The organism is Pseudoalteromonas fuliginea (genome assembly GCF_000690055.1).
Classification (GTDB): Bacteria; Pseudomonadota; Gammaproteobacteria; order Enterobacterales; family Alteromonadaceae; genus Pseudoalteromonas; species Pseudoalteromonas fuliginea.
The window spans coordinates 1-56582 of the sequence record NZ_JJNZ01000011.1 but is presented as its reverse complement, the minus strand read 5'-3'; the positions used below and the strand labels follow the sequence as shown (position 1 = coordinate 56582).

At 40.0% G+C, this 56582-nt stretch carries 45 protein-coding genes and 1 pseudogene; 24 read left to right on the top strand and 22 right to left on the bottom strand.

Annotated features, from left to right (window positions below; translation table 11 throughout):
* Window positions 1–555 precede the first annotated feature (555 nt).
* From DC53_RS16105 to DC53_RS21600, 7 genes are all read right to left on the bottom strand, one after another.
* On the bottom strand, window positions 556–3888 hold the full coding sequence (locus DC53_RS16105; RefSeq protein WP_033028700.1) for a type I restriction endonuclease subunit R: 3333 nt from the start codon (window positions 3886–3888) through the stop codon (window positions 556–558).
* A 59-nt stretch (window positions 3889–3947) separates the two neighbouring features.
* Window positions 3948–5687 (bottom strand): SWIM zinc finger family protein, encoded by a 1740-nt coding sequence (locus DC53_RS16110; RefSeq protein ID WP_033028699.1) that lies wholly within the window; start codon window positions 5685–5687, stop codon window positions 3948–3950.
* Between the two features lie 8 nt (window positions 5688–5695).
* Window positions 5696–5854 carry a hypothetical protein gene (locus DC53_RS22120; protein ID WP_157847571.1) on the bottom strand — a complete coding sequence of 53 codons (159 nt, stop codon included), beginning with the start codon at window positions 5852–5854 and terminating at the stop codon, window positions 5696–5698.
* 48 nt (window positions 5855–5902) lie between these two features.
* Entirely contained in the window at window positions 5903–7390 is a 1488-nt protein-coding gene (locus DC53_RS22115) for a restriction endonuclease subunit S (protein WP_050484120.1), read from the bottom strand.
* An 86-nt stretch (window positions 7391–7476) separates the two neighbouring features.
* The gene (locus DC53_RS16115; protein ID WP_033028698.1) at window positions 7477–8541 is read right to left on the bottom strand and encodes a PDDEXK nuclease domain-containing protein; all 1065 of its coding nucleotides are present in this window, start codon (window positions 8539–8541) and stop codon (window positions 7477–7479) included.
* The gene (locus DC53_RS16120) at window positions 8531–10228 is read right to left on the bottom strand and encodes a type I restriction-modification system subunit M (protein ID WP_033028697.1); all 1698 of its coding nucleotides are present in this window, start codon (window positions 10226–10228) and stop codon (window positions 8531–8533) included. Before DC53_RS16120 ends, DC53_RS16115 begins: the two co-directional genes overlap by 11 nt.
* A 197-nt stretch (window positions 10229–10425) precedes the next feature.
* A complete protein-coding gene (locus tag DC53_RS21600; protein ID WP_045984404.1) occupies window positions 10426–10671 on the bottom strand; it encodes a YfhL family 4Fe-4S dicluster ferredoxin in 246 nt (81 codons plus the stop codon).
* A gap of 240 nt (window positions 10672–10911) precedes the next feature.
* Here DC53_RS21600 and DC53_RS16125 point away from each other — a divergent pair, with 240 nt between their 5' ends.
* Both DC53_RS16125 and DC53_RS0120345 read left to right on the top strand, forming a co-directional pair.
* A complete protein-coding gene (locus tag DC53_RS16125) occupies window positions 10912–11175 on the top strand; it encodes a helix-turn-helix domain-containing protein (protein ID WP_033028696.1) in 264 nt (87 codons plus the stop codon).
* A pseudogene (locus DC53_RS0120345) lies at window positions 11162–12455 on the top strand (type II toxin-antitoxin system HipA family toxin). The gene DC53_RS16125 and the pseudogene DC53_RS0120345 overlap by 14 nt, the downstream one beginning before the upstream one ends.
* Window positions 12456–12508: 53 nt before the next feature.
* Here DC53_RS0120345 and trhP read toward each other — a convergent pair.
* The gene (trhP, locus tag DC53_RS16130; RefSeq protein WP_033028695.1) at window positions 12509–13906 is read right to left on the bottom strand and encodes a prephenate-dependent tRNA uridine(34) hydroxylase TrhP; all 1398 of its coding nucleotides are present in this window, start codon (window positions 13904–13906) and stop codon (window positions 12509–12511) included.
* Between the two features lie 216 nt (window positions 13907–14122).
* Between trhP and ndk the strand changes: the two genes are divergently transcribed.
* From ndk to der, 9 genes are all read left to right on the top strand, one after another.
* The gene (ndk, locus tag DC53_RS16135) at window positions 14123–14554 is read left to right on the top strand and encodes a nucleoside-diphosphate kinase (protein ID WP_007377442.1); all 432 of its coding nucleotides are present in this window, start codon (window positions 14123–14125) and stop codon (window positions 14552–14554) included.
* Between the two features lie 168 nt (window positions 14555–14722).
* Entirely contained in the window at window positions 14723–15853 is a 1131-nt protein-coding gene (gene rlmN, locus DC53_RS16140) for a dual-specificity RNA methyltransferase RlmN (RefSeq protein ID WP_007377441.1), read from the top strand.
* Window positions 15854–15969: 116 nt separating this feature from the next.
* A complete protein-coding gene (gene pilW / locus DC53_RS16145) occupies window positions 15970–17763 on the top strand; it encodes a type IV pilus biogenesis/stability protein PilW (RefSeq protein ID WP_033028694.1) in 1794 nt (597 codons plus the stop codon).
* A complete protein-coding gene (locus DC53_RS16150) occupies window positions 17760–18608 on the top strand; it encodes a RodZ domain-containing protein (protein ID WP_033028693.1) in 849 nt (282 codons plus the stop codon). The genes pilW and DC53_RS16150 overlap by 4 nt, the downstream gene beginning before the upstream one ends.
* 5 nt (window positions 18609–18613) lie before the next feature.
* Entirely contained in the window at window positions 18614–19732 is a 1119-nt protein-coding gene (ispG, locus tag DC53_RS16155) for a flavodoxin-dependent (E)-4-hydroxy-3-methylbut-2-enyl-diphosphate synthase (RefSeq protein WP_008139556.1), read from the top strand.
* Between the two features lie 136 nt (window positions 19733–19868).
* A complete protein-coding gene (gene hisS, locus DC53_RS16160) occupies window positions 19869–21149 on the top strand; it encodes a histidine--tRNA ligase (RefSeq protein ID WP_033028692.1) in 1281 nt (426 codons plus the stop codon).
* Window positions 21150–21168: 19 nt separating this feature from the next.
* Window positions 21169–21789: a YfgM family protein gene (locus tag DC53_RS16165; protein ID WP_033028691.1), complete on the top strand. Its 621-nt coding sequence runs from the start codon at window positions 21169–21171 to the stop codon at window positions 21787–21789.
* Window positions 21790–21799: 10 nt separating this feature from the next.
* Complete coding sequence (gene bamB / locus DC53_RS16170) at window positions 21800–22978, top strand: outer membrane protein assembly factor BamB (protein WP_008139563.1); 1179 nt, start codon at window positions 21800–21802, stop codon at window positions 22976–22978.
* A 93-nt stretch (window positions 22979–23071) separates the two neighbouring features.
* Window positions 23072–24538, top strand: a complete 1467-nt coding sequence (der, locus tag DC53_RS16175) for a ribosome biogenesis GTPase Der (protein ID WP_033017497.1) — start codon at window positions 23072–23074, stop codon at window positions 24536–24538.
* An 80-nt stretch (window positions 24539–24618) separates the two neighbouring features.
* Here der and DC53_RS16180 read toward each other — a convergent pair whose 3' ends face one another.
* Both DC53_RS16180 and DC53_RS16185 read right to left on the bottom strand, forming a co-directional pair.
* Window positions 24619–25122: a TFIIB-type zinc ribbon-containing protein gene (locus tag DC53_RS16180; protein WP_033028690.1), complete on the bottom strand. Its 504-nt coding sequence runs from the start codon at window positions 25120–25122 to the stop codon at window positions 24619–24621.
* A gap of 40 nt (window positions 25123–25162) precedes the next feature.
* Window positions 25163–25750: a DUF4202 domain-containing protein gene (locus tag DC53_RS16185; RefSeq protein WP_081824539.1), complete on the bottom strand. Its 588-nt coding sequence runs from the start codon at window positions 25748–25750 to the stop codon at window positions 25163–25165.
* Window positions 25751–25976: 226 nt separating this feature from the next.
* Between DC53_RS16185 and DC53_RS16190 the strand changes: the two genes are divergently transcribed.
* A complete protein-coding gene (locus DC53_RS16190; protein ID WP_033028688.1) occupies window positions 25977–27704 on the top strand; it encodes a DUF885 domain-containing protein in 1728 nt (575 codons plus the stop codon).
* Between the two features lie 119 nt (window positions 27705–27823).
* A complete protein-coding gene (locus tag DC53_RS16195; protein WP_033028687.1) occupies window positions 27824–29131 on the top strand; it encodes a DASH family cryptochrome in 1308 nt (435 codons plus the stop codon).
* Window positions 29132–29160: 29 nt separating this feature from the next.
* Here DC53_RS16195 and DC53_RS16200 read toward each other — a convergent pair whose 3' ends face one another.
* A complete protein-coding gene (locus DC53_RS16200; protein WP_033028686.1) occupies window positions 29161–30231 on the bottom strand; it encodes a YeiH family protein in 1071 nt (356 codons plus the stop codon).
* A 121-nt stretch (window positions 30232–30352) separates the two neighbouring features.
* Between DC53_RS16200 and DC53_RS16205 the strand changes: the two genes are divergently transcribed.
* On the top strand, window positions 30353–31231 hold the full coding sequence (locus tag DC53_RS16205) for a LysR family transcriptional regulator (RefSeq protein ID WP_033028684.1): 879 nt from the start codon (window positions 30353–30355) through the stop codon (window positions 31229–31231).
* Window positions 31232–31312: 81 nt separating this feature from the next.
* On the opposite strand, the gene DC53_RS16210 is transcribed toward DC53_RS16205, so the two are convergent.
* The 3 genes from DC53_RS16210 to DC53_RS16220 all read right to left on the bottom strand — a co-directional run bounded on the left by DC53_RS16210 (window position 31313) and on the right by DC53_RS16220 (window position 34575).
* Entirely contained in the window at window positions 31313–31672 is a 360-nt protein-coding gene (locus tag DC53_RS16210) for a GFA family protein (protein WP_050484119.1), read from the bottom strand.
* Window positions 31673–32066: 394 nt separating this feature from the next.
* Window positions 32067–32525 carry a thioredoxin family protein gene (locus DC53_RS16215; RefSeq protein ID WP_033028683.1) on the bottom strand — a complete coding sequence of 153 codons (459 nt, stop codon included), beginning with the start codon at window positions 32523–32525 and terminating at the stop codon, window positions 32067–32069.
* 94 nt (window positions 32526–32619) lie between these two features.
* Entirely contained in the window at window positions 32620–34575 is a 1956-nt protein-coding gene (locus tag DC53_RS16220) for a hypothetical protein (RefSeq protein ID WP_033028682.1), read from the bottom strand.
* Between the two features lie 277 nt (window positions 34576–34852).
* Between DC53_RS16220 and DC53_RS16225 the strand changes: the two genes are divergently transcribed.
* Window positions 34853–35209 (top strand): putative quinol monooxygenase, encoded by a 357-nt coding sequence (locus DC53_RS16225; RefSeq protein WP_033028681.1) that lies wholly within the window; start codon window positions 34853–34855, stop codon window positions 35207–35209.
* 457 nt (window positions 35210–35666) lie between these two features.
* Here DC53_RS16225 and DC53_RS16230 read toward each other — a convergent pair whose 3' ends face one another.
* Both DC53_RS16230 and DC53_RS16235 read right to left on the bottom strand, forming a co-directional pair.
* Window positions 35667–35864, bottom strand: a complete 198-nt coding sequence (locus DC53_RS16230) for a tautomerase family protein (protein ID WP_007377422.1) — start codon at window positions 35862–35864, stop codon at window positions 35667–35669.
* Between the two features lie 123 nt (window positions 35865–35987).
* Window positions 35988–36908 carry a LysR family transcriptional regulator gene (locus DC53_RS16235; protein WP_007377421.1) on the bottom strand — a complete coding sequence of 307 codons (921 nt, stop codon included), beginning with the start codon at window positions 36906–36908 and terminating at the stop codon, window positions 35988–35990.
* Between the two features lie 561 nt (window positions 36909–37469).
* On the opposite strand from DC53_RS16235, the gene DC53_RS16240 reads away from it, so the two are divergent.
* The gene (locus DC53_RS16240; protein WP_007377420.1) at window positions 37470–37955 is read left to right on the top strand and encodes a hypothetical protein; all 486 of its coding nucleotides are present in this window, start codon (window positions 37470–37472) and stop codon (window positions 37953–37955) included.
* A gap of 33 nt (window positions 37956–37988) precedes the next feature.
* Here the strand turns inward: DC53_RS16240 and DC53_RS16245 are convergent, their stop codons facing one another.
* Entirely contained in the window at window positions 37989–39194 is a 1206-nt protein-coding gene (locus DC53_RS16245; protein WP_033028680.1) for an anhydro-N-acetylmuramic acid kinase, read from the bottom strand.
* Window positions 39195–39343: 149 nt separating this feature from the next.
* On the opposite strand from DC53_RS16245, the gene DC53_RS16250 reads away from it, so the two are divergent.
* From DC53_RS16250 to DC53_RS16265, 4 genes are all read left to right on the top strand, one after another.
* The gene (locus DC53_RS16250; RefSeq protein WP_033028679.1) at window positions 39344–39838 is read left to right on the top strand and encodes a GNAT family N-acetyltransferase; all 495 of its coding nucleotides are present in this window, start codon (window positions 39344–39346) and stop codon (window positions 39836–39838) included.
* 179 nt (window positions 39839–40017) lie between these two features.
* Entirely contained in the window at window positions 40018–41046 is a 1029-nt protein-coding gene (gene curA / locus DC53_RS16255; protein WP_007377416.1) for an NADPH-dependent curcumin/dihydrocurcumin reductase, read from the top strand.
* Window positions 41047–41096: 50 nt separating this feature from the next.
* Complete coding sequence (locus DC53_RS16260) at window positions 41097–41714, top strand: glutathione S-transferase family protein (protein ID WP_033028678.1); 618 nt, start codon at window positions 41097–41099, stop codon at window positions 41712–41714.
* A gap of 213 nt (window positions 41715–41927) precedes the next feature.
* Window positions 41928–43547: a methyl-accepting chemotaxis protein gene (locus DC53_RS16265; RefSeq protein ID WP_007377414.1), complete on the top strand. Its 1620-nt coding sequence runs from the start codon at window positions 41928–41930 to the stop codon at window positions 43545–43547.
* Between the two features lie 108 nt (window positions 43548–43655).
* Here DC53_RS16265 and DC53_RS16270 read toward each other — a convergent pair whose 3' ends face one another.
* The 3 genes from DC53_RS16270 to DC53_RS16280 all read right to left on the bottom strand — a co-directional run bounded on the left by DC53_RS16270 (window position 43656) and on the right by DC53_RS16280 (window position 46898).
* Window positions 43656–43964 (bottom strand): YkgJ family cysteine cluster protein, encoded by a 309-nt coding sequence (locus tag DC53_RS16270; protein WP_007377413.1) that lies wholly within the window; start codon window positions 43962–43964, stop codon window positions 43656–43658.
* Between the two features lie 344 nt (window positions 43965–44308).
* The gene (locus DC53_RS16275) at window positions 44309–44716 is read right to left on the bottom strand and encodes a type 2 periplasmic-binding domain-containing protein (protein WP_033028677.1); all 408 of its coding nucleotides are present in this window, start codon (window positions 44714–44716) and stop codon (window positions 44309–44311) included.
* 253 nt (window positions 44717–44969) lie between these two features.
* Window positions 44970–46898, bottom strand: coding sequence for a RecQ family ATP-dependent DNA helicase (locus tag DC53_RS16280; RefSeq protein WP_033028676.1), 1929 nt, complete (start codon window positions 46896–46898; stop codon window positions 44970–44972).
* Between the two features lie 247 nt (window positions 46899–47145).
* On the opposite strand from DC53_RS16280, the gene DC53_RS16285 reads away from it, so the two are divergent.
* Window positions 47146–48450: an NAD(P)/FAD-dependent oxidoreductase gene (locus tag DC53_RS16285; RefSeq protein WP_007377410.1), complete on the top strand. Its 1305-nt coding sequence runs from the start codon at window positions 47146–47148 to the stop codon at window positions 48448–48450.
* A gap of 95 nt (window positions 48451–48545) precedes the next feature.
* Window positions 48546–50045 (top strand): phospholipase effector Tle1 domain-containing protein, encoded by a 1500-nt coding sequence (locus DC53_RS16290; protein ID WP_033028675.1) that lies wholly within the window; start codon window positions 48546–48548, stop codon window positions 50043–50045.
* Window positions 50046–50456: 411 nt separating this feature from the next.
* On the opposite strand, the gene arfA is transcribed toward DC53_RS16290, so the two are convergent.
* Together arfA and DC53_RS16300 are read right to left on the bottom strand one after the other, a co-directional pair.
* Window positions 50457–50657 (bottom strand): ribosome alternative rescue factor ArfA, encoded by a 201-nt coding sequence (gene arfA, locus DC53_RS16295; protein WP_033028674.1) that lies wholly within the window; start codon window positions 50655–50657, stop codon window positions 50457–50459.
* 203 nt (window positions 50658–50860) lie between these two features.
* Complete coding sequence (locus DC53_RS16300) at window positions 50861–53401, bottom strand: TonB-dependent receptor plug domain-containing protein (RefSeq protein WP_033028673.1); 2541 nt, start codon at window positions 53399–53401, stop codon at window positions 50861–50863.
* 671 nt (window positions 53402–54072) lie between these two features.
* On the opposite strand from DC53_RS16300, the gene nosR reads away from it, so the two are divergent.
* The gene (gene nosR / locus DC53_RS16305) at window positions 54073–55401 is read left to right on the top strand and encodes a response regulator c-di-GMP phosphodiesterase, NosR family (protein WP_007377405.1); all 1329 of its coding nucleotides are present in this window, start codon (window positions 54073–54075) and stop codon (window positions 55399–55401) included.
* 74 nt (window positions 55402–55475) lie between these two features.
* Window positions 55476–56495 (top strand): ferrochelatase, encoded by a 1020-nt coding sequence (gene hemH, locus DC53_RS16310; RefSeq protein WP_008139258.1) that lies wholly within the window; start codon window positions 55476–55478, stop codon window positions 56493–56495.
* The last annotated feature ends 87 nt before the right edge of the window (window positions 56496–56582 follow it).

Genomic DNA, 56582 nt, shown 5'->3' with positions numbered 1-56582 from the left:
CACCCTTTATTTTTCGAGTCAATACTTTGTTTTAAACTTTCTTTTAGAAGATTTAAACCGAAGTTTTATTTAACTCTCTGAGTAGTTCGTGCCTTGCTATGCGTTGGCCTTTCCCGTCTCAGTGGGGTCGCATTATAGGGAGATCCGAGCGGGGGTCAATGTTTTATTTCAGCTTTTTGACAATTAAATGAATTTAGTATGAAAGCTATACAAATAAAGGGCTGCATCGCCTTTTTTGCCCATTAAACAACCAATTTTTACACAAATCCCAGGGGAACTTAAAAACACCTCTATAAATAACACTGCAGAGCTATGTTAACTGTGTGGTTATCACTACTGCATTAAATAAGTGTTTTACTATAGCGCCACTAAAATAGCGCAATAACAAAGCTGACATTATAATGTATTGATCATTGAGTTTAAGCTAATTAAGTAGCTTAAACTGTATCTATGAAATTCAATTGAATTTTCTTTTCACAAGTTTACTGAACAGATACCCACTTTTAAACACTACCAATTATTCGCTTAGCTATTGAACATCGTGCGCTTTATATTTTACTTCTCTTTATTCGCTTTTACATTTTGTGCTTGTTCAAAAATTTCTTTGTACACTTCGTCGTGGCTTATTGGTGGGTACTTAAATTTAGCCAGTATTAAAATAAGCTCTACTCTTAGGGATGATTTAATATCTTCGCGGTGGTTCCAATCAACAAATTTAACTTTGTCGTCCACTATTACTTTTACCGCTTGGGCGAGCTCAATCAACTTATCTTCGGGGTAATCAAAGTCGTATTTAACCGCGAGCATTTTTAATGCGTCGTAAAAGCCTTTTTCTTCAATATCAATACCTAGCTCGTCGCCGGCGTTCATTTCGTCGCGTACGCTGTAAATCATATTAACCATAGTGTCTGAAAACTCATCGAGTACGTTACTTACCAATATGTCATCATCTTTTCGCTCGTTATAGCGCTGTACCAGCGATTCAAAGCGTTTAGTAAAGTCGATACCTTGGGTTTGGTTTACTTTTTTAAGCTCGCCTATGGCTTTAGCTAACATTTGTTGCAGTATTTTAATTTTGGTATTAGGGAGTTTTATTTTTTCTATTTTAGCGATGTAGTCGTCATTAAAAATATCAATTTCGCCACCGTCTTCATTACCGAGTTTAAATACCTCTTCTACGCCGTCGCTTTGTAGGGCCTCGGCTATCATTTTGCGTACTTTGGCGTTCATTTGCGCGGTGTCGGGCGCTTCGCCTTTGGTTAGCTTGTAAATAATAGAGCGAATAGCGAGGTAAAAGTGAATGTGGTTACGCTCGTTTTCGTTAATTTTTTCACTACCACAACATATATCGTAAGCGGCTTTTAAACGCTTAACTAGATCCATAAAGCGTTTTCGGCGCTTTTCGGTAATTAGCGCAAACTCGGCGGCGTGGTTTAAGCTATTTAGCTGCGTAACTGCTTCACCTGTAAAGTAAGGGCTGCTGTCAAATTTATGAAATAACTCGGCAAGTAATGCTAGGTGGTTTTTTACTTCAATAACCGAGGCGGTAATGTCTTCAAAGTTGGTTTCGTCTGTTTTTGAATACTGCGCTAACGCTTTATTCATTTCAGATTTAATACCAATGTAATCGACTACCAAGCCTTTATTTTTACCTTCAAACTGGCGATTAACCCGCGAAATAGTCTGTATTAAGCTGTGCTTTTGCAGTGGCTTGTCTATGTACATGGTGTCTAAAAATGGCACGTCAAAACCGGTTAGCCACATATCTACCACTATGGCTATTTTAAAGTTCGAATGTTTGTTTTTAAATTGCTTATCAAGCTCTTTACGCTCGTCTTTACTGCCAAGTAAATTATATAAGCGTGCGACGTCGTCTTTGCCACGGGTCATCACCATTTTTACTTTTTCAGAAGGGGCTGCAATACGGCCTTCGCTAATAGCGCGCTTTCGCTCGTTATCCGATAAGTTTTGCGCGTTGTCCTGCTCGTTTAAAGAGTCTACTACATCAAACCAATCTGGGCGTAATTCTTCTAATTCTTGATACAACTGATAAGCAATACCGCGTGAGCTACACACAAACATTGCCTTGCCGGCAACCGTTGAGCATTCTTCAACACGTTTTTCGTAGTGCTGCACAAAATCTTTTGCTAACACTTTAATACGATCAGGGTCGCCTAAAATGCTATTCATGTTCGCAGTGGCTTTTTTACTGTCTTCTATTTGCAGCTCGTTACTGCCTGCATCAGCGCATTCTTTGTAGTAGGCCTCTATTTCTGCCAGCTTGCTGTTGTTTAAACACACCTTGGCGGCGCGCCCTTCGTAAACAATGCGTACGGTTATTTCATCTTTGACTGACTCAGTTATAGTGTACGAGTCAACTATTTCACCAAACACATCCAGTGTGGCGTCTACTGGTGTGCCAGTAAAACCAACATAAGTGGCGTTTGGCAATGAGTCATGCAGGTATTTTGCAAAGCCAAAGGTCTTTCTCACGCCTTTGTCGGTAATAGTAATTTTTTGATCGAGATTAACTTGGCTACGATGCGCCTCATCTGAAATACAAATAACATTAGTGCGATCGGTTAAGAGCTGAGTGTCTTCGGTGAACTTATGAATGGTAGTTAAAAATACACCACCACTGTTCCGCCCAGCTAGTAAATCACGTAAGTGAGTACGGCTGGTGACTGTTTTTACCGTGTCGTCGCCAATGTAGGTTTTTGCATTACCAAACTGCTGCGAGAGTTGATCGTCTAAATCGGTTCGGTCGGTAATTAAAATAATGGTCGGGCTTTTAAGTTCAACGCTTTTCATTAACAAGCGTGTTAAAAATTGCATGGTGTAACTTTTACCGCAACCGGTTGCGCCAAAGTACGTACCGCCTTTACCATCGCCTTGTGGCTTTAAATGCAGCTTTATATTTTCGAACAACTTATTAGCCGCATAATATTGCGGGTAACGGGGCACAATTTTTATCTCTTTTTTGCCCGCACTTTTATTATCAGAATCAGGGAAGAATACAAAGTTGCGCATTACATCGCGCAAGCGCGCTTTATCAAACAAGCCCTGCAATAAGGTATGTAACGAGTTAATACCCTCTTGCGCGGTTAGCTCTTGCCCCGTTACTTTTCCCCACGAGTAAAAAAACTGATACAGCGCAAATAAGTTACCCATTTTATTGTTTACGCCATCGCTTATAACGCACAAGGTATTAAACACAAATAACTGCGGGATAGCGCGTCTGTAGCGCACAGTTAACTGCTCATACGCTTCAAAAATAGGGGCTTGTTCGCGTATCGCGCTTTTAAATTCAAACACCACCAGCGGCAAACCATTTATGTATAAAATGCCATCGGGAATGCGCAGTTCAACATTGTCGTAGCTTGTGGGGCTGTGTATTTCTAACTGGGTAACAAAGCGATAAATGTTATCGTCTTGCAGGTAAGTAACGCTTGCCTCACTTACATTATCGAAAGCAGCCATAGCACTGCCTGCTATTAGGCTACTTTTAATGCCTTGCTCAACGTTGTCGTAATCGAGTAATTGAATATATAAATCTTTTTGAGACTGGCTCCTCGCCGTATCACTACTTTGGCTACTTAGCGTGTCTCTTTTATGTAAAAACCCATCACTTAGCCAGTTACAAAAGGTTTTATTACTCTCGTATAAATCACTGGCTGGTAGCTTTTCAAGCTTTGCAATAATTGAGTCTACTTCACTCGTAGTAATATTATTTTTAGCGTAACGCTTAGTTAAAAAAGCACGGAGGTCTTCTTTTATCAGCACGTCACTATTATTGCGGCTAAGTTCACCGCCCAATAAATGCGGGTAGCCTTGCTCGCCTAATAGCTCAACTACCGCTTGTTCTAATTTGGCTTCAGTAAATTTCATCTATTTAGCACCGTCCGCTGGTTTATTCATGTTAGTTATTATTTTTTAAACATTTATTCTTAGCTACAATGCGGGAAGTATTCTCGCAACAACTTCATCATATTGCGTTTTTGCTTAAACTTCTTAGCCAATGTAGTAATCATTTCATATAATAGCGTGCAGTCGGCATTTTTGTCTTTTAAGCTTTTTTCTATTTTAATTAATAAATTAGTTGCTTCACGATAAGCGTCATTATTGGTTTGTCCAATTATGTTGCTAAGTGATTTGTGATACAAGTCAATCGACTCTTGTGGATATTGCGCCATAATTAAACCAGCCAACGTTATCAATTGACTCGACTTAACCTCATGTTTTGCAGCCCATGAACGTGCTTTTTCAATGTCATTTTGATCAATATAAAAATCCAGTAACTCGCACGGGTAATTAGAAAAACGATTAACCCTTTGGTTTGACTGAGTGTATTGCTGTGAAGGAGATAGCAATAGCTGCTCTACTTTTTGCGTAAACTGGGCATCAATGATGCCGGTTTTTAGTTGTAGCGTTTGTAAATCTTTAAAGCCATTAAAACTCGGGTTATCTACAAATAACTGCCACGCGATTGCCCATGCGGCTTTAAATTCTGACAATTCAAGGCGAAGTTCTATTTCATCGCGTTTACATGCAAGCACTTCATGTGGCTTACTTGCCCGTTGATACGCTTGCTTCAAATAGTACTCGGCATCTAACAGCTCATTACGGTCTTTGCAAAACGCACTTATTTTTAAATAATCCGACGAGTCATGGGCTGTTAGTTTAATTAAACGCAGTTGCGCTTGCCAATCATCCTGCCCTTGCGCTTGTTTTATTAATATCGACGTAAGGCGTGTAAGCGCGCTTTTTTGCCTCCAATCATCAAAGTCAACGCCCGCGTGTAGTCGCTTTTCTATTGCAGTTGTACACAGTGCTAAAAACAAGGTATTTACATTGGGTGTTATATCAAAGTCATGCGGTACACTCGGGAATACATCGTATTTGTAATCTTCAAAATGCTCAAAAATCCACTGCGCTTTTTGCTCATCAGACCAAGGCTGTTGATTAAAAAGCTCGCTCAGGTTTTGGTTAAGCTGCCCTTCTAAATCAAAGCGAAAGCCGCCGGAGTCATCAATTTCTTCAAGTACGGTGTTTAAGCGCACCAAGGCTTTAAAATTCAACTGCCATTGCTGAACAACGGGCAGTTTTTCTATCGCAGGAAATATCATTTCAAACAGTGAGTCAGCATTAGCAAAATAGCTACGTACTTCATTCCAGCCCCATACTGATTTTTTAGGCAAGGCTTTAGTGATAAGTTTGCTTAGCTCACCTGTACTCATGGCTTGCTTGTCGTTTGACATCATAAATACCCATTTATCGTATTCATGCTCTGACTCATCTAAAAAACCCATAATTATATCGGTAAGTTCATTAGCCGGTTTATCTAAAAACCACGCCATTAATGCCCCGCGTTCGTTGCCTTGTGTTGTAGCATCGGCGTTTGCGTTGGCTAATTCAGTAGCAGATAAACTGTTTACTTTGAGCGCCACGGCAATGGCATGTTTACATACCTCTTGATAATCGGCTGCGGGGCACGTACAACTTGCCACGCATTGTCCGCTTGCACTATTTTCTAAGGTGACTTTGTATTTATACTGCCCCGCCACGCTCGCCATTGCTTGATCACCCACAATAAGTAACTTACTGACATTATTTGATGCGTACAAACTATAACCCAAATCGTAAGTTTTGCTGGCCACGCGTTGCTCTATTTCATTTAAATCAAACATACTAATTCTTATTCACTCATTGTGTTAATTGGCAAAGCACGGAGGTCTTCTTTAATTAATACATCACTATTACTGCGGCTAAGCTCACCGCCCAATAAATGCGGGTAGCCTTGCTCGCCTAATAGCTCAACCACCGCTTGTTCTAATTTGGCTTCAGTAAATTTCATCAAACATCCTTATTCTTGTTATTTTGACCTTTAAACGCTTAGCTAAGTTTAATCTACTACTTCTTCATCAATGGCTACATTGGGTATTTGTAATTCGCCAGAGATGAGTTTGGGTAGCAAAGTATTTCGTAAACTTTCAAGTTGGTTGATATTTAATTTGTTGAAATCTATCTTGTTAAAATAATCCTCGATTACTCTGTCAAACTTATAAAGAACTTCTACTGAAGGAAAAAGTAGCTCTAAGCTATTAAGTACTTTAGTTGTCATGCTTGGTACAGCTGACCCTACATTCATTGCTGCAAAGTCTAAAGCTTTCAAGTGGTAAAACATAAACTTTGCAACCTTTGGTACTTTAGGGATCGTGTAAAACATAGTATCAACAGTCCAAAATGAGCCATTTATATGCATAATATTACTCAAAGTGCCTTTCCTAGGGATAAGTACAGACTCCCCATCATACAAAAAACTTTCTGCAGAACGCATAAGTCCGCCCGAGCCGTAAACAGGATACTTTCCATCATCTAATTTTTTGTGATCTTTACCATATTTAACTTCAAGTAAATCACTTAGATATTTTTGCTTCCAGCCTTTTGGTATCCAGCCTAGTTGTTCGCTGTGCTCGAACTCATTGGTGAAGTGGGCGTGGGTATTGGCGTGTTGCGCTAATATTTTAGGGTTGGCGTTAAAGTTTGGTTTAACGGGTGTTTCTGATACTTGCTCTGCTGCTTGTGTTTGCGCTTGTAACTCGTGAGCGAGCGCAATGAGTGAGGCTTTGCATTGGGCCACATTTTCTAAACTGTCCAGTGCCGCTAAGCGGCGCTGTGCTTTTTGTTTTAACTCGTCAGGCAGACTAGTTTCAAGGTTTTCTAACTTAAAATCAACGCTAGCAAGTAGGTTGTCGAACACCGGATCAAAATCAACAAACCAGCTTTTAAATAGCGCCTGCGCCATTTGCTCTAAGGTTTGGTTGGTTTGGCGGTTGAGTAATAACTTTAAATCATAATCAGATATAATCGACGCTATTGAGTTTTGAGTTTCAATATCTGGTAACTCAATTGGTAGCTTCATTTGCCCTGTAATACCTAAATATAGTCGTGTTGAACCTCCTCCTGCCCATTGTTCAAATAAGCTTTGAAACTGTACGGAATCAAAATAATATTTTAGATATTTCGGGTTTATTACACCTAAATTTTTAACCCGATAATAAGTTACTTGAGGTGTTAAAACTATAAAAGCAGTATCTATATTATCAACAATAGCTGTTCGGCCAATTGTTGCTTTATGAGATAAAAGTACATCTCCTTCCTTAGCAAAGCCTTTTCTTAGTCCTCTAGCTTGATCTTCACTGATAAATTTACAATTTCTAGTATCAATTTTCCCATTTTTCATATCTGAAGCCATTATAAATGGAATACCTTCAGCTACAAATTCAGAGCTTTTAGGATGGATACCACCATGATTTCCATCAAGTGGTTTTTCCAAGGCTCCCAAATTAACTAACTCTTCAACTGTATAAGTTTTTAAGCTACTCCCCATAACCCAACGCCTCCAAGTTTTTACGAATGGCTTTATTAAGCTCATCGCTTTGCTTCATTTGGCTATCAACAGCACCCACTATTTGTTTATTCATCATCTTGGCCTTTAACTTGCAGACTAAGCAATTGCGCTTGCACACGTTCGCGTTCTTTTTGGAGTTCTATGCGCAGCTCTTCTTCGCTGGGTAGGTGGGCTAAATATTTTGCGGCAAAGAGTTGTTTTTGGTCGCTCAGTACAGAGTATTTAACAACGGCTTCGCTTTTTTCACTGCATATAACTAAACCTATGGTGGGGTTGTCGTCGCTGCTGGTGTGTAGGTCATCGTACAAGCGAATGTAGGTGTCCATTTGGCCTATATCTTGGTGTTTGAGTTTGCCAATTTTTAAGTCGAGCAATAAAAAACACTTGAGTTTAAAATTGTAAAAAACGAGGTCTATATAAAAGTCTTCGTCATCAAAGCGAATGCGTTTTTGGCGCTCTACAAAAGCAAAGCCTTTACCAAGCTCTAATAAAAACTGTTGTAAGTTATTTATAATGCCTTGCTCTAGGTCGTTTTCTTGATAGCTTTTGTCTTGCAGGTTTAAAAAATCTAAAATGTAGGGATCGCGCAGGTAGTCTTTTGCGGACTCTGCCAATACTTGTGTGTTTTGTTGAGCTTCTTGCTCTACGGGTTGTTTTTCTTTGCTAGACAATAAGCGTTCGTAATATAGCGTACCAATTTGGCGCTCTAACGCGCGCGCCGACCAATTTTGTAAAATGGCTTCATCTCGATACCAGTTGCGCGCAGCTGAACTATCAACCCGTAATAGTACACGATAATGCGTCCAGCTTAATTCGAGACGCACTGCGTCTCGTTTTTCAAAGGCGAGATAAAAACGGCGCATATTACGCAGGTTGGTTATGTCAAATCCTCTGCCATAGTCTGTGCTGAGTTGCTGCGATAACCGTTTTAATGTTGCTTTGCCGTAGGCTGCGCGTGTTTCACCGCCTTGCTCATCTTCTACAATTAAGCGCCCTATTTGCCAATACGCTTGCAGCATGGCGGTATTTACGGTTTGTTTAACTTGCCCACGGGCTTGCTCAACAATGCGGCGAATATCAACTAATAAGTGCTCGTTTTGAGTCGATGGGTGTTCTTCACTATGAGTCATTACGTTTTTCTCCATCACGCTCTTCACCATAGCCTAAGGCCTGCAAGTTTTTACGAATGGCGTTATCAAGTTCATCTGCTTGATTCATTTGGCTATAAAGGGTTTGGCTAAGTTCGCTCATTTTGGTTTCAAACGGGATACCGTCGTCGATAATATCGGCCGCGCCGACATAGCGCCCAGGGGTCAATACGTAGTCGTTCGCTTTTATATCGCTAAGGGTGGCTGATTTACAGTAACCGGCGACATCTTTGTACGCTTGTTCTTGCTCTTTATCTGCGCTTTCTCGCTCGGTACTTGCTGTAGTTAGATCTTCGCCACGCCAAATATGGTAGGTTTGGGTAATTTTTGCTATGTCGTCGTTGGTGAGTTCTTTTAAGGTACGGTTAACCATAGAGCCCATTTCGCGGGCGTCTATAAATAGCGTTTCGCCTTGGCGGTCGCGGCGCTTTAGTAGGCCTTTTTCGTTATTACCGCGTTTGTCTTTACTTATAAACCATAAACACACCGGAATTTGCGTGGTGTAAAACAGCTGCCCTGGTAGGGCTATCATACAATCGACTAAATCGTTTTCGATTATTTTTTGGCGAATATCGCCCTCGCCACTGGTGTTTGAACTCATTGAGCCATTAGCCAATACAAAACCTGCGGTGCCATGCTCGCTAAGTTTTGAGATCATATGCATGATCCACGCATAGTTGGCATTACCAGTAGGCGGTGTTGGGTAACCCGCCCAGCGGGCATCGTCAACTAGCTCGTTATCGGCGCGCCACTGTTTTTGGTTAAACGGCGGGTTAGCCATTATGTAATCGGCTTTTAGGTCGGGGTGTTGGTCTTTAAAAAAGGTATCGCCTGCTACATCGCCTAAATTGCCCGAAATACCGCGCACGGCGAGGTTCATTTTAGCCAGTTTATAAGTGGTATTAGTGTACTCTTGCCCATAAATAGACACATTTTTTTGATTACCATTATGGCTATTAATAAACTTAAGCGATTGCACAAACATACCGCCCGAGCCACAACAGGGGTCGTAAATTTTACCTTCAAATGGTTCAATCATATCGGCGATAAGGGTAACGATTGATTTTGGGGTGTAGAACTCGCCCCCGCCTTTACCTTCAGATGCAGCAAATTTACCTAAAAAGTATTCGTACACACGGCCAACTAAGTCTTCTTCTGTTTTTTCGTTTTGGTTGGCGATGGTATCGATATTATTAATGGTATCGATAAGTGCTGAGAGCTTACTGGCATCAAGCCCTAAGCGTGAAAAGTAGTTATCGGGCAATGCGCCCGCGAGTGATTTATTGTTTTTTTCAACGCCGTGCAAGGCGGTATCTATTTTTACAGCGATATCGCCTTGCTTGGCGTTGGCTTGAATGTATGACCAGCGGGCGTCTTCTGGTAGGTAAAACACGTTATCCATTGCGTAAAAGTCGACCATGTCGATGTATTCATCGCCGTGCTCAGCAATAATGGCTTTTTGACGTACTTCAAACTTGTCACTGATAAATTTAAGAAAGATTAAGCTTAAAACAATGTGTTTATATTCGGCTGATTCAACACTGCCACGTAGTTTATTGGCGGCATCCCAAAGCGATTCTTCAAACCCGACTTGTGCTTGTTTTGTGGTTTTTTTAGCAACTTTTTTAGTAGCGGGCTTTGTGGCAGTTTTTTTAGGTGCGGTTTCCATAGCTATCTCAGACCAGAATATCAATACAAATTATTGAGTTATCATACCGTAAATAGCGCGAATTATTGAGACTTAATTAAAAATATATGAGGGGATATTTATTAGTCACAATACGCAATATACGAGCAGTTTGATTATTGCGACAGTGTCGCAACTTTCGCTTTGTAACCCATTACACATAAAAGCCAATTAACAAACTAACTCGTTAGCCTGACATATTTCTCAGCCAGTTCGTCTATATTTTCTCGATGATTAGGATCGGGCTTTATGCAGTCAATTGGGCATACGCTGACACAGGTTGGTTTGTCGTAATGGCCTACGCATTCAGTGCATTTTGCGGGGGCTATTTGGTAAATTTTAGCGCCCATGTAAATGGCTTCGTTAGGGCATTCTGGATCGCACATGTCGCAGTTAATACATTTGCTGTTAATTAGTAAAGCCATTCTCTAACCTCTAGTACTTCTAGCATAAATTTGCAGCCGTAAATTATGCATTTTATTCTGCGTTTTCTTGTTGATCTCAATCAATAAAAATTACATTGGGTAACTCGCATTCAATCATTAACTTTATAACTAAAAATGGACACTATAATATCCATTACGCTCATAAAAAAGCAATTTTGGACACAGTAATGCCCAATCAAGTTCGCGAGGTTCTGTTATTAATTATTAAGCGAAGGTGATGTGCAGCTGGCTTTTGCTGAGCACCTAAAAGAACGTCGCAAAAAAGCAAAAATGTCACGCGAGGCGTTAGCTAAAAAAAGCACAGTACCGGCTTCTACAATAAAAAAGTTTGAGGTTACAGGGCTTATTTCGTTTAGGCAGCTATTGCTTTTGTGGCAAACACTCGACGATTTAACTCGTTTATATGACTTAACACAAGCGCCAACTCAAGGCAAGAATGCGCCAACGCCTATTGTTCAGGAATTAAACAATGGCCTTTATTAAACCCATAGAAAAGCTAGAAGTAAAACGTACACTGTCAGACTCAACAGAGTTAATGGTGGGCGTACTTGCTCAAAATAGGCAAGGTGTTTACTTTCAGTTCGACCAAAGTTATTTAGACACATATGGTAATCTTTCGCCATTCTCACTCGCCTTCAATAGAGATGTTCAATTAGCACCCAAAAGCCCACATAATGGATTGCATGGGGTCTTTTCTGATTGTTTACCTGATGAGTGGGGGTTACTACTACAGGACCGTGTATTCAGAAAAAATAATATAATGCCTAACTTTGTGACCCAAATGGACCGCTATCTTTTGTTGGCCGTTTAGCTATGGGGGCATTATCGTTTACACCAGAAACTCATTATGATGGCACAAATGACGATGACGCTGGTCTTGCTACATTGGGTCAACAAGCCCAAGCAATATTTGACGGACAAACAGAAGAAGTACTTTCTGCGTTAGTGGCTGCTGGCAGCTCCGGCGGTGCACGCCCTAAAGCTCAAATTTATTTTCCTGACAATAATATACAAGAATGTAGAACAAAACCTAAAACAGGCGATGATGCTTGGTTAATCAAATTCACATCCAAAAACCTCGCTTTAGGACATGAGGAAGGGTTATGTGAAGCTGTGTATTTGGATTTAGCTGAACAAGCGGGATTAAACCCACCTCAACGATTACTGGTACCCGCCCCAGAAGGGACCGGTGCAAAGCAATGGCTTGCCTTAAAGCGATTCTATAGGTTTAAATTAACGGGTGATAAAATGGGCTGTAAACATATGCATAGTGCATGTGGCTTGCTAGATGCTGATTTTCGTACACTTACATTAGATTATGAGGATTTAATTAAAGCGAGCCGTGTTTTATGCAAATCACCTGCTGCGGGGCAATTACAATTTCGTCGGGCTATGTTTAATTTATTTAGCTGTAACCAAGACGACCACAGTAAAAAATGGGCTTTTTTACAAGAAGATTCTGGTGAGTGGGATTTAGCGCCTTTTTATGATGTCACTTTTAGTCCTCACCCTTTTAACGAGCATGCTACTTCGTTTGCTGGATTTGGAAAAAACCCGCCACTAAAAGCGATTCAAAAGCTGGCCTCTGCAGCAGGTTATGCAAACTGGAAACAAGTACAAGTTATAATATCTGAAATAGCAGAGATTATTTTAAACTTTAAATACACCGCTAAAACACTCGACGTAAATAAAAAACGATTAGCTTAATAGAGCAACAGCTTAATAATACGTACGCCATGAATAAGCATTTAACGGGTAGTTAAAATAGATTATGAAGTAACACCAAAATACCGATTTTTGGTGTTACTTATACCCCTTAAACTGCTTGTTTAAACGGATTGCGGGTATCTTGGTTTTCATCTAGGTTACGCATTAAAATAGCGTGCGCTAAGTTAACGCCCTCATCTAGCGGTATTTTTACAATGTGACCAGAGCCTTTAGCATCGCTAATACTTTCGCCTTTTTTGTTTTCCATGTATTCAAGCACAAAACTAATATTTCCCTTTGGCGTCATTAGCTCTAAAGAGTGGCCTGTGCAAAATTTATTTTTAACGTCTATTTCAACTAATCCATTTTCGCAGCGCCCAAGTACTTCACCCACAAATTGCTGCTTAGTTGATACAGAGTGACCATACTCGTAATTTTGATATTCTTGATGGGCATGGCGTTTTAAAAAGCCTTCGGTATAGCCACGATGTGCTAAGTTTTCAAGCGTCTTAAATAATTTAGTATCGAATGGTTTACCTGAAGCTGCATCGTCTATTGCTTTGCGATAAACTTGTGCTGTGCGCGCCACATAATAAAATGACTTAGTACGCCCTTCTATTTTTAAACTATGTACACCCATTTTTGTGAGCTGCTCTACATATTGTACAGCGCGTAAATCTTTGGAATTCATAATATACGTGCCGTGTTCATCCTCAAACGCAGGCATGTATTCGCCAGGGCGGCCTTGCTCCTCTAACATAAATACATCGTTACTCGGCGCGCCTTCACCTAATGTAGGAATAACCTGTTTGGGATCAAACTTATGCACCATTTCACCGATTTCATTTTCAACACCTAGCTTAACATCATAATCCCATCGACATGCATTAGTACATGTACCTTGGTTTGGGTCGCGTTTATTAATGTAACCGGAGAGCAAACAACGCCCTGAATACGCCATACACAGTGCGCCATGCACAAATACTTCAAGTTCTGTGTTTGGGCAGAGTGTGCGTATCTCACTAATTTCTTCGAGTGATAGTTCTCGCGATAGAATAACTCTTTCAATTCCCTGCTTTGCCCAAAACTGCACACTTGCAAAGTTTACGGCGTTAGCCTGTACCGATAAGTGAATAGGCATGGCTGGCCATTTTTCACGAACAAGCATAATTAAACCAGGGTCTGACATAATCAGCGCATCAGGCCCCATAGCAATAACAGGTTCAATGTCACGTAAATACGATTTTACTTTCGCGTTATGCGGCGCAATATTAGACACCACATAAAACTTTTTATTTTGCGCATGCGCTTCACTAATACCAATTTGCAGGGTCTCTAGGTCAAACTCATTATTACGCACACGCAAACTATAACGAGGCTGCCCCGCATAAACCGCATCTGCGCCATAAGCAAACGCGTAGCGCATATTTTTTAAGCTCCCTGCAGGGCATAACAGTTCAGGTACAAAAGAAGTTAAAGAAGAAGTTAAAGAAGAAACAGTTGGCATGTGCGCTCCATACATCGAACCGAGTATAAGTCGGTTGCATGATTAATTAATTTACGAGCGCGGCATTATAAATCCGCCAAGCATTGTGCTTTTGATCAAGATCACAAAACTGCAATCAAACTGGTTTTTAATAAAATTAGGATTTTTCACTTAAAACGCGTATAATTCGCGCCCGTTAATATTCACACTTTTACTTAAAATTATTGGAGCATAAAGATGGCTTTAGAGCGTACTTTCTCAATCGTAAAACCTGATGCAGTTGCTAAAAACCACATTGGCGCTATCTACAACCGTTTCGAATCTGCTGGCCTTAAAATCGTTGCAGCTAAAATGGTTCACCTTTCACAAGAGAAAGCTGAAGGTTTCTACGCAGAACATAGCGAACGTCCTTTCTTCGGTGCTTTAGTATCTTTCATGACATCTGGTCCAGTAATGGTTACCGTTCTTGAAGGCGAAAACGCTGTTCTTAAAAACCGTGAAATCATGGGTGCTACTAACCCTGCTGAAGCACTAGCTGGTACTTTACGTGCAGACTACGCTGATAGCATCGACGAAAATGCTGTTCACGGTTCTGATGCTGTTGAATCTGCTGCTCGCGAAATCGCGTACTTCTTCGCTGACGAAGAGCTTTGTTCACGTACTCGTTAATTCGAATTCGTTAACATATTGAAAAGGGCTTTCGGGCCCTTTTTTAGTCATTACGTAAAGTATTAATCAGTAAACTAATAATGTTTTACTTAATGATTAAAGTGAGTGAATTGTGTACAATTCGTCCTCGTAAATTTTATCTCCACCGTCACCGATTGAGGTTGTTTCATGACCGAGCAAAAAAAGATTAACTTATTAGATTTAAACCGAGATGCAATGCGCGAGCTATTTGCATCGTTCGGTGAAAAACCGTTTCGTAGTGACCAGGTGATGAAATGGATTTATCATTTTGGCGTAGATAACTTCGACGAAATGACCAACGTAAATAAAAAGCTTAAAGAAAAGCTTAAAGCTGAGTGCGAAATTGTTGCACCAGAAATCACCGTTCGCCAACAAGCAAGCGACGGTACTATTAAGTACGCACTTATTCTTGAAGGCGGCCAAGAAGTAGAAGCTGTTTGGATCCCTGAAAAAGAACGCGCTACTTTATGTGTATCATCACAGGTGGGTTGTGCGCTTGAATGTACTTTTTGTTCTACTGCGCAACAAGGCTTTAACCGTAACTTAAAAGTATCTGAAATCATTGGCCAAGTTTGGCGTGTAGCTAAAGATATTGGCCTTGATGGTCATAGCGAAAAGCGCCCTGTAACTAACGTTGTAATGATGGGTATGGGCGAGCCTTTACTTAATCTTAAAAACGTAGTGCCAGCAATGGAACTAATGATGGACGATTGGGGCTTTGGTTTATCTAAGCGCCGCGTAACATTAAGTACGTCAGGCGTTGTACCTGCACTTGATTTACTAAAAGAGAAAATTGACGTAGCACTGGCTATTTCATTGCATGCACCAGATAACGCACTGCGTGACATTTTAGTGCCCGTTAATAAAAAGTACCCAATTGAAGAATTTTTAGCCGCGTGTCGTCGTTATATCGACGGCTCTAAAGCTAATAAAGACGTAACCGTTGAATACGTTATGCTTAACGGTATTAACGACAGCACCGATCAGGCGCATGCACTCGTGCAAACGTTAAAAGGCACACCATCTAAAGTAAACCTTATTCCGTTTAACCCGTTCCCAGGTAATGAGTACACTCGCTCAAGTAACAGCCGTATTGATCGCTTTTCAAAGGTATTACAAGCAGCTGGCGTTACCTGTATTGTTCGTCGTACTCGAGGGGACGATATTGATGCAGCTTGTGGACAACTAGTGGGTGATGTAGTGGATCGTACTAAGCGCTTAGCTAAAAAGAAAATGCGTGATGATAATGCGATTAGTGTAAACATTCATCAAGCATAACTTTTAGTAAAATACTTAAAGCCTTTATATTAATTCGTTTATTTTTAAATATATGATGCAACATAAAGGCTTTTAGGTAAGATAGAAGATATGGATTAAAATACAGAGATAAGGTAATGCGATCTTTACTTGCTTTAACTATATCGGCACTCGCTCTAAGCGGGTGTGTAACCGAAAATAGTTATAACGGCAGTGACAAACCCGTCGTCGAAAATAAAATTAATAATATAGGCGCAGCGCGAACGCGTATTGCTCTAGCATTACAATACCTAAATACAGGCAATAATTCTCAGGCTAAATATAATTTAGAGCGTGCAGCCGAATTTGCACCAAATTTACCAGAGGTTCATTACTCTCTAGCTTATTACTATCAACAAGTTGGTGAAAATACACTGGCCGATAAAGCCTACCAAAAAGCACTCGCCATAAAACCAGACGATCCAAATACTTTAAATAACTACGGTGTATTTTTATGTGGCATAAATGAATACGACCGAGCCACTGATCAATTTTTAAAAGCAATAGAAATCCCTAGCTACATTCGTGTTGCAGAAAGCTACGAAAATTTAGCTTTATGTGCCATTGAGTTTAACGATTTTGATAATGCTGAAAGTTATTTTAAACAAGCCATGAACCACAGCTCGCAAAGAACGTCTACTTTAATCAGTTTAGCTGCACTGTTTTATGCTAAGAGTGATTTACACAAAGCAAATGAGCTTTTAAAGCGTTATGACGATACAGGCAAAGTTTCATCTCGGGCTTTAATGCTTAACTATTTAATAAAAAATCGAATGGGTAAAATAGAAGATGCAGAAAAAATTGCGACCACTATTTCACAGACCTACCCAACGAGTAATGAAGCATACGTAATTCGAGAGCAAAAAGTACGGTTAAGCGAATTTGAAATTTTAAGAGAAAAATACCGAAAAGCTAAACTTGATGAATTACAAGAAACAAGTAATGGTGGACAAATTAGTGTTAAACCAAAAATAAAAATCACCCGGAAAAAACACATTGCTAGAGATAATTCAACAAGCTTAGTTACCAACGATAACAAACGCATAAGTTTAGCACCCCAAACTCAAATGGATAATGCAAGTTCAGTTATTGCAAGTACTGTTAATCCAATTAATAAAGGAAATACTTATACAAGCGCGCCCCCATCATCTATTTCAGAAAAAGAAACGACACCAACAGTAACTAGTTCAAGTACTAAAACCGATACATCGGCTATCATGCTTGCTTTAACAACTGGTCATAGTTCAGCTAATACGATGCAAAAAACGGTCGCCGCTCCACAAGTACCTAAATCACAAAAACAAGCCGAAAAAACATTAACTAAACCAAATGACAGTATTAAAATAATTTCTTTTGGCGCCCCTAAAGATGCAAACTTTAATTCGCAGCAAACTCCCCCTGTAATAAAGGCTCCTATAGAACAGAATGATTCTGATGTTGTTTTTTACACTGCAACGAAAGATACTAACGTGTTTGCTGAAAGTAGCCGCCAAAATAATAATGACATACAGTTTAAGAGTTATGAGGCAAGTGAACACATTGAACCACCAATGCTTAACCCTAAAGTACCAACTTTAAGCATCCCATTTCATGTAATTCAATTCGGTGAAAACCTATTTAGCATTTCGGTGCGATACAATGTTAAACTACAAAAACTTCTACAATGGAATGGTTTAAAAGAGTCGGATCGGGTAATGAATGGAAGTAAAATTTACCTAAACGATCCTAATGTTTATTACGAAATTAAAGCTGGCGACACCCTTTACGAAATAGCTACCCAGCGGCGTGTATTAATTGATCAATTAATGCGATGGAATAAATTAAGTCCTGACATAGCACTTACGCCAGGGCATAGACTTTTACTAGTGGATCCAGACTCATACACATTATGAATGAAGACAATACGCAAACACAGAGCGAACAACCAACGGTTGGTCAAATACTAAAAGCACATCGTGAGCAAGCGAATGTGAGCATTGCAGCAATTGCTAAGCCGTTAAAACTATCTGAACTACAAATAAAGCGTCTTGAAAACGATGAATTTCAATTACTCGGTCCTATTACGTTTGTAAAAGGTTATATTAAAAACTATTGCCGAGAATTAAAAGTTGATTGCACGCCTATTCTAGCTATGATGCCAGCCCCACCTGAGCCGGCTAAACCCGCGAACATGCAAAGCTTTTCACGCCGAACGGAAAAAGAAGCCAATGACAGCCGATTAATGTTCGTGAGTTATATTATTTTAGCGATCGTCATTGGTTCGTCTGCACTTTGGTTTTGGCAAAATGCCACGCCAATTGAAGAACAAACAAGTAATATTAATGTTGAGAACTCAATTATGAGTGAGCGACAAGCAGCACAATCTCCTTTTTTTGAACAAGAACAACAAGCAGATACTAATAAAACGGTACAATCGCAAAGCGAAACATTAAATGATTCAGTAGAACAACCCGTAGAAACAGTAACTACTGACCTGGATAAAACACCAGGTATAAGTACAATCGTGATGAACTTTAACGATGAAAGCTGGGTTGAAGTTTATGACGGTGAGGGTGAAAAAGTCGCTTTTGGTGTTAAAAAAGCAGGCTACCAGATGACGGTTAGCGGTACTCCTCCTTTTTCTGTTGTACTAGGTAAGCATGACGTTGTAAGTATTACCTTGGATGGTGAGCCTATCGACATTTCGGCTTTTCCTAAAAATCGTTTAGCTAAATTTAAATTACCACTAGCAGAGTAGTCGCTATGTTTTCAGAATCTCCAATTAAACGCAGAAAATCAACTCGTATCAATGTAGGTAATGTACCTATTGGTGATGGTGCACCGATTGCAGTGCAATCAATGACCAATACCGATACCATGGACGTAGATGCAACCGTGGCACAAATTCAGGCAATACAAGATGCCGGTGCCGACATTGTGCGTGTGTCAGTGCCAACAATGGATGCAGCAGATGCATTTAAAAGTATTAAAGAACAAGTCACTATCCCTTTAGTAGCCGATATTCACTTTGATTACCGTATAGCCTTAAAAGTGGCAAAATACGGCGTGGATTGCCTACGAATAAACCCAGGTAATATAGGCAGCGAAGAACGTATTAGAGCCGTGGTCGATTCAGCTCGCGAGCATAACATTCCTATTCGTATTGGTGTAAATGGCGGCTCACTTGAGCGCGACTTACAAGAAAAATACGGCGAGCCTACACCTGAAGCCTTATTAGAATCAGCAATGCGCCATGTAGATATATTACGCCGTCTTGATTTTGACCAATTTAAAATATCAGTAAAAGCATCAGATGTATTTTTAGCGGTAGGCGCTTATCGCTTACTTGCTAAAGAAATAGACCAACCACTGCATTTAGGTATTACCGAAGCGGGCGGAATGCGCTCAGGCTCGGTTAAATCCGCAGTAGGTTTAGGTATGCTACTTGCTGAAGGCATTGGCGACACACTACGAGTATCACTTGCAGCCGACCCAGTACAAGAAATCAAAGTCGGCTTTGATATTTTAAAATCGCTGCGTATACGCTCACGCGGTATTAACTTTATTGCCTGCCCTAGCTGCTCACGCCAAGAGTTTGATGTAGTTAGCACCATGAACCAGCTTGAAGAGCGTTTAGAGGATATTATTGAGCCTGTATCGGTTTCGGTAATTGGTTGTGTTGTAAATGGCCCAGGTGAAGCACTCGTTAGTGATATAGGTCTTGCGGGTGCAAACCGTCGCTCTGGCTTATATATTAATGGCGAGCGTCAAAAAGCACGTATCGATAACAATAATATTGTTGAACAACTCGAAGGTTATGTACGTGACTTTATAGCCCAAAAGCAAAACCAAACACCTATCGATATAAAAATAGTCGAATAAATACCGTATTTAGCGGCAGACAACGCTGTTTGCCGTTTACCTTTATAGCTAAAACGCTATAATGTCAGGTCAATTTTTAGCATTCTTGTTGTGTAAGCATTTTTTATTACACATAAACAGCATTTAGGATTTATCAGTGGCAAAACAAATTCAGGCAGTTCGCGGTATGAACGATTGTCTGCCAGGCGACACACAAGTTTGGCAGAAAGTAGAAAGCATTTTACGCGAGACAGTAGCATCGTTCGGTTATCAAGAAATTCGTTTTCCTATTGTAGAATCAACCGACTTATTTAAACGCTCTATTGGTGAAGTAACCGATATAGTAGAAAAAGAAATGTACACCTTTGCAGATCGCAATGGTGACTTATTAACACTGCGCCCTGAAGGCACCGCTGTATGTGTGCGCGCAGGTAACGAAAATGGATTGTTATATAACCAAGAGCAGCGTCTTTGGTATATGGGACCAATGTTTCGCCATGAACGTCCGCAAAAAGGTCGTTACCGCCAGTTTCACCAATTTGGTTTAGAAACATTTGGTATTGCCACAGCCGATATAGATGCCGAAGTTATTTTATTAACAGCGCAACTATGGGAAGCATTTGGTATTACTGAGCACGTACGCTTAGAGCTTAACTCATTAGGATCTAACGAAGCGCGCGCCGATTACCGTGATGCATTAGTAGCTTACCTTGAACAACACATAGATGTGCTGGATGAAGATTCAAAACGTCGTATGTATTCAAACCCATTACGCGTACTTGATAGCAAAAACCCAGATGTACAAGCCATATTAACCGACGCACCTAGATTATCTGAGCACCTAGATGTTGAATCAAAAGAACATTTTAAAAATTTATGTGAACGTTTAGACGCTGCAGGCGTCTCATACACGGTTAATGAAAAATTAGTACGTGGTTTAGACTACTACAACCGTACCGTATTTGAATGGGTAACCGACAGTTTAGGCGCACAAGGCACTGTTTGTGCAGGCGGTCGTTACGATGGTTTAGTTGAGCAACTAGGTGGTAAAGCAACCCCAGCGGTTGGTTTTGCAATGGGCCTAGAACGTTTAGTATTATTGCTACAGGCTATTGAGTGTGTGGGTGACATTCGTCGCAATGCTGATGTATATTTAGCAGCGATGGGCGACAAAGCAAGTATTCAAGCACCTATTATTGCCTCTGAACTACGTCGTGACGTAGCCGGTTTACGTGTTATGGTACATGCTGGCGGCGGTAACTTTAAAAAACAATTAAAACGTGCTGATAAAAGCGATGCACTTGTTGCTGTTATTATCGGTGAAGATGAATTAGAAAAAGGCGTTGTGACTATAAAGTATTTACGTGAACGTAAAGAACAAGTCACACTAGAATTAGAACAAGCTAAAACGCTATTAGCTGAGCTTATTAACGGCTAAGCTGACATTAGAGGTAAACATGGATATACATTCAACAGAAGAAGAACAAGCAGAAGCCATTAAACGTTTTTTCCGTGAAAACGGCGTTTCACTTGCACTAGGTATAGTTGTTGGCTTGGGTGGTTTGTATGGCTGGAAAGCGTATAACCAAAACCAAATCACAACAGCTGAGAAAGCATCAAACTCTTTCACTAAGCTTGTTGAAGGTGATGATGTATTATCTTCAGCAGATACGTTTATCAGCGAAAATAAAGACACAAACTACGCAACATTAGCCGCATTTGTTGCTGCTAAAGATGCTGTAGATGCGCAAAAGTTAGATGTAGCAAGCGAAAAACTGAGTTGGATCGTATCTAATGTGCAAAATGCAGAACTAAAAGCAATTGCTATTACACGCTTAGCCCGCATTCAAATTGCACAAACTAAATATGACGATGCATTAAATACATTAAATGCACCATTACCAGAAGCATTTAACGCAAACGTTGCCGAGCTTAAAGGCGATATTTACGCTCAGCAAGGTAATAAAGATCATGCTCGCACTGCTTATCAAGCAGCTGTAGATGCAGGTGGATTAACCAGTAACCCACTATTACAAGTTAAGTTAGATGACCTAGCAGTAACTAGCCCAGCGGCTTAAGGTTTTAGGCATGAGAAAATTAACGACTGCAACCCTTGCCCTATGTATGGCAACACTGATGGGTTGTTCATCAAGTGATGATGAAGACGAACTAGTACTTCCTGAAATTGTAAACCAGTTTGAAACTGACGTTGTTTGGCAAGAATCAGTTGGTGACGGTGTAGAGCATTATTTCTCTCGACTAACGCCTGCTATTTATAAAGATACTGTATACGTTGCTAGCCGTGAAGGCCAAGTTGAAGCACTTTCGCTTACGAATGGCGACACAAAATGGGAAACTGACGTGCGTCAGGATTTATCATTTTGGCCATGGAGTGACAACGGTACAGCAAAATTATCAGGCGGTATTTTACAAGCTTATGGTAAGATTTATATTGGCTCTGAACATGGCTTCATTATAGCCCTTGACCGTGAAACAGGTGAAGAAGTTTGGCGTAAAAATGTACCTGGTGAATCGCTATCAAAACCAACTGCTGGCGATGGCTTAGTTTTTGTTAATTTAGCGTCTGGTAAATTATTAGCGTTACACCCAGATACAGGTGAGCAGCGTTGGAGCTTTGAACAAGAAGTACCGCCGCTAACATTGCGCGGACAAAGCTCGCCAACCGTTGCTAACGGTGGTGTATTAGTTGGCCTTGAAACAGGCAAGTTAAACGTTTTGATTTCAGAAAGTGGTTACTCAGCATGGAGCGCAGAAATAGCGGTAGCTAAAGGTGCATCAGAGTTTGAACGCCTAGTTGACGTAGATACTCAACCACTTATTAGCGGCCCATACGCATATGCTATTGCTTATAATGGTAACTTAGCCGCTATTGATATTCGCTCAGGTAATATTGTCTGGAAACGTGAATACAGTAGCTACCGCGATATTGCAATGGACGCACAAAGTATTTATGTAGTAGATAGCGATGGTGTTATTTACGCATTGGATAAAGATTCAGGTATTGAACGTTGGAGCCAACCCGCTCTACGTGGTTGGTACTTAACAGGCCCTACAGTTGCGGGTAGCCATTTAGCTATAGGCGACCAAGAAGGTAACCTGCATTGGTTAAATAAAGAAACTGGCGAGCTAGTATCTCGTGAAGACTTTGACAGTTCAGGATTTTTTATTGAGCCTGTTGTTGCCGACGATAAACTGATTTTATACACCCGTGATGGTGAAGTTAGTGCGGTTAAAATACCGAACTAACTTACTACTATTAGTATAACCTGCTAATAGTTAATTATTTTTTGTAAGGCTTCGCACTGCGAAGCCTTTTGTTGTTTTTTAAAGAGGTAGTTTATGCTTCCCGTGATCGCTCTAGTTGGGCGACCCAATGTGGGCAAGTCCACATTATTTAACCGTTTAACACGTACTCGTGATGCGCTCGTAGCCGATTTCCCTGGTTTAACACGAGATAGAAAATATGGCCAAGCTAGTTATGATGGCTATGAATTTATCGTGGTAGATACGGGTGGTATTGATGGCTCAGAAGAAGGCATCGAAATCGAAATGGCAGATCAATCTCTGCTAGCCATTGAAGAAGCCGACATTGTTCTGTTTTTAGTAGATGCTCGTGTAGGTATGACCGTAGCTGACCAAGCAATTGCTAATCACTTACGCAAGCAAGATAAAAAGTGTTTTGTTGTTGCCAACAAAACCGATGGTATTGATGCAGATTCAAACTGTGCTGAATTTTACCAATTATCATTAGGTGAAATTCATCATATTGCGGCATCCCATGGTCGTGGTATTACGTTATTACTTGAGCAAACACTTCAGCCGCTTATTGCTGAATTAGCTGCACAAGACGAAGACGTAACAGGCGATGACGAAGAGCTTATTAATCTTTACGAAGAAGATGAAGACAGCGACACCGATCACCAGGCATTTGCAGACAAACCTGTAAAGCTTGCCATTATTGGTCGCCCTAATGTTGGTAAGTCTACACTTACTAACCGAATACTCGGTGAAGAACGCGTAATTGTATACGATATGCCTGGTACAACACGTGACTCTATCTACATTCCGATGACGCGAAATGAAAAAGAATATGTGTTAATTGACACAGCCGGTGTTCGCAAACGTAAAAAAGTAAGCGACGTAGTTGAGAAGTTCTCTGTAATTAAAACGCTTCAAGCAATCGAAGACTGTAACGTTGTGTTATTGATTGTTGATGCTCGCGATGGTATTTCAGATCAAGATTTAAGCTTATTAGGCTTTGCTCTTAACTCAGGTCGTTCATTGGTAATTGCAGTGAACAAATGGGATGGCTTAGACGATTATGTTAAAGATCGTATTAAATCAGAGCTCGATCGCCGTTTAGGCTTTATTGACTTTGCACGCCTACACTTTATATCTGCACTACACGGTACAGGTGTTGGTCATTTATTCGAGTCTGTTGACGAAGCGTATGAATCAGCGACTAAACGTATAAGTACTGCAATGTTGCGTCGTATTATGGACATGGCTCAAGCCGATCACCAGCCGCCACTTGTTCGTGGTCGTCGTGTTAAGCTCAAATATGCGCATGCCGGTGGTTATAACCCACCACGTATTGTTATTCACGGTAACCAAGTTAAAGATTTACCAGATAGTTATAAACGCTACCTGATGAACTACTACCGTAAAGCGCTTAAAATTATGGGCACCCCAATCAAAATTGAATTTAGAGAAGGTGAAAACCCATTTGCTGGTCGTGTTAATAAAGTAACACTGTCGCAAAAGCGTAAAATACGTGCATTTGCTAAAGAAAATCGTAATAAATAAATTCGTTAAAAATTAGTTTATTGTAATAAAAACGGCGTACTTTTTAGTACGCCGTTTTTGTTTTAATATGTTATTAACAGTCACAAACCAAGTAAAGCTAAGCGAACCAAGTTCTCAACGGTGGTTTCATGCGCACTTTTATTTTTATTAGTTGGCGTAAACCTAGAAGTAGGTGATTTAATAGTTATAAACCCATGATTGGTTGCCATTTCATGAGCTAATAGCTTACGCTCTTTGGGTGTTAAGTGGTTTTCGTGTATTTTTGCCAGCTCGCCACTATCAAGCCATATTCCTGCACAGCCTGGGCATTCATCTATTTCGACGGCCTTTACTGGCGAAAAATACCTGCGCATCATTACAATTTTTTTGCACTTTGGGCAATTAATTCGTAGCGATACATCGTATTCACTCTCGCTATGTTCACTCAAATGCTTTAGCAACACCTGACCGTGCTTTAGCTCTGGCGAGCTAAATTTAAAAATTTGGCTGTTATCAAAAAATACGCCGCCTTGCGCTGAAGTGTAAACAGTAATACCGCCAATTAATAACGGCTCAAGAGAGGCATTTGTACGTGGGCAATGCATTTAAAACTCCTTTTTATTTTAATACTTAACTTATACTACTTTACTCAAGCGCTTTATGAATAAGCCCAACAAGTGGTGCGGGTAATGTAATATTACTTGCAAGTACAAACTCATGCGCTTCATCTGACATTTTTTGCCAAGTACGACGAATTATACCAATCCACTTTTCCTCATTGTAATCTGGTTTTGCATTGGCAAATCCAAGCATATAATGTTCAATAAACACCAAACTAGCCACATTTTCAACAAGCTGGCTGTCTGGATTACGTTTAATATTCTTTTTAGCGACCGCATCGTACACTCGGTTTTGCTCAGCTTCATCGTAACCAGCTTGCTTCATGAGCGCAACAACACTGCTAGCATGAAATATATAAAGTGCACTGCGCCATTGATGATAGCCCTGCTTATTCATTTCAAAGTCACTACGTGGCGACTTCCAGCGTTGTATATGCTGCCCGCGCACTGCAATTTGCATGAGTTCATCGGCATCTGGTTTAAAACGAGTTAACATTTCGCTCATGCGCAAGGCGTATAAACTTTCTTTAGGAAAGCGTTGTCCATTGTGCTGTTCACTATTTGGGTCTTGGTTATTAGCTTCATCAATTAAGGTAATTACTTTATTAAACATGACGGTCATTTTTTATAATAAGTTTTAATCATTCTAAACGCTGATAAAACAATAAACTAGTACGCCAATCAGTTACGCAGTGAAATTTGTTCAATCAAAAGTAAAACTTAGAGGTACTGGTTATAAAAGTAAGCGCATTGATTAAGTTAACTTGGTACTATATTGAGCACAAATTAAAATAAAAAAGCGCGATAAATAATAACTAACTCGCCAATAACGGATGACTATGTTTAAAAAAAGTATTCTAGCTATATGCTTAGCGGTTGCATCGCTACCAAGCTTAGCCGACAGTAACACTGATTTAAAAACCATTATTGATAACCACTGGCAAAACGCTAAAGCTGAAAAAATATTTTTTCGTACCGATCCAGATGGCTGGAAGCCAAACGGTACATTGCCAAATTGGAGCGAGCAAGCCATTGCAAAGCGCCAAGCTTATAACAACAGCGTACTAAAAAGCTTAGCCAGCATTGACCCAAAAACGCTCAACAACGAGCAGCTAATGAACTACCGCTTATTTAAATATGAGCGAGAAACAGAGCAGCAAAGCTACCTTTATCAAGATAAGTATTTTCCGGTTAATTTTTTAAGTGGCTGGCATACTTATTTTGCCGAAGCACCGGCTAATATGGCATTTTTAACACCCGACGATTACAACGCATTTTTAATCAGCCTTGCCGACTACCCTCGATTTAATCAGCAAAATATTGATTTAATGAAAGAAGGTATAAAAACAGGCTTTACTCATTACTGCAAAACCTTTGAAAATTACAGCCAAAGCATTAGCGCGCATATTGTTAAGCAACCTGAAAACAGTGCCCTTTACGAGCCCTTTACACGTATACCAAAAACGTTTACTGCAGAGCAAAAAGCCACATACCAAAATAAAGCAAAGGCCTTAATCAGCTCAAAAGTAGTCCCTGCTTATCAGCATTTTTACGACTTTTTTGAAAACGATTACATGCCTAACTGTAGAGCCCAGCCGGGTATTGCAAGCGTTAAAGGCGGGCTTGAGTATTACAAATATGCAGTTAATTACTACACCACAACCAATGCCACACCAAAGAAAATTCATGAGCTTGGCTTAAAAGAAGTCGCGCGTATTAAAGCGCAAATGCAAAGCATTATTGATAAAGTAGGTTTTGATGGCACATACAGCGATTTTTTAGAATTTTTAGCAACCGATGAGCAATTTTACGCAAAAGACGCGCAAGACTTGCTAGAAAAAACCGCTTTTATAACGCAAAAAATGTATGGAAAATTACCAACCTACTTTAATCATTTACCGCGTAACACCTTTACTATTAAAGGCTCAGCGAGTCGTGGTGCGTTTTATATGCCACCTGCTGATAACCGCTCCCCTGGCACTTACTTTTTGGCCTCAACACCTAAGCTACAGCCTTTGTATAATTTAGAAGCACTAAGCCTTCACGAGGCAATACCAGGGCACCATTTACAAAACGCCATTGCAATGGAGTTAAATGTACCCCAGTTTAGACGCACACTTAGCCACTCAGCATTTGGCGAAGGCTGGGCACTATACACCGAACGTTTAGGAAAAGAAGCCGGCTTTTATCAAAGCCCCTACAGCGACTTTGGTCGTTTAGGTTACGAAATGTGGCGTGCAGTGAGGCTTGTTGTTGATACCGGTATTCATGCGTTTGGTTGGAGCCGCCAAAAGGCTATTGACTACTTGGCAGATCACACTGCTTTGCCACAAAGTGCGGTGGAGGATCAAATAGATCGTTATATTTCATGGCCAGGCCAAGCGCTTTCGTACAAAATGGGCGAAATAAAAATACGCGAACTGCGTGCAAAAGCCGAAAAAGAGCTCGGTGCTAAGTTTGATATACGCAGCTTTCACGACACCGTTATTGGCCAAGGCTCGCTGCCTATGTCGGTACTTGAAGATGTAATAAACGATTGGATAGCAGAGCAAAAATCAGCTATTTAACATTAAAGGAGGCGGTATTATTTGCCGCCTCTTTTTAAAACCCTCTTAAACACCTCAAAACTAATCCCTACCCGCTTTTGCTTCGTAAAGTTAATGATTACAAAAACCTGAGCTAACCTATGAGCAAACGCATTTTATATTGGCTACAAAACGATTTACGTCTAACCGACAATGCTATTTTTAGTGACCTTGTGTCGCAGCAATGCGCACTAGATATTGTATTTGTTATAAACCCACACTGGTTTAAAAATAATAACTACCAACAAAAGCCATATGGCGTGCACAAACAACAGTTTTTAATGCAAAGCTTGTACGAACTACAACAAGCGCTCATTGAACGCGGGCAAACACTGCACGTACTTGAGGGTGAACCCGTATCGCTTTTGAAAGCGCGTATAAATGAGCAAAATATAGATGAAGTTGTATACAGCGAGCAATTTGGTGTGTACGAGCAACGCCAAATAAACTTACTCAAATCACATTGCCCTAATACTAAATTTACAGGGTCGCAGCAAGACACACTCTATAAACAAAGTGACCTACCGTTTGATTTAAGCGAATTACCTAAACACTTTACCCCGTTTCGTAAAAAGGTAGAGGCCGCCACTAGCCCCATTTCACTTTCAACATTACCAAACGGTTCGCTCCCTCAGCCAATAACCTTGTGCGCTAAAAAACCTTTAGAGCGTATAGCAAATAATGGTGTAATGCATGGCGGGTTTAAAAGTGCGCAAACACACTTAGAGCAATACTTTTCAGGCTTGCTGCCAAGTACTTATAAAATAACTCGAAACGAGCTTGATGGCTTTAATAACACCACAAAATTTAGTACCTGGCTTGCTTTTGGGTGTGTAAGTGCGCGGCAAGTTTATAAAGCAGTTGAGGCGTACGAACAAAGCTATATAACAAACGAGTCTACCTACTGGATTAAATTTGAATTGCTATGGCGAGAATATTTTAAATGGCATGCACTTAAGGCAGGTAAAAGCCTGTTTAGCTTTAAAGGCCAAAAGCAAACCAAACCCCTCACTACATTTATGCCAAGCCGATTTGCTGCATGGTGTAATGGCGCAACACCCTACCCATTAGTCAATGCCATTATGAATGAGCTTAACGCTACGGGTTATATATCAAATAGAGCAAGGCAAATTGCAGCAAGCTGCTTAGTGAACGAGCTTGGCCTTGATTGGCGCTATGGGGCAGCTTATTTTGAACAGCAACTGATTGATTACGATGTAGCCGCTAATTGGGGTAATTGGCAATATATAGCAGGTGTAGGCGTAGATCCGCGTGGTGGTAGGCACTTCAATATTGAAAAACAAACGTTACAGTTTGACCCGCACGCTGTTTACACTAATAAATGGCAAGGTAATAAAAATGCAAGTACACAACTCGATAACTTAAACGAAGTTGATTGGCCAATTTAAGCCGCCAATCAACTTTTACAAAGTAACGTTTAAAACAGCTCAGCAATGCCTATATTAATAGCGTAACCACCCAATGTTAAAAACAAAAATAAACACAGCGCCAGTAACAGCGGTTTAATACCCGCTTGGCGAATTGCCCCTACATGTGTACGTAAGCCTAAAGCCACCATCGCAATGGTGAGTAATATATTATCAAACCAAACAACTGCGCTTGTAGCCACTTGAGGAATAACTGATAGCGAATGTACACCACTTGCCACAATAAATAACACCGCAAACCAAGGGATCGTAATACCTGCTTTTTGCTCGCCGCCATGCTCGTTATTGTTTGTTTTAGCATGCTTTTTACTTTGCCAAAACGATAAGCCCACTAAAAATGGCGCAAGCATCATCACCCTTAGCATTTTTTCTATAACAGCGGTATCTGCAGCATTGGCGCTTACAGCAGTGCCCGCTGCAACCACTTGCGCTACTTCATGAATAGTTGAGCCTACAAAAATACCGTAAGCGTGTTCACTCAGCCCCATGTAATCAAACATAATTGGGTAGGCGAACATGCTTAACGTGCCAAACACCACCACCGTTGCCACCGCTACCGATACTTTATGCGCCTGCGCTTTTATAACTGGCTCAGTTGCCATAACCGCAGCGGCACCACAAATAGAGCTACCTGCGCCAATTAATATGGTTGTTTGTTCATCAAGCTTAAATACGCGCTTACCTAACTGCACTGCCAAAATAAATGTACCTAACAGCATTACAACATCGGTTAATAAGCCTTCCCAGCCCACGCCCGCTACTTGCGCAAAGGTAATTCTAAACCCAAACAACACAACCCCCGCTTTAAGCAATATACTTTTAGCGTAATCAACACCAACATCGGTTTGCGTAGCAATGCGCGAAAACACACTGTTACCCACAATAATGCCAAGCACAATACCAATCGTTAAAGAGCTAAACTGGGCACTTTGCATTACGGGTAACTTACTTAATGCAATAGATGCTCCCGCCAAAACAGCCACCAGCAGCATACCTAACCACCAGCGCGTATCGCCGTATTGCTTAGTATTAATACCCAAATTTTTAATAGCGCTAAGCATAATATTCTCTCAATTGAACAACGTTAAACTGTTGACTTCATTTTAAGAAAGCGCAAAATATAACTCCAATACATTAAAATCATGATTCGATAACTTAAAGTTATGTAATTTGAGAGACACAATGAACTTGCATGCACTTCGGGTGTTTTATACGGTAGCAAAGCTTGGTAGTTTTTCAGGCGCAGCCGAGGCGCTTTTTATAAGCCAACCGGCTGTATCTAAAGCGCTAAAAGAGCTTGAGCACCAATTAAATATTCAACTTATAGAGCGTGCATCTAAAGGCAAAAAACTTACCTTAAGCGAGGGCGGCCAAGCCTTGTATGATCATGCACGTAGCATTTTTTCCATTGAAAAAGCCGCCATTGAAGATATTAAATCACGCACAGGGCTTAAGCGTGGCACGCTCGTTATAGGCACCAGCACCACCATTGCCAGTTATTGGCTACCGCCCTACTTAGCTAAGTTTTGCGCGCAGTACCCCCATATTAAAGTAGAAGTACAAGTGGCTAATACCGCGCAAATTGAGCTCGCCCTACTAGAATGCACTATCGATTTAGCACTGGTTGAGGGCACACCTACCGAGCCGCATATAATAAGCAAACACTGGCAAAACGATTTAATGAGTGTTGTTATACCCAGTAACTTTAAGCCCACGAAAGACTTAAAAGCATGGTTAAACAATCAATTTTGGCTACTGCGCGAGCCGGGCTCTGGCACGTTAGAAATGTCGGTAAAGTTATTAGCCCAACATGGCGTACAAGCAGAGCAAAGTATGCAATTAGGCAGCAACGAAGCCATAGCAAGGGCCGTCGCTCAAGGTATGGGCGTGGCTTTATTGCCAAATGTAGTTACTGAGGATTTAGTGCAGTTAGGTAAATTAACGCGCCTGAGCCAAAAAAATAACGAGCAACTCTCTCGGCCACTTTATCAACTGCATTATAAAGACAGGCCGTCTTCACATGCCGCACAAGCATTCGAAAAAAGCCTGTTTAGTGAATAATGTTTATATCAATAAGTGTATACGCGATTTGTAAGTCGCGTATATGCGATTATTGGTAAGCTTAGCCTCTTGTTGAGTGCTTTATTGCTCGATATATTTAAATGTATTCGCACCATCAAAATATCTGATATTTACTGCTTTAATAATATCTGAGTTTACCATTCTGGCATTTATTGCAACTCTATTTGTACCATTATCTCGTTTTTGAGTGTAATGAGTGGTGCAACCACAAAACGAGCACGAGTGATACGAACGTAGTTTATTACCCCATAGATATACAGCATTATTTGATTCTTGTTTTATTACTACTTGATTCGCTGTGTAATATACCCACAAAGCTGCAATACGATAACATATGGAACAATTACAACTGGTTACTGATTTCGGTAATTTTTTTGTGGTTATTGCTATATTTCCACAATGGCAAGTTGCTTCGATCATGTAGCCTCCTTGGACAGTTAACACTTTAGTATTTACACAACACGCAGTTTATGTTGCATAATCGCTTATTGAACTAACAAAACTAGACCGCCACTAAGCAGGTTTAACTGGAGATCATCCTAATATTGTTCAGCCTCTATCTAGGGTCTTATATGGACTCCCCGTAAATGTCAAAAAGAAAAAGTTAAAATAAATTTAGATGCTAGCTTATATGCGGGCTCAAATTATTTAAACAGGACAGCCACTCTAATTGAACAGACAAAAAATCTCCTAGATTCTAATTGGAAGTGCACCACCCACACATTAATGTATTAATAAACTATTTATTGCAGCTCACCATCTAACTTATAAACAGATTAGCTAAACCGACAAGCTCTAATATACATAGCTCTATTTATAAGTCCTGCGTTAAATCTTGCGCTAATGTTCCCGTTGGCTTTTCAATTACGCGAACTAACTCTTTGCCATTTTGTTTAACAATAAACGTAGGTGTGTATTGCAAGTCGTGAGCCTCTGCAATGCCTGCATCGTCTTGCTTGTTGTAACCTACGGCCACATAGTCAATGCTTGCAAGTTGTACTTTCGATGCATCAAGTAACTTAATGAGTTTTGGCACTTCGCGCTCACTGTCGTGGCACCACGTGCCGAACAATACAATAAGCTCTTTACCTGCTAATTTTTGCATTAGCGCTATATCTTGCGCCGTTGGCGTAAACACTTTGTATTGTTCGTTAAATTTATCGTAGTCGCTTAGCAGTGCTTGCGTACTTATCTCGCCCGAAAATGGCGCCGTAGCAGCGTAGCTTACAAGCGGCATGCTTAAAGCGCACAGTAAAATTAATTGTTTAAACATAAGGTACTCTTTAATTGGGTATTTAATTAAGTATTAAATTAGGTATTAAACGACTATACCCAATATTGAGTGTGGAGTGAACAACTCAAAACCGTTACTTTTTATCCATAAAAAAGTTAACTTGCGATAAGTTAGTTAAATATTCTCGCCTTACGTTTTTATTCTCAGCTAGCTTATCTAAGTCACCAATTAAGGTAACTAGTTTATTATGAGAATGGCTGCTTGTTTTTTTAAACTCGTCTTGCTTTTCGTCGCTCTCAACACGCTCTTTTTTATTCATGTTGTAGCTGTTTTCGTTTTCTTCAAGCCAAATATCGTCAATTAAGCGAATGTCGCTTTTACTAACAGTTTGCTCTTGCATCGCCATTTGTAGCTCGTATTGATTAGTTTGCGGATTAAACTCAAACATTTTTGTATCAACATCAACCTCGTGAGACTGATCAAGCCCCACAAGCTCTTTATTTTTAACGGCGGTGTTTACGTTATAACTCTCTTCTTTGTCGTAATAATCAGGGCGACTGTATTGATAATCAAAGTGGCTACTTACATTTTTACTTTGCGTTACACCGCTAAGTTCCCCTAATTGGGCTTGTTCAGTCGCTTGGCTTAGCTCAATTGTACTTTTAGGTTGATAGTCGCCATTATCCAGCGCATAAGAAAATGTAGCATCAAAATCAGCGAGCTTAGAAATACCCGCTCCTAATGTATTTGGCGCCTTATTACCAAGCCCTTGGTAACGGGCATCGTTTGTAATCATGTTATCAACCAAATCAGCAACCATGGCGCGCCCGTCATTAAAGTGCTGTTCTGCAAGTGACTCCAAATTGCTATAACGCTCAGCCGCTGATGACATACTCGCAAAAGCGCCTTTAAACAATGCAAAACCTTGTTGCATTGCCTCATCGCCACTTTTACCAAATGCCGATGTTTTATCATCTTCAGTACTGTTTACTCGGCTATCTTCTAGGCTTTGATCGAGCGACGCTAAATACTGCTGCATTTGCTGCGTGTCTTTAGCGCCAATGGTAGACATATCGAGTGCAAAATCAATGTCGTTTTGCCCACCTGCGGCCTTAAACACAAACGCTTGCTGATTTTTCGTTTCATCAATGGAGTAACTTAAATCAAGCGTGTTTTCGCCTGTATCAAGCGCATCATTTTGCGTTGTTGAAAACGACACATTAAAACCGGTTAACTGCTCACTATTAAAGCCCGCTAAAAAATCTAAGCTCGTATCTGTTTGATTTGGCACTATAAGAGGGTTGAATGAATTTTCACTCACTTTAAAAAATTCATCGGCCATTTCGCCAACACCCGCCATAACCTGCGTTAAAGCGCCATGTTCAGCCTCAGATAAATTGCCATTAACTTCGTAACTTATGCCAAAGCCATCTATCGCTTCACCTGTTTTTTCGTCATAACCTTGTGACGAATTAAAAGTGATATTTATAACATCACCTTCTTTAGTTTTTACCGAGAGCTCAAACAGGTAGTTATCGTCATCCTCGTATTTTGCGCGATTAAGGCTTTCCATATATGGATTAAGTGAGCGCTCAACACGTTGCTGGCTTGAGGCTAAAAACGTTTTTTGCTCATGTCCAAGCTGACCTAAACTCGATAAAATATCGCTGGTATTAGCATAAGCACCCTGAATATTTTTAACTGATGTATTTAATCGCTCGATTAATTGGGTACTGTTTTCGTTTTTTAATAACCCCTCATGCTGAGAGCTTATTACGGTGCGCAGGGCGAGTTCTTCATCGGAGAGTTTATAGTTAAACGTGCTTGGCGTGCTTGAAATAGTAAATAACGAGGTAAGTTGCTGCTTTAAAACGTCCTCTACATTTTGATTACTGGCTATCGATTCACTGTTTAGCTGGCTTAGTAGCTCATCGGATATTTTTGGCGCGTTAGTTTGCAAATCATTAATAGCTTGAAGATCGCCGCTGGTGTGTAGCGTAGGAGTCACAGAGGTTTGGTTAGTGTTATTAACTGATTGGGCAAGCAAAGTGTTTAAATTAGCCAAACTGCCAAATGCATTATTAACCATGATTATCCCTAATCGCTAAACTCTATTAAGTAATTTATCGGTCGTTTGGTTAAAAGCTTTAGGTTATTTGAACGCTTAAATTTGAGCTCAACAATGAGCAGATTAAATCACAAGATCATGTTTTTATAATTGTTGATTAAAATTCCACTCTGAGTCGAAAATGAGCCTATTTATCCACTTTAGGACTGCATTTATAATGATTTTTAAACAGTTGTACTTGAAAATAACTATTTTCTTCCTTCAGGCTGTATAAAATTTAACTCGATGGAGAGTATTTATGAAAAATGAAATAACGTGCAATTTTTTTCTTGATGTGAAAGAAGGTAAATTAATAGAGTTCAAAGAACTCATTTATAAAATTGTGGATGTTGTAAAAAAGGAGCCTGGCACTTTAACGTACACATATAATATCAGTGAAGATGGGAAAAAAATTCACATCGTTGAGAGATATAAAAATATAGCGTCAATCATCAGTCATATTGATGAAAGTTTTGCGCCATTCGCGAAAGCTTTTTTATCCTTGGTTGATATTTATGCATTAAATGTTTACGGTGTTGCAGATAACAATTTACGTGAGAGACTGGACGTATTTGGCGCCAAATACTATGTATTAGTGGATGGGTTTTCTCGATAATAATACAAGAAAAGCACTAATATAAAATTATACACTTGTGAATATTACTCTTTTTATAAATAACCAGCTTATATATGAGGGCTATTTATCGACAAGAGAATTGCGCTAAAACTAGCAAAAACACGTATACATAATTGTTCTAAATAAAAATATTTAACCTGCCCCCTGGTTAAGAGATTTACTAACGTATTGAATCATGGTGATATTTAAATTTATTTTCTCTAGCCAAAGGTTTTCAGTGAAACAAGGCGAATTTACGCGTCAATAGCTGGCCTATTGCAAGTAAATTCAACGCCGTTAGCGTTTAAACTAGCTGCTTTTAATTTGCGACTCTATTAAAACAATTTCTGTGTATCTTCAGCATAAGCAATAATGAAAGGTATTTGTAAAAAAAGTATAGAAGAGAGCCATTGATTATAGTTCTAACTCCATCAATGGCTTATTTATATCTGTATACCTATGATGATTTTTTTAGCGTTTCAGCAAAAATTTCTCCTGAAATAGCCCAATCTTCTGTTTTTACATCATTAAAAATAACGTAAACATATTGCGGATCAACATCAGCGTGTTTAGCTATTGATGCTGTCACTTCTTTTGCTATCGCTTGTTTAGCATGATCACGACCTTCAAACATTTGAATATTAACTACTGGCATTAGGTATCTCCTTTAATTAGATAGGTGTTAACTCGTCAACAATATGACGAAAACAGCATAACAAAGACGCATAAGTAGATAAATGCGCAAAAAGGAGACTCTAAGTAGCATTAATTTCTACAATTAATTAAAATTACCCTCATCTGATAAGCGTATAAATTCGTCAATAATAAACCTGACACTGGGCAGGAGGTGTTTTGTTTTTGGCCAAATAATATGTAACTCAGTTGAAGCAGGATTTAACTCTGGCAAAATTGGTACTAGCTTACCTTCATCTAGCCAAGGCTGAAGCAAAGACTTAGGAAACTGAATGATTCCCGCGCCAGCAATACAAGCATCGACCATAGCATCACCATCACTAATTTGATGAAAGGGCTTAGGATGAAAGCGCATATCATCACCATCGGTATTTTTAATTAACCAATGTAGTGAACTACCGCCTCGCCAAGCCACTATGCACTGATGGCTTGTTAACTCAGCAAGACTCGTTGGGGTACCTAAACGTGCTAAATAAGCAGGAGAAGCGGTTAAAATCAAATGTTGAGAAGTCAGTTTTCTAGCAACTAAATCACCACTATCTTTTATGGCACCAAATCGAATAGCTAAATCAAAGCCAGCATCGAGAGGATCAATAATTTTATCATTAAAAGTTACTGTTAGTTTTAATTGTGCATGTTGCTCAGCAAGCTTCAATAAAACAGGTAACACAAAAGAGCGACCAAACGCAGCTGGCACATCGATTCGTACTCGACCTGAAGGTTGGGATAATTTTGATTGTAACGCTAACTCTGCTGACTGAAGGGTATCTAATGCCAATTGACAGCTTGCTAAATACGCCTCTCCTTCAGTAGTTAAACTCAGTTTCCTAGTTGTGCGATGAAAAAGCTTGGTGTTTAAATGATTTTCTAATTTAGCAATGCTTTTACCTAATGCTGATTTGGAAATACCTAACTCTTCAGCTGCTGCGGTAAAGCTTTCATTTTTGGCCGCTGCGGTAAAATAGACAATGCCTCGAAAGGAATCAGATAACACTGTTGACGACATACAATAACACCTATTTATATGGTTAAAAATAAAACACTTCTTTCTAAATAATTACCTTATATTTGGCCTTAGATCATTACGACCTCGCATGGTCACTCAACATCAAAAATCGACCGTCAAGGCTACTAAAATGTTTTGATGTAGTTACTTGGAATCATAGCCAATACTTCTCAAAAGCTCTAATTAGATGTAAGTTATCAGAGTATTCTAATTTCGAAACTATATCCAAATATTCTACTTTGTAAAAAACAGACTGTGTATCTAACTGAACTCTAGTTAAGAGGTTTACTAACACATTGAGACATGATTATATTTAAATTTATTTCTCTCTCACCAGAGACTTCCAGTGAAAACAAGGCGAATCTACACGTCAAATATTACCTTCATACCTTATAATTTCTGATTGAGAAATGATTTCAAAATCGAGTAAAAAAGGACCGATCCTTTTTGATCAAACCACTCAATAATTGTACTAATCAATGCAATTAGTCATAATTCTGTAACTTTGATCCGCGATAATCTTTATCCGATAAATGAATACACTCTAGAAGATTAAGTAAGATGAGTACACCTTTAGTGCAACTAACATTTGCACTGCAATCATTTGAAGATCCGATGTCTGCGGCTATGAGCCACACTATGGAATACGAAAAATTATCGCTTACAGCCAATGCTGCGCATAATATTACACTGCAATGTGTATTGCCTGATGCAGTCAATGAGGGCGATATAATTTCGCTTAGCGCAACACATCCAAGTGCGCGTGGTGCACAGTACTTTAGTGAGCACACACTCACTAATGCAGATCTTGAACGTGATTACGTAAACCTTACTTTGAGACAAATTACACAAAGCCAATGCTTTGTAATGCAAATGATGCTGCACGGTAAACACGCAACTTTAAAAAACAGCCTACAATTCGATATGCATATTAACGCATTTGAACAAGGTTACTGCGCACCCTTTGTTAATGTAGAACGGACTAAACCACAAGGTATTCGTAGCTATTTTGCGAGTATGGGATCTACGTTTTTATCGCTGTTTTAGTGCTGGCTGCACTCTTTGCAGATTTATAAGTTATTAGTCTGCAAAACTTACTTTACCCATAGTGACTCCCGCGATACCTTGTGCAGTATTACTTAGGTGTTGCTGCTCTCCTGCTAGACATTCGTTTGCTAAAATAGCAAATAACACGGCCTCTTTTGCGTCGGGATTTATACCTAAATCGTCAGTATTTTTAAAAGCCTTAATACGTGGACAAAGCGCTGTAAGTTGCGCCATTAGTAACGGATTATGAATACCGCCACCACTTGCATACACCACACAATTTTGTGCGCGCTCTGCACACTCGTTTAATGCATTTGCTATAACGGTTGCAGTAAAGGTATTTAAGGTGGCCATTATATCTTCATGGCTTAAATGGTGAGTATTTGTAACCTGCTGTGCAGCATTTAAATACGCTAAGTTAAATACCTCTGGCCCTGTGGTTTTAGGCATTGGGAGTTTAAAAAACGCGTTATTACATAATGCATTCAATAATGGCGTATTTACCTTGCCTGCTTTTGCTATTGTTGCGCCATCGTCATAATGCATATCTTTAAAATGTTGCTGTACGTACGCATCCATAATGGTATTACCGGGGCCAATATCGGAGCTAAACACACCGTTTGCATCACCATTTTTGGGTAAAAACGTTAAGTTAGCTATGCCGCCCATATTTAGCAAAACCCGACTTTCAATAGCGCTCGAAAAATATAAATAATCGCCATACACAGCCAGTGGTGCGCCCTCGCCTCCTGCGGCTATGTGTTTTTGCCTAAAATCCCCAATGGTTGTAATACCCGTAGTAACGGCTATTTGGTCGCTATCGCCAATTTGTAAGGTGCCGTTATTAAAGCTTTTGTGATTATGTTGCGACTGCGGACAGTGGTAAATGGTTTGCCCGTGGCTTGCTATTACATCAATACTTGCCGGATTTATTTGCCAAGTATGTAAGCACTTATTAACCATGTCGCCATGGAATTTACCTACCCACGGGTGCAATAAAGTAACAAGCTCTAAATCGCATTCTCGCTTAGCAAATACCTGCTTTATTTTAGTTTTATAATCGTCGTTATAATCAACAGTGGTAAAATTTAAAACCTCAATGTGTGTATTTAAGCCTGCGCCCGTTACTTTACACAGTGCAACATCAAGCCCGTCCAACGAGGTGCCGCTCATTAAACCAATAATTAAACGGCTTGGTTTTTGGGCGCTGTTATAAAGCGCTTTAATGTGAGGGTGCATAATGGCATCTAAAATAGGTGTAATATTTTGCTTATATTAGAGGACTTTAAAACAAAGTAATAGCCGTAAACCGTTTAATTTAGGTTCTGATTGTTTAACTCTTAAATGATTGCTAAGTTAGCGTGCATACTAAAAATTTATGGAAAAATATGATCACCCTCAGAGAGTTTAAAGCCCAAGACGCGCCTTTTATTATTAACACCTTAAATGATGAACAGGTGACTCGTTACTTATCGTCAAAAATTCCGTTTCCGTATACTCAAGCCGATGCTGATTGGTGGATAAACCAAGGCTCAAAAAACGGTATTATTAAGGCCATTGTTGTAAATGGGGAATTTGCGGGCTGTATTGGCATAATTTCCGGCGAATTTGAATACAGCCACAGTGGCGAAATTGGTTATTGGCTAAATAAAACCTATTGGGGGCAAGGCATTATTACTCGCGCTATTGAACTTATCTGCGAAGAAGCGTTTGCGCAATCTAACCTAAATAGAATTTTTGGCGCTGTGTTTGCTGGTAATACTGGCTCTATGAAGGCACTTACTAAGAGCGGCTTTGAGCAAGAGGCTGTGCTTAAACAGGCCATTTATAAAAACGGGGTGTTTTACAACAATCATATATTTAGTAAGCTCAAAGCAGACTAATTACTCTAATTAAATCTGCGCAAAGGTTGAATTATCAACCACCCGCCCAAAACTCCTTTATTAAGGTACGCATTGTACATATTCATACTGCTTAGCCGCGCATTATTGTTTAGCTGAACACGATTTTTAAAGCGTAAACATTCGGTAAGTAGTTTATTTATATTAATAGGAGATTTTTTATGTCTACGACTAGTCGCCAACTTACTCTTGAATCACGCCCTAATGGCGCTCCAACAGATGAAAACTTTAAATTAAAAACGGTAGAGCTTCCTGCATTAAAAGACGGCGAAGTTTTACTACGTACTATATACCTATCACTAGACCCGTATATGCGTGGTCGTATGAGCGATGCTAAGTCGTACGCAGACCCAGTTAATATTGGCGATGTAATGGTTGGCGCAACAGTGTGCCAAGTAGAAGAGTCTAAAAACGATAAGTTTAGGATCGGCGAATGGGTACTTGCCTACACAGGTTGGCAAGACTACGCCATTACCGACGGCGAAGGCTTAATGCAGTTAGGTAAAGAACCTGCAAACCCTTCATACGCATTAGGTATTATGGGTATGCCTGGCTTTACAGCGTATATGGGTTTACTTGATATTGGCCAGCCTAAAGAAGGCGAAACCGTAGTTGTTGCAGCAGCAACAGGCCCAGTAGGTGCAACGGTTGGTCAAATAGCTAAAATTAAAGGCTGTAAAGTAGTGGGTGTTGCTGGTGGTAGTGAAAAATGTGCACACGCAGTTGAAAAACTAGGGTTTGATGCCTGTATTGATCACAAAGCTGATGACTTTGCGGAGCAGCTAGAAAAAGCCTGTGATAAAGGCATTGATGTTTACTACGAAAATGTGGGCGGTAAAGTATTCGACGCCGTACTACCATTACTAAATACCGCAGCGCGCGTACCATTGTGTGGTTTAGTATCGCAATATAACGCTACTAGCTTGCCAGAAGGCCCTGACCGTTTAGGTATGCTAATGGGTCAATTGCTTACTAAGCGTATTAAAATGCAAGGTTTTATCATTTTTGATGATTACGGTGACCGTTACGACGAGTTTGCACAAGACATGCAAAAATGGCTACAAGACGGGAAAATTCAATACCGTGAGCACATGGTAGAAGGCATCGAAAATACAGTAGGCGCGTTCAACGATATGATTTGCGGCAAAAACTTTGGTAAAACAGTGGTTAAAATTAATAACCCACTTTAATTTTAAACGGCTTGTAAGGCCAAGCCCTTACAAGCCATAAAAGGACTGACATGATTAAACTACACCATTTAAATAAATCCCGTTCTAAACGTATAATTTGGCTTTTAGAAGAGCTAGATGTTGACTACGAAATTGTGGCTTATCAGCGTAATAAAGACACCTTCCTAGCCCCTGACGAATTAAAGCATATTCATCAACTTGGTAAGTCGCCGGTAATTGAAGACGGCGGTTTAATTATTGCTGAATCAGGCGCTATTACCGACTACCTTATTTCTAAATACGGCAACGGTAAATTTGCTCCAAAAGTTAATACCGCTGAATATGTTGACTACCAGCAATGGCTTCACTTTGCAGAAAGCTCAGCAATTTTACCGCTTTTACTTAAAATGTTTGTACTAAAAGACGGCGCTAAAACACAGTTTTTAGAAGGCTATGCCGACGCTGAAACAGCTAAAGTAATTAGCTACTTTAACGACCGCCTTGAAAGTAAACGTTATTTAGTGGGCGATACCCTAACGGGCGCTGACTTTATGATGTCGTTTATTGTTGAAATAGTTAAAAACTCAGGTCAATTAGCGCACTTTAAAAACCTCGTTAAATACGACGAGCAATTACAAAGCCATGAAAAGTTTCATACAGCTAATGAGCTAGAAGCAAAGTACGACTAATAAATGATTTAATATAGATAAACTCAAGAGGCCTTAGGCCTCTTTTTTAGCTTTATAGCTTAACCATAAATTTTATATACATATTTTTTACAAAAAAAACTTATTATTGTGCTAAATCTAGTAGTCATGGTGCATAATGCATTCACTATTCTAAAATTTCTTAATTGTACTGGTAAGCTTAAAAACGAGTACTTTTCATATTTGGGACAAACCATGACAATAAATATGCGCTTAGCTACTGGTTTCGGCGTGATCTTATCAATGATGCTTATTTTAACCATTATCGGAATTTCACGTGTTAGCCTCATTAACTCTAATATTACTCACATAACAGACGTAAATTCGGTAAAACAGCGATACGCTATTAATTTTAGAGGCAGTGTACACGACAGGGCTATTGCAGTTCGCGATGTTGTGTTAATAACAAACCAGAGCGATTTAAATACCGTTTTTAATAATATAAAAGAACTCAACGCATTTTATCAAACATCGAGCCGCGCTATGGCCGAGTTAACTACAGATATGTCGAGTGCAGAGCGCGCTCTTATAAATAAAATTAACCAAATAGAACGACGTACCCTCCCCTTTATACAAAATGTAATAAGTGCTAAAAATGCGGGTAATTTAAACGAGGCTTCGAATATTTTATTAAACGATGCCCGCCCTGCTTTTACCGAGTGGCTTAATACCATAAACCAATTCATAAACTTGCAAGAGCAAGCAAATCAAATAACAACTATCGATACCCGCGAAGTAGCCAGCTCATTTAAAATATGGATGATTTCGTTAACGGCACTCGCTATTATCATTGGTGCAAGCGTCGCTTATATTATTAGCCAGCTGATCAGAAATTCAGTCGGTGGAGAACCGCAAGAAGCCGCTGAAGTAATTGCACTTATCGCACAAGGCGATTTAAGAGGCGATGTACACTCGTGTTGCCCCAACAGCATGATGGCATCAGTAGGAGTAATGCAAACTAAGCTAAAAGCCATTGTAGATAGTATTATTAATTCATCTGAAGAGCTCTCAACACATTCAGCAAGTGTGGCATCAGGCTCACAACAAGCGCTAAGCGCAGCCGATACACAAGTGACATATACCAATTCTGCTGTCAGTAGTTTAGAAGAAATGAGTCGCAGTATTCATTCTGTTGCCGATGCAGTAAGACAAACTGAAGACAATTCAAAAATTACGGCCCAGTTATCGCAGCAAGGCAGTACGGCGGTGCAAAAAGTAGCAGCCGAAATTGAACAAATATCAGTAACGGTAAAAGCGACGGTTACTCAAGTAAATGTGCTTCAAGAACATGTAAAACACATTGGCGATATTTTAAGTGTGATACGCGGTATTTCTGATCAAACAAACTTGCTTGCACTAAATGCTGCAATAGAAGCCGCAAGAGCAGGCGAAACAGGCCGAGGGTTTGCCGTTGTTGCTGATGAGGTAAGACAACTTGCCCAGCGTACCGGTGATGCAACAGGCGATATTGAAAAGATGATTTTGCAAGTACAAGAAAACACGCAAGCGTCGGTAACAGCAATGGAAACGACTGTACCGCAAGTCGAAAACGGCTTAACGCTTACTCACGAGGCAAACGAGTTACTACACCAAATACAGCAACAAGCTAACGACTCATTAAGTAACGTACTTGAAATTGTTGAAGCAACATCAAACCAAGTAGCCACCGTGGCGCAAATTAGTACCGGCGTTGAAGAAATTGCCAGTATGTCGAAAGAAACCAGTATGTCACTTAATAGTAACGCACAAGAAGCCGTTGCATTAGCTGACCTTTCAAACACACTTAAGAAATATATTAGTTACTTTAAAGTTTAAGTGTTTAGCGTTTTACAGTAATTAAAAAAGGGGCTTTAAGCCCCTTTGTTGTAGGTAATAATAAGTTGTATGTAGGTATAATCTAGTTAACTAACTTGGATGCTATCACTATATACCCGCTAAATCGCGCTCAGTAATACACTCACCCGACGCCATTTCAAACTCGCGGCATACCAATGGGCGGTTTTCGTAAATAGAGCACATAAGCGTATTTCTATCGAGCGCTTCGCACCAACCATCGTCTGCGCGCTTCATCACCTCGCTCCCCCATTTATCGTATTCAATATAGTTAAAGGGCACGCCGGTATCGGTTACTATGCGCACTTCTAATTGGCAACAACAGGCTTGGCAGTTAGCACATGTAACTGGCTCTGAGATAGTAGAAATATTTTCAACGGGGATAACAATATGCGGCATAGTGGCTTAAATAAGAGAAACTCGTCAATTAGGATACACGAGCAAACAAAACGTGCTAGTAAATTTTATTGTAGTTGATAAATATAATACTAATCCGAAATAATACTTAATCAATTTGATTAGTTAATCTGATACTAAAATTTCTTATATACGGCTGTATGGGTGCAGGATGCAGAGCAATGCAGGGAGCAATTATCGATAACAACTAAATAACGAAATTTTTGTCTTGTTATAAACAATACTTTTTTATCTTAAAGTAGCTCATTTAATTAAACGAGCGGGTATGCCAATTAAAAATATTAAGCGTGCAATTACTTAGCACGCTTGTTTGGTGTTTTTTAATATTAAAAGTTTAAAACCACTTTAACATCGCCCGATACCGCAGAGGTAGAAACAAAACCAATGGTATTTGGGTTAGTTGCAACCATTTTAATGACCTCAGCGTCATTTTCGAGCGCTTTAGGTGGCGTGCCTTTGCCAGTAAAAATAAGTTTTGACCAATATGCTCTCAACTGTGAAGCGCTTTTATTGAGTAACTTGCTGTTAAACTGCTCTGTAGCGGTATTTTTTTCTTCTTGAGATACAGGAATAATTGCATTGCCATTACTAAACGACTTTTCTTTTCCGGTGTAAATTCGAGTAATAACAGACTCGTCAAAGCTGCTATCATTCGAGGGATGCACAATAATGGCAAAATCTGCAAAGGCAACATTACTAAACAAAAACAGAACACATAACACTAATTTTTTCATCTCTATCCCCTTAAAAAACAATACCAAACGTGGTTACTTTACTATTACTCATTACTGCTGATGAAAACGAGCCACTTTGTCTCTTTCTTGCAGCAGTTTTAAACACATCTAAAACAATCAATTTTGAAGTCTCGATGCTCACATCATCTATGTATGAACGAAATATCCACGTTGAGTATAGTTAAACCACGAGAAAATAAACAAAAATTTAACATTTTTTATCGTTATTCTGGTTTGGTAATTATTTAAATACCTATCTAGCAAGAAGTGTTGCTTTAATTTCGCTGTAACGCATCTGCTCGCACAGTGCAAAACCACTCAGCTGGCGCACTTTATTACGCGCAAATAACGGCACACTCATCCCCGCTAAAAAGCGGCATTGGGTTTCAATACCCACATTATGATTACCCTTACCTGCCATATGCGCTAAAAACTCATCTACCTTTTGATAAATAAGTTGCTCGTCAATATAGGCAGGCTCTATAGAGTATTCAAGCTTAACCGCATGGCCTCTACACACACTACAATGCCCGCATTGCTCAGGTGCATTTTGATCGTCAAAATAGCGCGCTAAGTTATAGCTTAAGCAACTTTGTAGCTCAAAAAAGCGAACCAGTGCAGCAATACGTTTAATTTCGGCCTGTTCTTTATCGCTAAAGTAGTCGTGCAGTTGCTGGGCAAGTTCAGGGTTGTTTATAACCTCTCCATGCACTTTGTATACTTGGGTAATACGTTTAGTTTCAAGCGTTATTAGGTTTTTTTCGGCTAGGTAGTCAAGAGCAGCCACTACACGTTTTCGATCAACCTGCGCGGCTTGTGTAAGGGAGTCAAAATTTAGCGTACCCCATATTTTTTTAAAATCGGTATGGCTAAATATTTGTGTTAAAAATGCTTGGCGCTGCTGGTCAAACTGGCTTAGTAGCTCGTTTTTATCAACCAAAAATTTGTATTTAAAATCGGCATAGTAGGCATATTGTGGCGTTATTGCGCCTTGCATTTCTAGTTGTACTAGCAAGGTTTTAAGGGCCAGTTGCCTAATATTGCTTTCGCTTGAAAGGCTGTACTCTTGCATTTCCCATTGCTGGTGGCTTTGGCGAATATCGTTAATTACATATTCAATACCGCTAAGCTCTGGGGTGTCGCCATATACAAAGTTTTCAACCGTATTTAGCCCATCTAAATTGGCAAGGGTGTAGCAATTTGATGGATTGCCATCGCGCCCTGCACGGCCAATTTCTTGGCTGTAGTTTTCTATCGATTTAGGTAAGTCATAATGTATAACAAAGCGAATGTCCGACTTATCAACGCCCATACCAAAGGCAATGGTAGCCACCACTACGTTAATTTTACCCGCCATAAAGTCATCTTGAATTTGCCAGCGTAGCGTATCTTCAAGCCCTGCATGGTAAGCAACAGCGTGAATACCTTGCGCGCTTAGCACATTAGCGACTTGCTCTGCGCTTTGCTGTAGCGTTACATACACAATACCAGGGCCACTTTGCGCGCGCACAATGTTGGTAAGCTCGGTATTTTTATCGGCTGTTTTAACACTCAACACGCTTAAATCTAAATTAGCGCGGTAAAAGCCCGTTTGTACAATGCACTCAGGCGATATAGCAAATCGCTCTGCCATATCGCGTTTTACTTTTTTTGTGGCCGTTGCAGTAAGCAACAACACTAAAGGAATATTAAGCTCTTCGCGGTAACGTGGCAGTTTAAGGTAGTCGGGTCTAAAGTTATGGCCCCATTCTGATATACAGTGCGCTTCGTCTACCACCAGCATAGAAAGCGCCACTTGGCTTATAAATTCTCTAAAGCGTTCGTTTTTAAATCGCTCAACCGAGACCATTAATACTTTAATTTTACCGTTTCGCACGTCGTTCATTACAGTGCTGCTTTGCATTTGATCTTGGCTCGAATCAAGGCTGGCAGCATAAATGCCTTTGCTATTTAAAAAGCTAATTTGATCTTTCATCAACGCAAGTAAAGGCGAAACCACTAAGGTTAAATTAGGTAAGTGCAAAGCAGTGAGTTGGTAACACAACGATTTACCCGAGCCGGTCGGAAATATAGCCAACGACGATTGACCATTTAAAAGCTGCTCTATAGTTTGTTGCTGCCCTGTTCTAAATTGGCTAAAACCAAAATGTTGTTCAAGTGACTGAATTAATGGCGTGGTCATAAATACCCTTTTCGTTGTTTTTCAAACAGCGATTTAACTGCACAGCTAAGCGATAAAAAAGTGAGTATAACTTATATGCCTTTAATCATCATTTTTTGCTGACATATCCTTTATTTAAGCGCAAAATAACCTCACTAAAGAGTATGTTATTACGTTTGCCAAAAATAATTTTCATAATACCCAAATAACCTCAAAACACTAAAAATAATACAGATTATTTGGGTATATTATTTTTAAGGGCAACGTTATGAGTATTACAATACCTAAAATCGTCGTTATTGGCGGTGGTGCTGGCGGGCTAGAGCTTGCAACCCAACTAGGGCATAAACTAGGGAAAAAAAACCAAGCAGATATACTGTTAATAGACAAAAACCGTACCCACATATGGAAGCCGTTACTGCACGAAGTAGCGACAGGCTCTATTGACCCCGATTTAGATGGCGTTGTGTACTCAGCCCATGCCGCAAAACATCATTACCGTTTTCAACTTGGTACTTTTTGCAATATAGACCAAAGCAATAAAACAATTACTCTCTCCGCGCTCAACGACGAGTTAGGCCACACCATTTTACCTGGGCGCACGGTACGCTACGATCACCTTGTTATTGCCATTGGCAGCGTAAGTAACGACTTTAATACCCCAGGTATAAAAGAGCATTGTTACTTTTTAGACTCAAGCCAACAAGCAGAACGCTTTCAGCATTCATTACTCGACAGCTTTACGCGCCTTCATCAGGACGACAATCAACAACAATCGCTCAATATCGCCATTGTAGGCGGCGGTGCTACCGGTGTTGAACTCTCAGCTGAGCTTTACCATGTGTCTGAGCTATTAAAGTTGTATGGCTTAACAAATATGTCGTCTAAACGTTTACATATACATTTAATAGAGGCAGGCCCGCGTATTTTACCTGCATTACCAGAGCGCATAGCCACCAGCGCCAAACGCGAACTATTAAAACTCGGCGTAAACGTACGTGAGCAAACGCAAGTAAAAGAAGGCACCGCACAAGGCTTTATCACCAAAGATGAAGAACACATTGATGCCGATATTATGGTGTGGGCAGCAGGCGTAAAAGCGCCTGATTTTATAAAAGATTTAGGTGTTTTTGAGTTGACCCGCAGCAACCAAATTCAAGTAAACGAGTTTTTACAAAGCACCGTTGATGAAAGCATTTTTGTGTTAGGCGATTGCTGCGCATTTACGCAGGCAGATGGTAAGCAAGTACCACCACGCGCACAATCGGCGCACCAAATGGCGCAGTGCGTCGAAAAAAACCTTATCGCCACGCTAAAACAGCAACCACTACGCGGCTTTAAGTATAGCGACCATGGCTCACTTGTTAATTTATCAAGCTACAGTACTGTGGGTAATTTAATGGGTAACCTCACCAGTAATACCTTTTTTATTGAAGGTAAAATTGCCCGCTTTATGTATATATCGCTTTATAGAATGCATCAACGCGCTATTCACGGCAGTGCAAAAACCTTTGCATTATGGATAAGCGAAAAAGTACTGCGTGTAGTGCGCCCAAAAATGAAGTTACATTAAAGGCGATTTAAATTAAAGGCAGTGAGCGTTATCACTGTCTTTAATTTTTAACATTGTCTGTGTAGAGTATTTAAAACAACTAAGGAAATTGGGTTATGACGGGCAAAACGCTAATTTTCAACTTTGATGGCACAGGGAATGAGCCCCGTGACGCAGAGCAATTTAGCTCAGAACACTTTAAAGAAGACGCCAGTATTTCTAATATTCTAAAATTACACTTACTGCTTGGCGGTAAATTAGAAGACTCCCCCATTACCCCACAGTCAAACCAACTCAGTTTTTATTATCAAGGGATAGGCACTAAAGGTAGTCGCTTAAAGCGTGTATTAAACCAAACATTTGCACCTCGTGGTGACGATGTAGCCAGTATTTTAAATCAGGCTTTAACCGATTTTAAAACTCATTACCAACTAGGCGATTCACTACTTTTAACAGGTTTTAGTCGAGGTGCAGCACTTGCCAGGCGCTTTGCAAAATGTCTGGAGTTATTAATATGTGAGCGAGTCTACCTTTGTGTATTTGATACAGTAGCCTCAATTGGCTTATCAAAAGTAAGTAAAGCAACGCGCGGCGCTGAACATGTTATTTTTGAAAACCACACCATAGCCACAAACGTATCTCAAGCTCTGCACTGTGTATCGCTTGATGAAAAACGCCGCGCCTTTGAACCCACACTAATGAACCATCAAAATAATATTACCGAGCTGTGGTTTGCTGGCGCGCATTCAGACATTGGCGGTGGTTACTACCGCGATGGCCTAGCCGATATTAGCTTGCGTTATGCACTTGAGTGGTTAATAGAGCAACCGCTTAATATTTCGTTATTAACTAGCAACGATATAGATTACACAACACTACTACCCGATAACAACTTAGTTGCGCAAGATGATGTGACGGTTATTCCTGATCCGCTCGCATTAAGCCATCAGCAAAATTACTTTTGGTTTAACCCCTTATTTAAACTAGTAGACAGAGAATGCTATGTACTTATAGATAACGAAGCTAGCAATCTTAAACCTTTAGTGCATCACAGCGTTGCAGAGCGTATTAACAAGCTAACCAGTTACCGCCCAGAATCGCTTAAAAAACTGCATTACAAAATTAGCTATAACGACAACACCACGCTTAGCTTTATTGGTTTAAGCCAACATATAGAACTGGCTAATCAAAACATGAATGTGCTGAGCGTTAACCAAAGCCAAGATGTAATAGTATTTGCTAGTGAGCAATACAATGCAACTGGCCTTATGCTAGAGCAAGGCGCTACTTACCGTTTTACCCCATATCCAAATCAATACTGGTTTGACGATGGTATAAAGTGCACACCAATAGGTTGGCATCGCGATAATGTGAAGCTTGGCGTAAAAGAAATCCCAATGGCAGTGCTTGAGCCATTTAGACGATTGCCTCATGCACAATGGTTTTCGTTGATAGGGGCGATTAATAAAAACGACGAGCACCTATTTAAAATAGCTGACGGCGCTGATATTAAAATTACTAAATCTGGTGAGTTTTGCCCATTTGCAAACGACTTAAGCCGCTTTTATGGTGCGAACGCAGGAAAAATAAAAGTAAAAGTAACAAGACTGGAATAGCCTGTAGACGCGCAGCTTGTTGGCGTGTAAAAACGCAGTTTTTAGGATATTAAGTAATGAGAAGCTTTGCTTCTAACGTGAGCAAGCTCGACGTCTACACATCATATTCTGAAACTTGGGTATAAACCCTTGTAGACGCGCAGCTTGCTGGCGTAACGAGTGAAGCACGTCATATTGAAAATGAAAAACAGACTTTAGGTTAGAAGCTGCGCTTCTCGCGTGAGCAAGCTCTACGCCTACAAGAAATCGTAACCGCAGCTCAATAATCATTCCCTTGTAGACGCGCAGCTTGCTGGCGTAACGAGTGAAGCTCGTCATATTTAAAATGAAAAACAGACTTTAAAATTAAAAACGATGCTTCTCGCGTGAGTTAGTTCTGCGCTGGCGAAAGCCCTATTTGATCGTTGCTATTTAAGCGGCGATTAAATAGGACTCTTGTCCTGAATGCTTGTTGCTACGTTTAAACGAACCTTTGCCTTTTTTAGCTTTAACCACCTGTGGTTTAAATAATTTAGAGGTTACCAACGCTGCTAGTGCATTGTGGTTTATAACGCCTCGTCCTGTGTCTACCGCGCTGGTGTTTGCGGTTTTTGCTTTAGATTTTTTAGTCATATATTTCCTATCAACTAATGGTTATTTTAAGTTAAATAATAAAGAGGCTTTTATATTGGCCTATTTAAGAGATGGCGATTGTAGGCTTAATTTTCAACCGCGCAAGTATTTTTAATGCCCAACAGGTGCTTTTTTATAATAAAAAAGCATAAAAAAAGCGCAGTTAATAACTGCGCTTATAATTACTTAGTTTACTTTATAAATTAAAAACTAAAGCTTACTTTTGCATAATACGTTCTGCCGTCAAAACCGTATGGCAATGCGCGTACAGGGTATTTAAATGCGCCGTTGGTGATAAAATTAAGTACTTCGTCATCACCTAATTCATCTGGCGTTTCGTCAAATACGTTATCGGCACCAACCGAAAGCGCAAACATGTCGTTAATTTGGTAGCTAACATTTAAATCAACTAACACTGCAGACTCAACTGTACTTGTTGGTTTAAATGAACCCGTAGGCGAAAGCTCACCTGGTAATGAAATATGGTCGTTACCAAAGTATTTTACGTCTGTTTCGCCAAAGTAGTTAAAGCGAATGGTTGATGTGTAGGCATCGCGTTCGTAGTCAAACGTAAGCGTTGCACGTTCGCTCGGTTGTCCGTCGGTAAAAAAGCTACGTTGTAAATCATCAAAAGCAACCGCTTCAGGAATACCGTCTTTTGCATTTACGCTGTCAATTTTAGTATCGTTTAGGTTACCTGCAAAGGTTACTCCTAAATTGCCGCCTTCAACTTCAGTGCGGTACGATGCAATAATATCAACACCTTGCGTAGTAGAATCAACCGAGTTTGAGAAGTAGTTAGCTTGCACTGCACCAGTTGCTTGTAGCGCTGCAACCGCTTCTGAGCTAAACGATACGTCGTCAACCGAAAGTAAGCTGCCAAGTGTAATACGGTCTTCAATTTCTACACGGTAAAAATCAACCGTTAACGAAAGCTCGCTTGTTACATCGTAAACAAAACCTGCACTGTAGTTTGTTGATGTTTCAAGCTCTAAGCTATCTACGCCTAGCGCACTTGGGAAAGCGGTCCCAGTGTTTGCCGTGAACGACTGCGTTAATGTGCCGTCTGAGCCTAAGTTAGTTGTAAAAGCTGTATAACCACTTTGTTGAAGTGATGGCGCTCTAAAACCAGTAGATAGTGCACCACGTACTGCAAAGTCATCTGAAAATTCATAACGTGTTGCTAATTTACCAATTAAATCATCCCCAGCATCTGAGAAATCTTCATAGCGTAGCGCACCACTTACGTTCCATGCGTCGGTGATCATGGTTTCTACGTCTACATAAACTGCATAGCTGTTACGGTCGCTGTCGTTAGCCGCTTCAGGGCGAAGGCCGTTATAAGCTTGAAAACCACACTGTGCAAATTGATCCGGATCGTTTACTGATGGGTACGAGGTATCCATATTTGCTAACCCACAGGCGTATGATGATTCATCGCCTGGCACTATTTCGTAGTTTTCTTTACGGTATTCGGCGCCTACTGTTACATATAAAGGCTCACTACGGCCAATATCTACAATACCGTTTACATCAAGGTTAACCGTTGTTTGATCGAATCTAAAACCACCTGAGTAACCGCCAGTAGGGCCAGAGTTTGCTGTAATATCGGTATCGCTTGCACTTGGGTTATTAAATAAATACTCAGCCGCGTAAGAAGCGTTTAATGTATTACGTGATGTAAAATCGTATTGGTTTTCACCATAAACAGCCGATACATCGTAAGTCCAATCTGTGTTTATATCGCCTTTAAAACCAAGCGCGACTGAAATATCTTGTGCTTCGTTATATATGCGCGGTAAAAAACCATCGCTGTATACTTGTGTTACGTTTTTAGAGGCTTCGTTAAAGTTACGGTAAAAACCATTACCCAGCGCCGTGCGCTCAGAGTAGCCACCAAACGAGTAAAGCTCGCCGTCGCCCATTGGTAATGCCATGTTGTAAAATAACGACGTAAATTCACTTTCTGAGTTACCTTGGCCCCAGCGTACATCTTCACTTAGCGTACCTGGTTCAACATTAAGCGAACCACCCGTATCGCGCTCGGCGCGGTTAGTGCCGTCGGCATCACGGTACTCAAGCGATAGGTTAATAAAGCCGCCTTCGTTACCTAATTCAAAACCACGGTTTAAACCTGCTGAAATAGTGTCGCCGTCACCTTCACTTGTGCCGCCGTATTGTACAAAACCCGTTGTAATACCGGTTGAGTTATTAAGAGATAAGTTAATAACACCTGCAATCGCGTCAGAGCCATACTGCGCTGCAGCGCCGTCGCGTAATACTTCAACGCCTTTAAGCGCCGTTAGCGGAATGGCATTCATATCAGTACCCGCAGCGCCTGCACCTACTGTACCGTTAAGGCCAAAAATTGATTGGTTATGACGACGTTTACCATTTACTAATACAAGGGTTTGATCTGGTTGTAAGCCGCGAAGTGTTGCGGGTCTAAATAAATCAGAACCGTCTGATACTTGTGTACGCGAAAAGTTAAATGAAGGCGCTGTCGCTTGAAGGCTTTGGCCTAATTCGGTAAAACCACCTTTAGTTAAATCATCCGCGTCAATTAAATCAATAGGAGAAGAAGACTCTGTAGAGGTGCGGTTAGATACACGCGATCCTAATACAGATATTTGCTCTATGTTTTTAGCAGCTTGCACTGGTGCTTCTTCTGCGTTAACAATGCTTGGTGCGCTAAACGCAAAAGCAACGGCTACAGCAAGTGTATTTAAACGGTATGTTGACATAGTGACGACCCTGTTTTTTTGTGTGTTCTTATAAATTATTTAAACCACTTTATTAGCAGCCTGTGCAAACATCCTAGCAACATATACAAATAAAAAGAAATAAAAAATGGTGTAATTATGCAAATATTTTATAACATAAGAAAAAAACACTTAAAAGTGCGTTAAATACATACAAAACAGGTATTAATTTTCAAATTACCAGATTTAACGTTTTGTTTACAATGTGAATTATAATGGTTATTGTCTGTTTTGACGGGTAATGAACAAAAAATACTCGTAACTTAGTCTAAGGCACTATTTACTTTTATTTCTTCGTCGAAAATAGCATATAGCGTAAACAAGCATTTTTAACTTGCCGACTACTCAGCAATTAACTTTAAGCATAAACATTTAGGGCGTGTTGCTCTTTGGTGGTTGAACTTGCAGTAGACTGCTTGGTTTTTAGGCAAGGCCATGTAGTGTGGTTATTATCCATAAGTAGTCGATAACGCAGCATAAATAACAAACATGCGCTGCCCGAAAGGTTCTTTCTAGGGACTAATTTTAATCCACAAAGATCAACGCGCCCTAATCATCTTTGACAATTATGTAACTGGAGTGATTTTTTGAGCTACGCTTTAATAAAGTAATCTTAAATAAAAAATACATTATTGACTTGTAAGGATAAAGCTATGACAGACACAGCTAAAAAAGCTGCCATGACTCACATTGATGTACTATGCGTTGACGATGATGAAATAGTATTGCGTTCACTCACCCGTTTACTAAAAACAAACAAACTAACGGCGATCGCGTGCAGTAACCCCGAAACAGCTTTAACACATTTAAAAAGCCACGAATTTGGCTTAATCATCAGCGATATGCGCATGCCAAAAATGAATGGCGCACAGTTTTTAGAGCAAGCCCGTAAGCTTGCGCCTGACACACAGCGTATTTTATTAACAGGGTATGCCGACATAGAAACAACCTTAGCCGCAGTTAACCAAGGTCAAATAAGCGGTTATATCCAAAAGCCTTGGCAAAACGATCTGCTACTTGGCAGCATTAATAATAGCCTTGAAAAATTTCAGCTAAAAAAACAAAATCAAATACTTGAAGAACAAGTAAAAACTCAAAACTTAGAACTTATCGAATTAAACAATGATCTTGAACAACGCGTAGAAAAACGAACTAAACAAATCAAACAAGTTTTAAAACAATTAGAAGAAGCAAGTGAACGAGAAAAGATAGAGCATAAATCAACCGTCGAGCTTTTATATAACTTTATAAATGCAAACCCTTATCTCGATGGAAATAGGGCACAAAACATTGCCAATACCTGCACCCAAATAGCGCTTTATTTAAATTTATCGCAGAAAAGTATCGATCTTGCGCCGATGGCTGGCTACTTAGCGCAAATAGGGTTACTTGCCATGGATCCTGATCTTTATAAAAAACCAGTCAATAAATTAAGCGAGTCGCAGCGTAAAACATTTTATACGCACCCAAGCACAGCACAATTAATGCTAATGCCAGCAACACATTTACATGATGTTTCTGACGCTATTTACCATCAGTTTGAGCGTTATAACGGGAATGGCATGCCAAAAGGTTTAGCCGGTAACGATATACCGATTGGCGCAATGGTGTTGGGTTTAGCGCGTGATTACTGGGATGCTTTTGAACAAAGTAATGCCGCAAATGAACAAGACCGCCATGTACATGCGCTCGATACTGTAAAGCTTTATAGCGGTACATTTTATCACCCTAAAATTGTACGTGCTCTTGAGGCTAGTCAAACAAAAATGCGTGAGCAAAAAAGCTCAGCTGGCTCAATACTTATTTGTAACGCTAGCGAACTTAAAGAGAACATGATTTTAGGACATGCTCTGCATAGCCACACAGGCATAATGCTATTACCAAAAGGCCATATATTTAGCCGCAAATCAATCGAAAAACTGCAACAGCTTGAAGCCAAAAAGCCGACTCCATTTAGAATAATGGTTAAAACCGCTAAATGATTGATCTAAATCGCAGTTTTTTTCGTTACAATGTGTCTAAAATAAATTAATGACTTTGCTTGAAGGAGCACACCGTGTCGCGATTTTCTGCCGTTACCGACAATCCCCACGATCAGCGTTTTAACCAAAAAACGGGAATATTGCTTACCAACTTAGGTAGTCCTGATGCGCCGACGGCTGCAGCACTGCGTATTTACTTACGAGAGTTTTTATCAGACCCCCGTATTGTAGAAATACCACGCCTAGTATGGATGATTATTTTGCATGGTATTATTTTACGAGTCCGCCCTAAGCGTTCAGCCAAATTATATGAAAGTATATGGACCGAAAACGGATCACCACTAACCCATATTACACGCCAGCAAAGTATTAAGTTAAATACCCTACTAAAAGAAAAAGGCTACACCAATACCGAAGTTGTTATGGCAATGCGCTACGGCAATCCATCTATTGAAGCTGGCCTTGAAGCCTTACGAGAAAAGGGATTAACACGTATTGTTATAATGCCAATGTATCCACAATATTCGAGCCCAACTACGGGTTCTACGTTTGATGCTGTATCAAACGTACTGCGTAAATGGCGCTGGGTACCAGAGCTACATTTTATAAACGGCTATCATAAAAATACACGCTATATTGAATCGCTTGCAAACAGCATCAGTGAAGATTTAGAAGCAAACGGCATGCCACAAAAATTGGTTTTTTCGTACCACGGCATGCCTAAACTATTCTTAGAACGAGGCGACCCGTATCATTGTTTGTGTTTACAAACGACCCGCTTAGTAGTAGAAAAGTTAGGCTTGGATAAAGATAAAGTAATTAGTACGTTTCAGAGCCGCTTTGGCAAAGCTGAATGGTTAAAACCTTATACCGATGCAACACTTCAAAGCCTACCAAGTGAGGGAATTAAAGACATAGCGATTATAAGCCCTGCTTTTAGTGCTGACTGCCTCGAAACACTTGAAGAACTTGAAGGCGAAAATCGTGAAATTTTTGAAGAAGCTGGTGGCGAAAAATACCGTTACATTGCGGCACTCAATGACCGAGACGATCACATTGAAGCCATATATGATGTACTAAAACCGATGTTATAAACGTTCATAACTGCGAGTAAATAGTGACTTTTAAGCGGTGTTAGCATTAACACCGCTTTTTATTTTATAAAACCTCACCTACAACAA

Excerpts from the sequence above, each read along its gene's own strand:
- DC53_RS16105 (WP_033028700.1), bottom strand. The coding sequence starts at position 3,888 with ATGAAATTTACTGAAGCCAAATTAGAACAAGCGGTAGTTGAGCTATTA.
- DC53_RS16110 (WP_033028699.1), bottom strand. The coding sequence starts at position 5,687 with ATGTTTGATTTAAATGAAATAGAGCAACGCGTGGCCAGCAAAACTTAC.
- DC53_RS22120 (WP_157847571.1), bottom strand. The coding sequence starts at position 5,854 with ATGAAATTTACTGAAGCCAAATTAGAACAAGCGGTGGTTGAGCTATTA.
- DC53_RS22115 (WP_050484120.1), bottom strand. The coding sequence starts at position 7,390 with ATGGGGAGTAGCTTAAAAACTTATACAGTTGAAGAGTTAGTTAATTTG.
- DC53_RS16115 (WP_033028698.1), bottom strand. The coding sequence starts at position 8,541 with ATGACTCATAGTGAAGAACACCCATCGACTCAAAACGAGCACTTATTA.
- DC53_RS16120 (WP_033028697.1), bottom strand. The coding sequence starts at position 10,228 with ATGGAAACCGCACCTAAAAAAACTGCCACAAAGCCCGCTACTAAAAAA.
- DC53_RS21600 (WP_045984404.1), bottom strand. The coding sequence starts at position 10,671 with ATGGCTTTACTAATTAACAGCAAATGTATTAACTGCGACATGTGCGAT.
- trhP (WP_033028695.1), bottom strand. The coding sequence starts at position 13,906 with ATGCCAACTGTTTCTTCTTTAACTTCTTCTTTAACTTCTTTTGTACCT.
- ndk (WP_007377442.1), top strand. The coding sequence starts at position 14,123 with ATGGCTTTAGAGCGTACTTTCTCAATCGTAAAACCTGATGCAGTTGCT.
- rlmN (WP_007377441.1), top strand. The coding sequence starts at position 14,723 with ATGACCGAGCAAAAAAAGATTAACTTATTAGATTTAAACCGAGATGCA.
- pilW (WP_033028694.1), top strand. The coding sequence starts at position 15,970 with ATGCGATCTTTACTTGCTTTAACTATATCGGCACTCGCTCTAAGCGGG.
- DC53_RS16150 (WP_033028693.1), top strand. The coding sequence starts at position 17,760 with ATGAATGAAGACAATACGCAAACACAGAGCGAACAACCAACGGTTGGT.
- ispG (WP_008139556.1), top strand. The coding sequence starts at position 18,614 with ATGTTTTCAGAATCTCCAATTAAACGCAGAAAATCAACTCGTATCAAT.
- DC53_RS16165 (WP_033028691.1), top strand. The coding sequence starts at position 21,169 with ATGGATATACATTCAACAGAAGAAGAACAAGCAGAAGCCATTAAACGT.
- bamB (WP_008139563.1), top strand. The coding sequence starts at position 21,800 with ATGAGAAAATTAACGACTGCAACCCTTGCCCTATGTATGGCAACACTG.
- der (WP_033017497.1), top strand. The coding sequence starts at position 23,072 with ATGCTTCCCGTGATCGCTCTAGTTGGGCGACCCAATGTGGGCAAGTCC.
- DC53_RS16180 (WP_033028690.1), bottom strand. The coding sequence starts at position 25,122 with ATGCATTGCCCACGTACAAATGCCTCTCTTGAGCCGTTATTAATTGGC.
- DC53_RS16185 (WP_081824539.1), bottom strand. The coding sequence starts at position 25,750 with ATGTTTAATAAAGTAATTACCTTAATTGATGAAGCTAATAACCAAGAC.
- DC53_RS16190 (WP_033028688.1), top strand. The coding sequence starts at position 25,977 with ATGTTTAAAAAAAGTATTCTAGCTATATGCTTAGCGGTTGCATCGCTA.
- DC53_RS16195 (WP_033028687.1), top strand. The coding sequence starts at position 27,824 with ATGAGCAAACGCATTTTATATTGGCTACAAAACGATTTACGTCTAACC.
- DC53_RS16200 (WP_033028686.1), bottom strand. The coding sequence starts at position 30,231 with ATGCTTAGCGCTATTAAAAATTTGGGTATTAATACTAAGCAATACGGC.
- DC53_RS16205 (WP_033028684.1), top strand. The coding sequence starts at position 30,353 with ATGAACTTGCATGCACTTCGGGTGTTTTATACGGTAGCAAAGCTTGGT.
- DC53_RS16210 (WP_050484119.1), bottom strand. The coding sequence starts at position 31,672 with ATGATCGAAGCAACTTGCCATTGTGGAAATATAGCAATAACCACAAAA.
- DC53_RS16215 (WP_033028683.1), bottom strand. The coding sequence starts at position 32,525 with ATGTTTAAACAATTAATTTTACTGTGCGCTTTAAGCATGCCGCTTGTA.
- DC53_RS16220 (WP_033028682.1), bottom strand. The coding sequence starts at position 34,575 with ATGGTTAATAATGCATTTGGCAGTTTGGCTAATTTAAACACTTTGCTT.
- DC53_RS16225 (WP_033028681.1), top strand. The coding sequence starts at position 34,853 with ATGAAAAATGAAATAACGTGCAATTTTTTTCTTGATGTGAAAGAAGGT.
- DC53_RS16230 (WP_007377422.1), bottom strand. The coding sequence starts at position 35,864 with ATGCCAGTAGTTAATATTCAAATGTTTGAAGGTCGTGATCATGCTAAA.
- DC53_RS16235 (WP_007377421.1), bottom strand. The coding sequence starts at position 36,908 with ATGTCGTCAACAGTGTTATCTGATTCCTTTCGAGGCATTGTCTATTTT.
- DC53_RS16240 (WP_007377420.1), top strand. The coding sequence starts at position 37,470 with ATGAGTACACCTTTAGTGCAACTAACATTTGCACTGCAATCATTTGAA.
- DC53_RS16245 (WP_033028680.1), bottom strand. The coding sequence starts at position 39,194 with ATGCACCCTCACATTAAAGCGCTTTATAACAGCGCCCAAAAACCAAGC.
- DC53_RS16250 (WP_033028679.1), top strand. The coding sequence starts at position 39,344 with ATGATCACCCTCAGAGAGTTTAAAGCCCAAGACGCGCCTTTTATTATT.
- curA (WP_007377416.1), top strand. The coding sequence starts at position 40,018 with ATGTCTACGACTAGTCGCCAACTTACTCTTGAATCACGCCCTAATGGC.
- DC53_RS16260 (WP_033028678.1), top strand. The coding sequence starts at position 41,097 with ATGATTAAACTACACCATTTAAATAAATCCCGTTCTAAACGTATAATT.
- DC53_RS16265 (WP_007377414.1), top strand. The coding sequence starts at position 41,928 with ATGACAATAAATATGCGCTTAGCTACTGGTTTCGGCGTGATCTTATCA.
- DC53_RS16270 (WP_007377413.1), bottom strand. The coding sequence starts at position 43,964 with ATGCCGCATATTGTTATCCCCGTTGAAAATATTTCTACTATCTCAGAG.
- DC53_RS16275 (WP_033028677.1), bottom strand. The coding sequence starts at position 44,716 with ATGAAAAAATTAGTGTTATGTGTTCTGTTTTTGTTTAGTAATGTTGCC.
- DC53_RS16280 (WP_033028676.1), bottom strand. The coding sequence starts at position 46,898 with ATGACCACGCCATTAATTCAGTCACTTGAACAACATTTTGGTTTTAGC.
- DC53_RS16285 (WP_007377410.1), top strand. The coding sequence starts at position 47,146 with ATGAGTATTACAATACCTAAAATCGTCGTTATTGGCGGTGGTGCTGGC.
- DC53_RS16290 (WP_033028675.1), top strand. The coding sequence starts at position 48,546 with ATGACGGGCAAAACGCTAATTTTCAACTTTGATGGCACAGGGAATGAG.
- arfA (WP_033028674.1), bottom strand. The coding sequence starts at position 50,657 with ATGACTAAAAAATCTAAAGCAAAAACCGCAAACACCAGCGCGGTAGAC.
- DC53_RS16300 (WP_033028673.1), bottom strand. The coding sequence starts at position 53,401 with ATGTCAACATACCGTTTAAATACACTTGCTGTAGCCGTTGCTTTTGCG.
- nosR (WP_007377405.1), top strand. The coding sequence starts at position 54,073 with ATGACAGACACAGCTAAAAAAGCTGCCATGACTCACATTGATGTACTA.